This window comes from Pseudarthrobacter sp. 05T312 (genome assembly GCF_056396685.1).
In genome coordinates this window covers 113,240-163,973 of the sequence record NZ_JBFTLY010000008.1, presented here as the reverse complement: position 1 = coordinate 163,973, position 50,734 = coordinate 113,240, and the positions used below count along the sequence as shown (strand labels likewise).

General features: G+C 66.9%; 47 protein-coding genes, 1 tRNA gene and 2 riboswitches (1 of these 50 only partly in view). Of the genes, 31 read left to right on the top strand and 17 right to left on the bottom strand.

Annotation, left to right across the window (positions count from 1 at the left end; genetic code table 11):
• Nucleotides 1–983: L-serine ammonia-lyase (locus AC1DIP_RS12950; RefSeq protein WP_477733980.1), on the top strand; the 983-nt coding region annotated here is incomplete at its 5' end.
• 10 nt (nucleotides 984–993) lie between these two features.
• Here the strand turns inward: AC1DIP_RS12950 and AC1DIP_RS12945 are convergent.
• Nucleotides 994–1,539, bottom strand: coding sequence for a TspO/MBR family protein (locus AC1DIP_RS12945; RefSeq protein ID WP_477733986.1), 546 nt, complete (start codon nucleotides 1,537–1,539; stop codon nucleotides 994–996).
• Nucleotides 1,540–1,660: 121 nt separating this feature from the next.
• Between AC1DIP_RS12945 and AC1DIP_RS12940 the strand changes: the two genes are divergently transcribed.
• The 3 genes from AC1DIP_RS12940 (at nucleotide 1,661) to AC1DIP_RS12930 (ending at nucleotide 5,756) form a co-directional block, all read left to right on the top strand.
• Nucleotides 1,661–2,794 carry a lipid II:glycine glycyltransferase FemX gene (locus AC1DIP_RS12940; protein WP_477733979.1) on the top strand — a complete coding sequence of 378 codons (1,134 nt, stop codon included), beginning with the start codon at nucleotides 1,661–1,663 and terminating at the stop codon, nucleotides 2,792–2,794.
• Nucleotides 2,795–2,917: 123 nt separating this feature from the next.
• Nucleotides 2,918–4,234: a peptidoglycan bridge formation glycyltransferase FemA/FemB family protein gene (locus AC1DIP_RS12935; protein WP_476209379.1), complete on the top strand. Its 1,317-nt coding sequence runs from the start codon at nucleotides 2,918–2,920 to the stop codon at nucleotides 4,232–4,234.
• Nucleotides 4,235–4,268: 34 nt separating this feature from the next.
• Complete coding sequence (locus AC1DIP_RS12930) at nucleotides 4,269–5,756, top strand: threonine/serine exporter family protein (RefSeq protein WP_476209381.1); 1,488 nt, start codon at nucleotides 4,269–4,271, stop codon at nucleotides 5,754–5,756.
• A gap of 7 nt (nucleotides 5,757–5,763) precedes the next feature.
• Here AC1DIP_RS12930 and AC1DIP_RS12925 read toward each other — a convergent pair whose 3' ends face one another.
• Both AC1DIP_RS12925 and AC1DIP_RS12920 read right to left on the bottom strand, forming a co-directional pair.
• On the bottom strand, nucleotides 5,764–6,603 hold the full coding sequence (locus AC1DIP_RS12925; RefSeq protein ID WP_477733978.1) for a siderophore-interacting protein: 840 nt from the start codon (nucleotides 6,601–6,603) through the stop codon (nucleotides 5,764–5,766).
• 13 nt (nucleotides 6,604–6,616) lie between these two features.
• Entirely contained in the window at nucleotides 6,617–7,387 is a 771-nt protein-coding gene (locus AC1DIP_RS12920; protein WP_477733977.1) for a uracil-DNA glycosylase, read from the bottom strand.
• Between the two features lie 133 nt (nucleotides 7,388–7,520).
• Here AC1DIP_RS12920 and AC1DIP_RS12915 point away from each other — a divergent pair, with 133 nt between their 5' ends.
• The 6 genes from AC1DIP_RS12915 to AC1DIP_RS12890 all read left to right on the top strand — a co-directional run bounded on the left by AC1DIP_RS12915 (nucleotide 7,521) and on the right by AC1DIP_RS12890 (nucleotide 13,199).
• Nucleotides 7,521–7,850 carry a DUF3263 domain-containing protein gene (locus tag AC1DIP_RS12915; RefSeq protein ID WP_476209387.1) on the top strand — a complete coding sequence of 110 codons (330 nt, stop codon included), beginning with the start codon at nucleotides 7,521–7,523 and terminating at the stop codon, nucleotides 7,848–7,850.
• A 52-nt stretch (nucleotides 7,851–7,902) separates the two neighbouring features.
• Entirely contained in the window at nucleotides 7,903–8,541 is a 639-nt protein-coding gene (locus AC1DIP_RS12910; protein WP_476209389.1) for a LytR C-terminal domain-containing protein, read from the top strand.
• A gap of 65 nt (nucleotides 8,542–8,606) precedes the next feature.
• Nucleotides 8,607–8,813: a cold-shock protein gene (locus AC1DIP_RS12905; RefSeq protein WP_141180812.1), complete on the top strand. Its 207-nt coding sequence runs from the start codon at nucleotides 8,607–8,609 to the stop codon at nucleotides 8,811–8,813.
• Between the two features lie 29 nt (nucleotides 8,814–8,842).
• Nucleotides 8,843–10,093 (top strand): ABC transporter substrate-binding protein, encoded by a 1,251-nt coding sequence (locus AC1DIP_RS12900; protein ID WP_477733976.1) that lies wholly within the window; start codon nucleotides 8,843–8,845, stop codon nucleotides 10,091–10,093.
• 290 nt (nucleotides 10,094–10,383) lie between these two features.
• Nucleotides 10,384–12,018 carry a chaperonin GroEL gene (groL, locus tag AC1DIP_RS12895; protein WP_476209392.1) on the top strand — a complete coding sequence of 545 codons (1,635 nt, stop codon included), beginning with the start codon at nucleotides 10,384–10,386 and terminating at the stop codon, nucleotides 12,016–12,018.
• A 170-nt stretch (nucleotides 12,019–12,188) separates the two neighbouring features.
• Nucleotides 12,189–13,199 carry an RNase H family protein gene (locus AC1DIP_RS12890; protein ID WP_476209394.1) on the top strand — a complete coding sequence of 337 codons (1,011 nt, stop codon included), beginning with the start codon at nucleotides 12,189–12,191 and terminating at the stop codon, nucleotides 13,197–13,199.
• Between the two features lie 8 nt (nucleotides 13,200–13,207).
• Here the strand turns inward: AC1DIP_RS12890 and AC1DIP_RS12885 are convergent, their stop codons facing one another.
• The 4 genes from AC1DIP_RS12885 to AC1DIP_RS12870 form a co-directional block, all read right to left on the bottom strand.
• A complete protein-coding gene (locus AC1DIP_RS12885) occupies nucleotides 13,208–13,495 on the bottom strand; it encodes a WXG100 family type VII secretion target (protein ID WP_387566527.1) in 288 nt (95 codons plus the stop codon).
• A 108-nt stretch (nucleotides 13,496–13,603) separates the two neighbouring features.
• Nucleotides 13,604–15,115 (bottom strand): sensor histidine kinase, encoded by a 1,512-nt coding sequence (locus AC1DIP_RS12880; protein ID WP_477733975.1) that lies wholly within the window; start codon nucleotides 15,113–15,115, stop codon nucleotides 13,604–13,606.
• 2 nt (nucleotides 15,116–15,117) lie between these two features.
• The gene (locus tag AC1DIP_RS12875) at nucleotides 15,118–15,828 is read right to left on the bottom strand and encodes a response regulator transcription factor (protein WP_056331118.1); all 711 of its coding nucleotides are present in this window, start codon (nucleotides 15,826–15,828) and stop codon (nucleotides 15,118–15,120) included.
• Between the two features lie 73 nt (nucleotides 15,829–15,901).
• On the bottom strand, nucleotides 15,902–16,402 hold the full coding sequence (locus AC1DIP_RS12870; protein WP_477733974.1) for a DUF427 domain-containing protein: 501 nt from the start codon (nucleotides 16,400–16,402) through the stop codon (nucleotides 15,902–15,904).
• A 243-nt stretch (nucleotides 16,403–16,645) separates the two neighbouring features.
• Between AC1DIP_RS12870 and AC1DIP_RS12865 the strand changes: the two genes are divergently transcribed.
• A complete protein-coding gene (locus AC1DIP_RS12865) occupies nucleotides 16,646–16,903 on the top strand; it encodes a hypothetical protein (protein WP_141158041.1) in 258 nt (85 codons plus the stop codon).
• 5 nt (nucleotides 16,904–16,908) lie between these two features.
• Nucleotides 16,909–17,778 (top strand): FHA domain-containing protein, encoded by an 870-nt coding sequence (locus AC1DIP_RS12860; RefSeq protein ID WP_477733973.1) that lies wholly within the window; start codon nucleotides 16,909–16,911, stop codon nucleotides 17,776–17,778.
• Nucleotides 17,779–17,797: 19 nt separating this feature from the next.
• Here AC1DIP_RS12860 and AC1DIP_RS12855 read toward each other — a convergent pair whose 3' ends face one another.
• Genes AC1DIP_RS12855 through AC1DIP_RS12845 form a run of 3 tightly spaced genes read right to left on the bottom strand, consistent with a single transcriptional unit; the run spans nucleotide 17,798 to nucleotide 22,175 of the window.
• Complete coding sequence (locus AC1DIP_RS12855; RefSeq protein ID WP_477733972.1) at nucleotides 17,798–19,444, bottom strand: DNA repair helicase XPB; 1,647 nt, start codon at nucleotides 19,442–19,444, stop codon at nucleotides 17,798–17,800.
• A 12-nt stretch (nucleotides 19,445–19,456) separates the two neighbouring features.
• A complete protein-coding gene (locus tag AC1DIP_RS12850; protein WP_477733971.1) occupies nucleotides 19,457–21,931 on the bottom strand; it encodes a helicase-associated domain-containing protein in 2,475 nt (824 codons plus the stop codon).
• A 10-nt stretch (nucleotides 21,932–21,941) separates the two neighbouring features.
• Nucleotides 21,942–22,175, bottom strand: coding sequence for a hypothetical protein (locus tag AC1DIP_RS12845; protein ID WP_476209406.1), 234 nt, complete (start codon nucleotides 22,173–22,175; stop codon nucleotides 21,942–21,944).
• A 222-nt stretch (nucleotides 22,176–22,397) separates the two neighbouring features.
• On the opposite strand from AC1DIP_RS12845, the gene AC1DIP_RS12840 reads away from it, so the two are divergent.
• Together AC1DIP_RS12840 and AC1DIP_RS12835 are read left to right on the top strand one after the other, a co-directional pair.
• Nucleotides 22,398–22,781, top strand: coding sequence for a cold shock domain-containing protein (locus AC1DIP_RS12840; protein ID WP_476209408.1), 384 nt, complete (start codon nucleotides 22,398–22,400; stop codon nucleotides 22,779–22,781).
• 6 nt (nucleotides 22,782–22,787) lie between these two features.
• On the top strand, nucleotides 22,788–23,297 hold the full coding sequence (locus AC1DIP_RS12835) for a DUF3027 domain-containing protein (RefSeq protein ID WP_477733970.1): 510 nt from the start codon (nucleotides 22,788–22,790) through the stop codon (nucleotides 23,295–23,297).
• 112 nt (nucleotides 23,298–23,409) lie between these two features.
• Here the strand turns inward: AC1DIP_RS12835 and serC are convergent, their stop codons facing one another.
• Nucleotides 23,410–24,540, bottom strand: coding sequence for a phosphoserine transaminase (serC, locus tag AC1DIP_RS12830; protein ID WP_477733969.1), 1,131 nt, complete (start codon nucleotides 24,538–24,540; stop codon nucleotides 23,410–23,412).
• 294 nt (nucleotides 24,541–24,834) lie between these two features.
• Here serC and AC1DIP_RS12825 point away from each other — a divergent pair, with 294 nt between their 5' ends.
• From AC1DIP_RS12825 to AC1DIP_RS12780, 10 genes are all read left to right on the top strand, one after another.
• Nucleotides 24,835–25,536, top strand: coding sequence for an iron-dependent transcriptional repressor DtxR (locus tag AC1DIP_RS12825; RefSeq protein WP_477733968.1), 702 nt, complete (start codon nucleotides 24,835–24,837; stop codon nucleotides 25,534–25,536).
• Nucleotides 25,537–25,684: 148 nt separating this feature from the next.
• A riboswitch (cyclic di-AMP (ydaO/yuaA leader) is annotated at nucleotides 25,685–25,885 on the top strand.
• A gap of 4 nt (nucleotides 25,886–25,889) precedes the next feature.
• Nucleotides 25,890–26,717, top strand: coding sequence for a peptidoglycan DD-metalloendopeptidase family protein (locus AC1DIP_RS12820; RefSeq protein ID WP_476209416.1), 828 nt, complete (start codon nucleotides 25,890–25,892; stop codon nucleotides 26,715–26,717).
• Nucleotides 26,718–26,845: 128 nt separating this feature from the next.
• A riboswitch (cyclic di-AMP (ydaO/yuaA leader) is annotated at nucleotides 26,846–27,024 on the top strand.
• A 70-nt stretch (nucleotides 27,025–27,094) separates the two neighbouring features.
• Nucleotides 27,095–27,775, top strand: coding sequence for an NlpC/P60 family protein (locus AC1DIP_RS12815; protein ID WP_476209418.1), 681 nt, complete (start codon nucleotides 27,095–27,097; stop codon nucleotides 27,773–27,775).
• 163 nt (nucleotides 27,776–27,938) lie between these two features.
• Nucleotides 27,939–28,712 carry an NlpC/P60 family protein gene (locus AC1DIP_RS12810; protein WP_476209419.1) on the top strand — a complete coding sequence of 258 codons (774 nt, stop codon included), beginning with the start codon at nucleotides 27,939–27,941 and terminating at the stop codon, nucleotides 28,710–28,712.
• 271 nt (nucleotides 28,713–28,983) lie between these two features.
• Entirely contained in the window at nucleotides 28,984–29,484 is a 501-nt protein-coding gene (locus tag AC1DIP_RS12805) for an HNH endonuclease (RefSeq protein WP_056331149.1), read from the top strand.
• A gap of 55 nt (nucleotides 29,485–29,539) precedes the next feature.
• A complete protein-coding gene (mobA, locus tag AC1DIP_RS12800; protein WP_477733967.1) occupies nucleotides 29,540–30,256 on the top strand; it encodes a molybdenum cofactor guanylyltransferase in 717 nt (238 codons plus the stop codon).
• Entirely contained in the window at nucleotides 30,253–30,546 is a 294-nt protein-coding gene (locus tag AC1DIP_RS12795) for a DUF6457 domain-containing protein (protein ID WP_476209424.1), read from the top strand. The genes mobA and AC1DIP_RS12795 overlap by 4 nt, the downstream gene beginning before the upstream one ends.
• Complete coding sequence (locus tag AC1DIP_RS12790; RefSeq protein WP_477733966.1) at nucleotides 30,543–31,961, top strand: molybdopterin molybdotransferase MoeA; 1,419 nt, start codon at nucleotides 30,543–30,545, stop codon at nucleotides 31,959–31,961. The genes AC1DIP_RS12795 and AC1DIP_RS12790 overlap by 4 nt, the downstream gene beginning before the upstream one ends.
• Nucleotides 31,962–32,061: 100 nt before the next feature.
• Nucleotides 32,062–32,940 carry a formate dehydrogenase accessory sulfurtransferase FdhD gene (gene fdhD / locus AC1DIP_RS12785; RefSeq protein WP_476209427.1) on the top strand — a complete coding sequence of 293 codons (879 nt, stop codon included), beginning with the start codon at nucleotides 32,062–32,064 and terminating at the stop codon, nucleotides 32,938–32,940.
• A 125-nt stretch (nucleotides 32,941–33,065) separates the two neighbouring features.
• Complete coding sequence (locus tag AC1DIP_RS12780; protein WP_477733965.1) at nucleotides 33,066–36,101, top strand: alpha-mannosidase; 3,036 nt, start codon at nucleotides 33,066–33,068, stop codon at nucleotides 36,099–36,101.
• Between the two features lie 224 nt (nucleotides 36,102–36,325).
• Here the strand turns inward: AC1DIP_RS12780 and AC1DIP_RS12775 are convergent, their stop codons facing one another.
• Entirely contained in the window at nucleotides 36,326–37,063 is a 738-nt protein-coding gene (locus AC1DIP_RS12775; RefSeq protein ID WP_477733964.1) for a hypothetical protein, read from the bottom strand.
• Nucleotides 37,060–37,791 carry a hypothetical protein gene (locus AC1DIP_RS12770; RefSeq protein WP_477733963.1) on the bottom strand — a complete coding sequence of 244 codons (732 nt, stop codon included), beginning with the start codon at nucleotides 37,789–37,791 and terminating at the stop codon, nucleotides 37,060–37,062. The genes AC1DIP_RS12775 and AC1DIP_RS12770 overlap by 4 nt, the downstream gene beginning before the upstream one ends.
• A gap of 246 nt (nucleotides 37,792–38,037) precedes the next feature.
• Between AC1DIP_RS12770 and AC1DIP_RS12765 the strand changes: the two genes are divergently transcribed.
• Entirely contained in the window at nucleotides 38,038–39,699 is a 1,662-nt protein-coding gene (locus AC1DIP_RS12765) for an ABC-F family ATP-binding cassette domain-containing protein (protein ID WP_477733962.1), read from the top strand.
• A gap of 2 nt (nucleotides 39,700–39,701) precedes the next feature.
• Nucleotides 39,702–41,615 (top strand): ABC transporter ATP-binding protein, encoded by a 1,914-nt coding sequence (locus AC1DIP_RS12760; protein WP_477733961.1) that lies wholly within the window; start codon nucleotides 39,702–39,704, stop codon nucleotides 41,613–41,615.
• Nucleotides 41,616–41,640: 25 nt separating this feature from the next.
• Here the strand turns inward: AC1DIP_RS12760 and AC1DIP_RS12755 are convergent, their stop codons facing one another.
• The 3 genes from AC1DIP_RS12755 to AC1DIP_RS12745 all read right to left on the bottom strand — a co-directional run bounded on the left by AC1DIP_RS12755 (nucleotide 41,641) and on the right by AC1DIP_RS12745 (nucleotide 42,607).
• Nucleotides 41,641–42,057 (bottom strand): NUDIX hydrolase, encoded by a 417-nt coding sequence (locus tag AC1DIP_RS12755; protein WP_477733960.1) that lies wholly within the window; start codon nucleotides 42,055–42,057, stop codon nucleotides 41,641–41,643.
• Nucleotides 42,054–42,533 carry a DUF6314 family protein gene (locus AC1DIP_RS12750; protein ID WP_477733959.1) on the bottom strand — a complete coding sequence of 160 codons (480 nt, stop codon included), beginning with the start codon at nucleotides 42,531–42,533 and terminating at the stop codon, nucleotides 42,054–42,056. The genes AC1DIP_RS12755 and AC1DIP_RS12750 overlap by 4 nt, the downstream gene beginning before the upstream one ends.
• Before the next feature lies 1 nt (nucleotide 42,534).
• Nucleotides 42,535–42,607: transfer RNA gene (locus tag AC1DIP_RS12745), tRNA-Arg, on the bottom strand.
• A gap of 83 nt (nucleotides 42,608–42,690) precedes the next feature.
• Here AC1DIP_RS12745 and AC1DIP_RS12740 point away from each other — a divergent pair.
• The 3 genes from AC1DIP_RS12740 (at nucleotide 42,691) to AC1DIP_RS12730 (ending at nucleotide 47,692) form a co-directional block, all read left to right on the top strand.
• On the top strand, nucleotides 42,691–43,482 hold the full coding sequence (locus tag AC1DIP_RS12740; protein ID WP_477733958.1) for a DUF998 domain-containing protein: 792 nt from the start codon (nucleotides 42,691–42,693) through the stop codon (nucleotides 43,480–43,482).
• Between the two features lie 198 nt (nucleotides 43,483–43,680).
• Nucleotides 43,681–45,039: an SWIM zinc finger family protein gene (locus tag AC1DIP_RS12735; protein WP_477733957.1), complete on the top strand. Its 1,359-nt coding sequence runs from the start codon at nucleotides 43,681–43,683 to the stop codon at nucleotides 45,037–45,039.
• The gene (locus tag AC1DIP_RS12730) at nucleotides 45,029–47,692 is read left to right on the top strand and encodes a hypothetical protein (protein ID WP_477733956.1); all 2,664 of its coding nucleotides are present in this window, start codon (nucleotides 45,029–45,031) and stop codon (nucleotides 47,690–47,692) included. The genes AC1DIP_RS12735 and AC1DIP_RS12730 overlap by 11 nt, the downstream gene beginning before the upstream one ends.
• 24 nt (nucleotides 47,693–47,716) lie before the next feature.
• Here AC1DIP_RS12730 and AC1DIP_RS12725 read toward each other — a convergent pair whose 3' ends face one another.
• The gene (locus AC1DIP_RS12725; RefSeq protein ID WP_477733955.1) at nucleotides 47,717–48,343 is read right to left on the bottom strand and encodes a hypothetical protein; all 627 of its coding nucleotides are present in this window, start codon (nucleotides 48,341–48,343) and stop codon (nucleotides 47,717–47,719) included.
• 32 nt (nucleotides 48,344–48,375) lie between these two features.
• Between AC1DIP_RS12725 and AC1DIP_RS12720 the strand changes: the two genes are divergently transcribed.
• Both AC1DIP_RS12720 and pcrA read left to right on the top strand, forming a co-directional pair.
• On the top strand, nucleotides 48,376–49,206 hold the full coding sequence (locus AC1DIP_RS12720) for an inositol monophosphatase family protein (protein WP_477733954.1): 831 nt from the start codon (nucleotides 48,376–48,378) through the stop codon (nucleotides 49,204–49,206).
• 83 nt (nucleotides 49,207–49,289) lie between these two features.
• Nucleotides 49,290–50,734 carry the 5' portion of a DNA helicase PcrA gene (pcrA, locus tag AC1DIP_RS12715; RefSeq protein ID WP_477733985.1) on the top strand. The gene runs 1,099 nt beyond the window's last position, so the window shows 1,445 of its 2,544 coding nt (coding positions 1–1,445); its start codon is at nucleotides 49,290–49,292; its stop codon lies beyond the right edge, outside the window.

The following is a 50,734-nucleotide window of genomic DNA, read 5'->3' as shown; positions in this document are numbered from 1 at the left end:
GGTTCATCGTCCGGGAGGGGGAAGAGGACGCGGCGCAGCAGGAACTGGACGCGTCCAAGGAGGAGTTGCCGCTGCCGTTCCGGACCGCGGCGGAGTTGCTGGAGCACTGCGCGGTGACCGGGCTGGGGATCGCCGATGTGATGGTCAGGAATGAGTTGGCCTCCCGCTCGGAGGAGGAGATCCGTGCCGGGCTGCTGCATATTTGGTCCGTGATGGAGAACTGCGTCCAGACCTCGCTCAAACGCGAGGGGGTGCTGCCGGGCGGGTTGAAGGTCCGCCGCCGCGCCCCGGACTGGTATGAGCGGTTGAAGAAGGAAACCGCCCGCCCCGACGACGCCGGCAGTGACGGGCAGGACCATCACGACCCCAGGTATTGGCAGGAGTGGGTTAACTTGGTGGCGTTGGCCGTGAACGAGGAGAACGCCTCCGGTGGCCGGGTGGTCACCGCGCCGACGAACGGGGCGGCCGGGATCATCCCGGCGGTGCTGTTCTATGCCCTGCATTTCGCCCCGGGCATGGACCAGGCAACCCAGGCCGACCGGGACGGTGTGGTGGTGCGGTTCCTGCTCGCCGCCGGCGCGGTCGGGGTGCTCTACAAGGAACAGGCCTCGATTTCCGGGGCCGAGGTCGGCTGCCAGGGCGAGGTCGGCTCCGCGTCCTCGATGGCCGCCGCGGGCCTGGCCGAGGTCATGGGCGGCACGCCSGCGCAGGTGGAGAACGCCGCGGARATCGCGATGGAACACAACCTGGGCCTGACCTGTGACCCGATCGGCGGGCTGGTCCAGGTCCCCTGCATCGAGCGGAACGCGATCGCCGCCGCGAAAGCGATCAACGCCGCGAAAATGGCGCTCTGGGGCGACGGCACCCACCGCGTCTCCCTCGACGAAGTCATCATCACCATGCGCGAAACCGGCAAAGACATGTCCGACAAATACAAAGAAACCGCCATGGGCGGCCTCGCCGTCAACGTCGTCGAATGCTGACCCAGGGTGCCTAGTTATGCACTGCCGCCCACCAGTTGAGGCTGGCCGCGAACACCAGCCATGAGATGTACGGCAGCAGGAGTAACCCTGCCATCCGGCTGATGGGACCGAAATGCAGCACCGTCACCGTAACGGCAGCAATCAGGGCCAGGATGATTGCCAGGCCCAGCCACAACGCCGGCGTCCCGAGGGCGGGATAGAGGGCGAAGAACGCCGGGGTCCAGGCCAGGTTGAGGGCCAGCTGAATGCCGTAAACCACCATGGCCTGCCGTGTCCCCTCGGAACGTTGGCGCCATACCAGCCACGCTGCCAGGGCCATTGCTGCATAGAGGATGGTCCACACGGGGCCGAACACGCCGTTGGGCGGGGACCACGGGGCCTTGTCCGCGCCGGCGTACCAGCCAGTGACGTTTGCCGCCGAGGCGAAACCGCCCAGCGCCGCCACGAGCAGTGAGGCCAGCAGGAAACCGGCAAGCCCGGCCGCCTGCACGGCTGCGCTGTACGGCCGGCTTCCGCCTCCCGCGGCAGCCATGCTTTGTTCCCCGTCCGGCTTCATACCCCAACCCTTGTTGACCCTGCTGAGCTCCGTCAAGGTGGCACGCCACAACCCGGGTGACGTCGCCCTGGGAATGCTCAAGAAAAGCCGGAGCCGCCCGAGGCTTTAGACTTGAGGCTGCATGTCCGCACGCATCCAGAAGTACCGAAACCGCGCACAAACCCGATTGGACACGGCCCCCTTGCGAGAATTCACCGCACGTTTTGCCACAGCCGAGGAAATTGAGAACTGGGACAAGCACGTCACGGCCAACCCGAACGGCGGCAACATGCTGCAGTCAGCCGCCTACGCATCGGTCAAGAACGGAAGCGGCTGGAAAGTCCGGTTCCTGGTGCTGGAAAGCGGAGGGAACTCCAGCTACAACCTGGTCCTGGAAAAGAGCTTTCCCGTCCTGGGCCGGCTCTGGTACCTCATTAAGGGCCCGGACCTGGCAGGCGCAGCAGACCTGGGAGCTACCCTCAAAGCGTGCGCCCGGTTGGTCCGCAGCAGGAAGCTGAACGTCTTCACCATCAAGGTGGAACCGGACATCATCGACTCCGACGATGCGCGGCGGGAGCTCGCAGCGGCCCACCTGGCCAAGGCCCCCAACATCCAGTCCAACGACTCCACCGCCCTGCTGGACATCGCCGGCACGGAAGAGGAAGTCTTCAAGGCCATCTCCTCCCGCGCCCGGAACGCCATCCGGCGCGCAGAGCGTGAGGGCTGCCAGGTGGTCCGGCAGGAGCACGGGCCGGAAACCTACCGGGCGTTGTACGACCTGATGGCCAACACCGTCAGCGCAAAGGGGTCCATGCCGCTCCGCAGCTACGACTACTACGCCCAGTTCTGGGACGAATTCTGCAACCGCGGCCAGGGCAACTTTTTCTTCACCTACGAGGATGGGAAACCCAGCGTGGGCGCCTTCGTCATCAACTACGGTGCCAAGGCCACTTACAAGGACGGCGGCTCCACGCAGAACCGCAAGCAGTACGGGGATTCGCACCTGGTGCAGTGGACCGCCATAAAGCGGATGCAGGAACTGGGCTGCACGGAATACGACTTCTGTGGAACCCCGCCGGCTGCGCGCATCAAGGACAAGACCCACAACCTCTACGGCATGGGGATGTTCAAGACCAGCTTCACCAAGACCGTCACCGACTTTGTGGGCTGCCACGACTACGTCCTGTCCCCACTCCGGCACCGGCTCTGGGTCAACGGCGGGGAAAAGGTGTTCCGCCGGATCGAAACCGCACGCACCGGCCAGCAGTTCTACTGACCAGCTCCCCCCAGCGCCAACACCCAAGCATCCGCCGGGCCGCACGCACCTGTGCAGCCTGCCCCGAACACCGTCCGCCCCGCGAGCCCCCCGGCCGCGAAGAGTCGAGAAGAAGGTCACCCCTTGAACACAGTTTCCGCCGCTACCGGGCTAGAATACGCCAACCTCAGCGACGCCGACTTCGAGGCCTTCGCCCTGAAGCACCCGCAGAACAGTTTCCTGCAGTCCATCGACTTTGCCCGCTTCCAGCGCGCCCGCGGCCAGCAGGTGGAACTCTTCGGGGTGCGGCGCGACGGCGAACTTGTCGCCGTCGGAAAGCTCAACTTCACCACCACCCGGCTGGGCTACACCGTCTGCGAATGCGCCAAGGGCCCCCTCATGGACTACACGGACCGCGAACTGGTGGGCGCCGTCGTCGGACTCCTCCGCAAGCACGCGGCCGCCCGCAAAGCCGCCGAGCTGCGGATCTCTCCCAACATCCGGTACATCGCACGGGACGCCGACGGCGCGGAGCAGCCGGACGTCGAAGACAACCGGCCGCTGGTGGCAGACCTGGAGCGACTGGGATTCCAGCACCAGGGCCTGGACATGAACTTCGTCAACGTCAACTGGATGTTCATCAAGAACCTGGTGGGGATCCAGGACGCCGAAGAACTGATCATGGGCACCAGCTACCGGACGCGGAAAGCCATCCGCAAGGCGGAGAAAAACGGCGTGTTCCTCGAACAGGCCACCCTGGAAACCCTTGACGATTTTTACGGCGCCCTAAGCCGCGCCGGCGACGAAAAGGGCTTCGTGTACCGCGAACGCGCCTACTACGAGAACCTGCTCCGCACCACCTCCGCGGAATTCACCAAGCTGATGATGGCCAAGATCGACATCCCTGCCTACCGCAAGTCCATCACCGAACGCCTGGCCGCGGAGTCAGCCACGGCAGCCGAACTCCGCCGCGAGGTTGAGGAGACCGGCAGCAAGAAGAAGGCCAACCGGCTCAAGGTGGTCCAGGACCTGGTGGACAGCTACGAGCGGAGCCTGAAGGACATCGAGCGGTTCCCCGACTCGGTTGGAACGGCAACCGTGGCAGCCATCCACTTCGTTTGCTACGGCGACGAGGTGGTGTGCGTCATCGGCGGCACCGTCCAGGACTACATCTACTTCAACGGCGCAACCTCCCTCTACTGGGGAATGATGCTGCACGCCCTGGAGAAGGGCTACCCGCGCTACAACTTCTACGGCACGTTCGGCATCTCCGGGCAGGACGAGGAAGGCCACGGCGGCTACGAGTTCAAGAAGGGCTTCGGCGGTGAGGTGGTCCAGCTGGTGGGCGACTTCGTCCTGCCGGTGCGCCCGGCCGTCTTCCATGCCAACAAGCTCGCCAGGTCCGCCGCGGCGGCCGCCCGCACACTGCTGGGCAAACTGCCGCTGAAGCGCGCATCCTGACAGTCCATTAACCGCGCACAGGGAGGAAACGGGCATGACCAACCGGCCCGAACGGCCAGGGTCCAGGCCGACAACTGACGGCCTGCCCAAGACTGAGCCGCTGACCCCTGCGCAGCTCCGGCAGGATGCTGCGGCCAAGCGGATGCTGCGCCGCCTGGTCCAGGGCGAAAACCCTCCCACGGCCCCGTTAAGCATTGTGGACCGGTTGGCTGGCAGCCCGTACGCCAACCCCACCATCCAGGTGGGCGGCGTGGACACCTCAGCGCGCAAAACCCTGGACTTCGCCCTGCACCTTGCGGAAACCATGTTCCGTTACGGCGCCGGAGCCCTCGAAGTCGAAACCAGCATCATCGCCGTCACGGCGGCCCTGGGGCTGAAGAACATCGAGGTGGACATCACCAACCAGTCCGTAGGCATCAACTACGCACCCAAGGACCAGACCCCCATCGCCCTGCTGCGCGTGGTGCGGTCATGGACCAATAACTACGCAGGCCTGGCCAAGGTGCACCAGCTGGTCACCGACATCGTCGCCGGCGGCGTGGGCCGTGACGAGGCGATCCGCAGGCTCAACGAGGCCATCACCAGCCCCAAGCCGTACCCCCGGTGGATGGTGACCGTGGCGTTCGGCATTTTCGCGGCGGTCTTCGTGGGAGTGCTGGGCGGCGGCCTGGTGTCATCGGCGATCGCGTTCGCGGCAAATATCGGGATCAGCCTGCTGGCCCGGCAGCTGGGACGCTGGCGGGTCCCTGACTTCTTCATCACCGCCAGCTGCTCCTTTGTGGTCACCATCCTGGCGCTGCTGCTATGGCAGCTGGGGCTCACCACGTCACCATCAATCGTGGTGGTGGGCGGCATCCTTCTGCTCCTGCCTACCGGCCGCCTGGTGTCCTCCGTGCAGGACGCCATCAACGGCTTCCCCGTCACCGCGGCGGGCCGGTTCCTGTCCACCCTCCTGACCTTCGGCGCCATCGTGGCAGGAATTGCCGTTGCCTTTGTCGTGGGGGAGCTGACCGGGCTGCAGCGCATCGACGTCACCCAGACTTTCCCGCCCGCCTACGACCTCTGGGTCCTCATTCTCTTCGTGGCGGCAGCCGTGATGGCTATCGGCATCACGGAACAGACCACCTGGAAGCTGCTGCTGCCCACGGCAGCGGTGGGTGTCGCCGGTTACCTGGTGCTGCTCGGCTGCGGGCTGTTGGGTATCGGTGACCGGTTCGCCCCTGCCATCGCCGCCGTCATCATTGGCCTGCTGGCCCGGGTGGTGGCACTGCGCATGGGTGCACCGCAGCTCGTGGTGGCAGTGCCCGCGGCGCTGATCCTGCTGCCTGGCCTCACGATATTCCGGTCAATGTATGTGCTCACCGTTGAGGAATCCGAGGTCCTGGCGGGCGCCGGCGGGATGCTCAGTGCCGGCGCCATTGTGCTGGGCACGGCAGGGGGCATCGTCCTGGGCGACGTGCTGGCGCGTCCGCTGACCCGCAGCCTTGCCAGCAACGAGCGGCGCCGGGCGCGCCGCCGCTAGCAACAAGCTAAATCTGCCCGACCGGAAGTTTCTTCTCAGCCTGGAACACGTCCTCCACCCGGCCCTGGGCCCAGTAGCCGGAAAGGGACACCTGGCGGCGTTCCAGGCCACGCTGCTTGAACAGGACCTCCCGCAGCGCCTTCATGTAGCCGCGTTCACCGTGCGCAAAGACGTCCACGGTGCCGCTGGGCCATTCCGCGTCCGCCACGGCGTTGACCAGCAGGTCGCTGGAACCGGCCGGTGTGCCGTTGCGGGGCAGCCAGGTCACCTGCAGTCCCGCAGGCGCCGAAAGGGGCTGGATGTCGGCTTCGGAGCCGACCTCCAGGAAAGCAAGGCCGGTTGCCCCCGCCGGGAGGGCCTCGATGCTGGCGGCGATGGCGGGCAGCGCCGCTTCGTCACCGGCAAAGAGATACCAGTCTGCCCCGGGATTGGGGTTGTACGCACCGCCTGGACCGGTGAACGTCAGGGTCTCGCCAGGCTGGGCCTTGGCCGCCCAGGGACCGGCGAGCCCTTCGTCGCCATGGACCACGAAGTCGATGGCCAGTTCCCGGGTTTCCGGGTCCACCCAGCGCACCGTATAAGTGCGGGTGAAGGGCCACTGGTCGCGCGGCATGGTTTCCCGGACCACCTCCAGATCCAAGGGGGAGGGGTATTCCACATCCGGCTGCGGGAAGATGATTTTCACGTACCGGTCAACGAACCCGTTGTTGACGAAATCGCCAAAACCCTCTCCACCGGCCACCACCCGGACCATGTGCGGGGACAGCTGCTCCTTGCGCAGCACGGTGAGGTTGACCTGCGGACGGCTCTTCTTGGTCGCGCTGGTGGCGGCGGGGACATTGCTCATAGGGCAAGCCTAGCTAGGGCAGCGGCGGGAGTTCCCAGGTTACGTCCGCTGCCCCCTGCTCCCGGAGCAGTTGGTTTACGCGGCTGAACGGCTTCGAGCCAAAAAACCCGCGGGACGCGGACAACGGACTGGGGTGGGCGCTAGTGATGGCTGGCGTGCCGGCAAGGAGCGGCCGGACCGCCTCAGCCTCCTTGCCCCACAACAGGGCCACCAAGGGCAACCCCGACCCGTCCGGCGCCTTGCGTGCGGCCAGCGCGGTGACTGCCGCCGTCGTAATTTCCTCCCAGCCCTTGCCCCGGTGTGAGCCGGCCGCGCCCGCCCTGACGGTAAGGACCCGGTTCAGGAGCAGCACGCCCTGGTCCGTCCACGCCGACAGGTCGCCATGGACGCGCGGGGGAATGCCCAGATCGGATTCCAGCTCCCGGTAGATGTTCACGAGGCTGCGGGGGAGGGGGCGCGTGCGTGGGTCGACGGAAAACGACAGGCCGACGGCGTGTCCCGGCGTGGGGTAGGGGTCCTGGCCCACGATGAGGACCTTCACGCCGGCGAGCGGCTGGCGGAAAGCGCGCAGGACGTTCGCCGGCGGCGGCAGGAGCTGGTGCCCGGCTGCCTCCTCGCCTGCCAGGAAGGCCAGCACCTTCCGCAGCTGGGCTTCCACGCCCTGAAGCGCCGAGGCCCAGTCCGGAGCCATGAGCTCCGCGAGCGGCAGCTTTGCCAGGCCGGCAAAGCTGAGCGTGTCCGCCGGGTCCTGCTGGAGCTCAAACAGCGCATCCGATTCAACCATCGTTCCATTGTCGCAGGGACCGTGTGGAGCCGGGCATCATGCGGTGGCGGCGGCCGCAGCCGAATGACACCGCTGTTATTCGGCGGCTAGCATAGGGGTAAGACATTGACCGTAACCAGCGAAGGAGTGCGCCGTGGCGGAACCGGCCCGGGAACACCTGCCGGAGCAGGACCCGCGGAAGTCCCTCCTGGCGGACTTCATCCTCCGCGAGTCCTCCTTGTCAGAGCGCGAACAGCAGATGCTGGCCCTGGAACGGCAGTGGTGGAAGTACGCGGGAGCCAAGGAACAGGCCATTCGCGACCTCTTTGACCTCTCCGCAACCCACTACTACCAGCTCCTCAACGCACTGATCGACCGCGAGGACGCCGTGGCCCACGATCCCATGCTGGTCAAGAGATTGCGTAGACTACGTACGTCGCGCCACCGTGCGCGTACTGCCCGGCGCCTGGGATCCGACGCTTAAGAACGCCCCAGGCCGGGACAACAGCCGCAATCAACAAGGATGTCCTTCCACCATGACCAGATACGCCCGCGATGAATTCGACAAGGTCCCCGAGGCCGCGTCGCGACAAGGTGTCCACCGGACGGCTTCGGCCCCGTCCCGGGTACGGCTTTGGCCCATCCTGGCGGTAGGAATGGCAGCCCTTGCCATTGGGCTGGTGTCCTTCCTGATCCTTCCCAAACTCGGCTTCAACGCCACCGCGAGCCAGGCCTCCGCAAGCGTGGAGTCAGCCCCGCTGCCCGGCACCGGATCCACGCCCACGGCCACGCAGGCTGCCGGCTCCGCCGCAACGGGGACCCCCACGCCGTCCGCCGCTGCCGGGCCAACCCAGGGCAGTGAGCCAGAGCCCACGTCCTCGGCCACCCAGCAGGCCGTGGTCGACAGGACGCAGGCAGTGGCTGTCTACAACGCCGCCGGCACGGCCGGGCTGGCCAGCCGGGTAGGCGGGACGGTCCAGGCCGACGGCTGGCGGCTCGGCCCGGTGGGCAACTGGTCCGGCGCCCCGCAAAAGTCCTCCGTGATCTTCTATGCCGGCCCGCAGCAACTGGCAAGCGCCCAGGAACTCGCCGGGCTGCTGAATATCCCCACCGTTGTGAGCAGCACCGAGTTCCAGGCACCGCTCGTCGTGGTCCTTGGCCCGGGTTACCGGTAGCCGCACACCGTCCCGTTACGCCGGTCTGGTCTCCACCCGGCCCCCGATGGAAAGAGTTGTTGATCATGGCACTGGGAACCGTCAAATGGTTCAACGCTGAAAAGGGCTACGGCTTTATCACCGTTGACGGCTCCGGTGACGACATCTTTGTCCACTGGTCCGCCATCCAGGGGGAGGGGTACCGTGCCCTGGCCGAGGGACAGCGGGTCCAACTCGACGTCGGCGAGGGTGAAAAAGGTCCGCAGGCGGAAAACGTCCGGCCCGCGCAGTGATGCCCGCCTTGCGTCCCGGAAGCCGTGTCATGCCGGTCCTCGCGCTCTCCCTGGGAGCTGTCCTTTCGCTGGGTGCATGCGCCGGCACCGGCGGGAACGCCAGGGTGGAACCGGCCGAGGCGTCCGGCGACGGTGTGCTCCGGGTGGGCGTGGTCCTGGACAACGCCGGTGAGAACGCCTTCCTCAACGCCCCGCAACTGGCTGCCGCCAAGCTTGCCATCCAGGACATCAACGCCGCCGGCGGGCATAAAGGCCGGCCGGTGGAGCTCCTTCCGGTGCACCCGGACGAGGACGCTGCCAAGCAGGCAAGCGACGCGGCGGCCGCCAAAGCGGACGTGGTGATCGGGCCCACCGACTCCAGCCATGCCCCGGCAGCGGCGGATATCCTGTCCCGTGCACGCATCCCCCTGATCTCTCCGGCCAATACCGCTGCCGCTCTTTCCGGGCTGGCCAGCGGCGGCTACTACTTCCGGACCGCAGCAGCCGACGTCGCGCAAGGGCCCGTGCTGGCCAAACTTGCCAAGGACGCCGGCGCCGCCACGATCAGCGTGCTGTACCAGGAAGGCACCTACGGCAAGGACCTCTCGGCAGCCGTCACGGATGCAGCCAAAGGGTCCGGACTCACGGTCCTGCCGGGCGCCGGTTTCAAGGCCGGTGCCGCCGCGGAAGCCGCCCGCTCCGCCTCCAAGGCCAAACCGGACGCCGTCGTCCTGATTGCCCGCGAGGGTGCACAGGGCGCGCTGGTGGAACTGAACAATGCAGGCCTTGCCGGCTCCCGGATCATCCTCAGCGACGGCGCGTTTGCCCGCTACGGGTCCGGGCTCGCACCCAGGACACTCGAAGGCGCCCGCGCCGTGGTTCCCGGACAGCTGCCCAGCGCTGCGTTCCAGGCGAAACTGCTGGCCGTCGACCCGGCACTCAAGGATGTCTCCTTCGCCGCTGAAACCTACGACGCCGTCACGCTGGCGGCCCTCGCCGCGGCCCGTGCCCAGGATGACGCCGGACGCTCCATTGCCGCGAACCTGGTCCCGGTCTCCGGGGGAACGGCTTCTTCCGGTGCCGGTGCCGGTGCCGGCACGCCGGCCGCTCCCTGCCTGAGCTACAAGGAGTGCCTCGGCGGCCTTGCGGGCAGCCCGGACATCAATTACGACGGCGAATCGGGCCCGGTTGCCTTCGATTCCAACGGGGACATCACCTCAGCCGCTTTCTCCGTGTACACCTTCGGGGCTGACAACAACCCCTCGCTGTCCGGCCGGGAGACGTCGGGCCACTCCGGCTGATCGCCCTGGGCGAAGCGGCCCCGTCCTGCGGCGCGTTACGCGTCTTTTCGCTTGCACTCTCACCTGGGGAGTGCTAATTATTGACTTAGCACTCTGACGCACCGACTGCTAAAGCAACGCCTGGTTCCGGCCGGCAGCGCACGGCAGCGGTCGACGAGCGAAAGAAACACCTCACTTCAGTGAGATCCCCGCCCGGAGGCATACAGAGGCCGCCGGCAAAGGATCGTCCGTCGCGGGCACTGCAGCGAAGGTTCATTCTTAACGACTGTCCCGAAAGGACTATTGCCGTTATGGCCAAGATCATTGCATTTGATGAAGAGGCACGCCGCGGCCTTGAGCGTGGCCTGAACACCCTCGCCGACGCCGTTAAGGTCACCCTCGGCCCGCGTGGACGCAACGTCGTCCTCGAAAAGAAGTGGGGCGCCCCCACGATCACCAACGATGGTGTTTCCATCGCCAAGGAGATCGAGCTGGACGATCCTTACGAGAAGATCGGCGCCGAGCTGGTCAAGGAAGTTGCCAAGAAGACCGACGACGTTGCAGGCGACGGCACCACCACGGCAACCGTCCTGGCCCAGGCCCTGGTCAAGGAAGGCCTGCGCAACGTTGCTGCCGGCGCCGACCCGCTGTCCCTCAAGCGCGGCATCGAGAAGGCTGTTGAGGCCGTCACCGCCGAACTGCTGAACTCCGCCAAGGAAATCGAAACCAAGGAAGAGATCGCGGCCACCGCCTCCATCTCCGCCGGTGACGACGAGATCGGTGCCCTCATCGCCGAAGCCCTCGACAAGGTGGGCAAGGAAGGCGTCATCACGGTCGAGGAGTCCAACACCTTCGGCCTGGAGCTGGAACTCACCGAAGGCATGCGCTTCGACAAGGGCTACATCTCCGCCTACTTTGTCACCGACGCTGAGCGTCAGGAAACGGTCCTCGAGGATCCGTACATCCTGATCGTCAACTCCAAGATCTCCAACGTCAAGGAACTGGTTGCTGTCCTGGAAAAGGTCATGCAGTCCAACAAGCCGCTGCTGATCATTGCCGAGGACATCGAGGGTGAGGCCCTGGCCACGCTGATCGTGAACAAGATCCGCGGCACCTTCAAGTCCGTCGCCGTCAAGGCTCCGGGCTTCGGCGACCGCCGCAAGGCCCAGCTCGCCGACATCGCCGTCCTCACCGGCGGCCAGGTCATCTCCGAAGAAGTTGGCCTCAAGCTGGAGACTGCCGGCCTGGAGCTCCTGGGCCAGGCCCGCAAGGTTGTTGTCACCAAGGACGAGACCACCATCGTCGAAGGTGCCGGCGACGCCGACCAGATCGCCGGCCGCGTTTCCCAGATCCGCGCCGAGATCGAGAACTCCGACTCCGACTACGACCGCGAGAAGCTGCAGGAGCGCCTGGCCAAGCTGGCCGGCGGCGTTGCAGTCATCAAGGCCGGAGCCGCAACCGAGGTTGAGCTCAAGGAGCGCAAGCACCGCATCGAAGACGCAGTGCGCAACGCGAAGGCTGCCGTTGAAGAAGGCATCGTTGCCGGTGGCGGCGTGGCCCTGATCCAGGCCGGCGCCAAGGCATTTGCCAACCTTCAGCTCTCCGGCGACGAAGCAACGGGCGCCAACATCGTCCGTGTTGCCATCGACGCGCCGCTGAAGCAGATTGCCTTCAACGCCGGCATGGAGCCGGGCGTGGTTGTCGACAAGGTCCGCGGCCTGCCCGCCGGCCACGGCCTGAACGCAGCAACCGGTGAATACACCGACCTGCTGGCAGCCGGCGTCAACGACCCGGTCAAGGTAACCCGCTCTGCCCTGCAGAACGCGGCGTCCATCGCCGGCCTGTTCCTCACCACCGAAGCAGTGGTTGCTGACAAGCCGGAGAAGGCTGCAGCCCCCGCCGGTGGCGACGACATGGGTGGCATGGGCGGCATGGGCGGCTTCTAAGCCTCCCCGGCCGGGACCCTGCCCGCCAAACCGCAGAATGCGGCTCCCTCTTCGGAGGGGGCCGCATTTTCGTTATGGCAGGGGAGCCGATGAGGGCCGGGACGGCATCCGGTGGACACTCTTGCGAGGGAGCGGGGCCGGGTGTCGGCCGCTTCTGGCAGGATGGACCAGTGACGATTACTGCAGCGGCTGATGGTTCGGCCTTGGGAAACCCCGGCCCGGCCGGCTGGGCCTGGTATGTGAACGACGATTGCTGGCGAGCCGGCGGCTGGCCCCATGGGACCAACAACCAGGGGGAGCTGATGGCCGTCCTGGATCTCCTGCGCGCTACCGCGCACCTGCCGGGGGAAGACCTGCGCATCCTCTGCGACAGCCAGTACGTGATCAATTCCATTACCAAATGGATGCCGGGATGGAAACGCAAAGGATGGCGCAAGGCCGATGGCAAGCCCGTCCTCAACGTGGAACTGCTGAAGGAACTCGACCGCGAACTGGCCGGACGCACCTACACGTTCGAATGGGTCAAGGGCCACGCCGGGCACGACCTCAATGAAGCTGCCGATGAACGGGCCAGGGCCGCGGCCACGGCGTACCAGCAGGGAGTGGCGGCACGGTCAGGCCCAGGGTTCCCCGGCGGGCACCACCCGGGGGCCGCCGAACGTCCGGCGGCGGCGCAGGCGGCGTCAGGCGTCGGCGTCCCGCCGGCGACGCTGGATATCCCGGCTCCCGCGCCGGCCCGTTCCGCGGCGCCGGTGCCAGCCTACGAGGAACCCGACCTGTTCAGTGAGCTGGACAATGAAGCCCTTGAAGTGGCGGAAGCAACCCAGCAGGCGGGCTCGATTCGGCCCGAAGCACTGGTGGAAGAGCTCGAACGTGAGCTGCTGGGCCCGCTGGTGCGGGGCGATATCGGGCGGACCGCCGTCCTTCTCCACCCGGACTTCATGGAAATCGGCAGTTCGGGAAGGGTGTGGACCCGGGATGCCATGATGATGGCCCTGGAAGAGGACCCGGGGGAACGGACCGATATTGAAATCCTGGGTGCAGAGCGCATCGGCGCCGCCGCGGTCCTGCTAACCTACCGAAGCTTTGCGCGCTCCGGCACGACGCTCCGCAGCTCGCTGTGGGTCCTTGACGGGGGACGCTGGCGGCTGCGCTTCCACCAGGGAACCCCTGAGGCCTGACCGCCAAGTCAGCTGAACCGCTGGGCGTTGCCCTGTTCGGCCTGGGCGTAGGTGGCGGCGGCAGAGGCAAGGGCGGCATTGATGGATGCCAACGACGCCTCCACCCGGCCCTGGGTGATGGTCCACTCGGTCACGAGCGCCTGGAAGTTGGTGGCTGCGGAACCCCGCCAGGAACCCTGCAGTTCGTCCAGCCCGCGCTTCATGGCGTGGACATCGGCGCTGATCCGGTCCACGGTGGCCTGCACGTTGGCGGACTTTAGCTGCAGCAGGTCTGTATCGACGGAAATGATGCTCATGGCTCTGCCTCTCGGATACGGCGGGGCTTGCTGCCCCCGTGCCCGGCGGTTCCGGGCTACTGGGACGAGCCTATGGAGCCGCGGCAGGCGTGGACCATGACCGGCCGGCTATATGTGGATAACCGATCCGTCGCCGCCCCTGGCACGGGCAGTGCTGCCGTCCGCTTCTTCCTGGCCGTCTCCTCCACCATCGCGGGGTGCGTCGTCCCGACGCGGCAGGCTGACCACCAGTGTGGCGCCGCCGCCGTCGGTCTTTTCCACCCGCACCGTCCCGCCGTGGGAGCCCACGATTGCCGCCACGATGGCCAGGCCCAGGCCACTGCCACCGGTCTCCCTGGTGCGGGACGTGTCAGCCCGGTAGAAGCGCTCGAAGACCTTGGCTGCGTCCTCTTCCGAAATGCCGGGCCCGTGGTCCCGTACCTCGATCACGGACCGCTCCCCGCCACCGGTTCCCCGGACCCCGACAGCAAGTTCGATCGGGCTCCCCTCCGGGGTGTAGCGCAGGGCGTTGCCCACGAGGTTTCCCACCACCTGGCGCAGCTTGGCCTCATCACCGAGCACGGGCGCCGGTCCCGCCGGGCCGCCGTCGAGCCCGGTCAGGGAGATCGCCCGGGACCGGTCGCTTGCCTGGGTGTCCACTACGGCATCGTGCGCAATCAGCTGCAGGTCAACCGGCTTTTGCTGCAGCGGGCGCTGCTCGTCGAGGCGGGCCAGCAGGAGCAGGTCCTCCACCATGGACCCCATACGCTTGGCTTCGCTTTCGATCCGGCCCATGGCGGTGGCCACGTCTTCGTCCGTGGCCAGGGCGCCGTGGCGGTACAGCTCGGAGAACCCGCGGATGGTGACCAGCGGCGTGCGGAGCTCGTGGGACGCGTCCGCGGCGAAGCGGCGCATCCGTGCCTCCGAGGCAGTCCGGGCGGCGAACGCAGTCTCGATATGCGCAAGCATGGCGTTCAGGGAGCTGCTCAGGCGGCCCAGTTCGGTGGTCGGGTTCTCCACTTCGACGCGGCGGGAGAGGTCCCCGGCGGCAATGGCGGCCGCCGTCTTCTCCACCCTGGCCAGCGGGCGGAAGGAACGGGACACGGTCCAGCTGGCAATGAGCGAAGCCAGCAGCAGCGTCAGCAGGCCTACCCCCGTAACCACCAAGGTGGCATGCTTCAGGACGTCGTCCACGCTCTCCAGGGGCAGCCCGATGACCACCACGGCAGTGGTTTGCCCGTTCTGGACCGTCACCGCCACTACGCGCCAGTTCTCCCCGTCCGTCCCGCGGACCTGGAAGGGGGCAAGATCCCTGGCCTGGGCCTGGTCGACCGTGATGGCGCTGATGTCCGGGTGGTCGTCCGGGTCGCCGCCGAAGGTATACGGCTGCTCTCCGGGGGCGAAGAACATCAGCGAGTAATCCGTGGGAATCGGGCTGGGTGCCTGCAGCTGGGTGAAGGAGCGCTGTTTCCGGGCAGAGTCGACGGCGGCGTTCAGTTTGTCATCCACCTGGCCCTGGAGGTAGCTGTGCAGCAGCGTCAGGGTGACCGCGCCGGTCACCGTCAGGGCCACGATCAGCAGGGCCATGATCATGGCCACCAGCTGCGACCTGAGGGAGGCCGACTTCCACCGCTTCAGCAAGGTCAGCGCTTTTCAGCCGTCCGCAGGACGTAGCCCACGCCGCGCTTGGTCTGGATCAGGGCCGGCGCCTCCGGGTCGATGTCCACCTTCCGCCGCAGGTAGGAAATGTAGGACTCCACGATGGACGCGTCGCCGTTGAAGTTGTACTCCCAGACGTGGTCCAGGATCTGCGACTTGGACAGGACCCGGTTGGGGTTGAGCATGAGGTAGCGCAGCAGCTTGAACTCGGTGGGGGACAGTTCGATGACGGTTCCGCCGCGCCGCACCTCGTGGGCGTCGTCGTCGAGCTCCAGGTCGTCCACCCGGATGACGGCGTCGTCGTCCAGCAGCGGCTGGGTGCGGCGGAGCACGGCCCGGATCCTGGCCACCACTTCGTCCAGGCTGAAGGGTTTGGTGACATAGTCGTCACCGCCGACCGTCAGGCCGGTGACCTTGTCCTCGGTGTCGTCCTTGGCGGTCAGGAAGAGGACAGGGAAGTGCTTGCCGGAGGCACGGAGCCGGCGGGTCACGGTGAAGCCGTCCATGTCGGGGAGCATGACATCCAGCACGGCCAGGTCGGGGGCGTGGGTATCGGCAGCGGCAAGGGCATCGCGGCCGTTGGCGGCGGAGACCACTTCAAAACCGGCAAACCGCAGCGACGTGGAGAGGAGCTCGCGGATGTTGGGTTCATCATCGACGACGAGCAGCCGGGCTTCTGGACCGTTCTTGTTCATGTTCCCATCATGCTCCCAGTCTCTGGGAGTTGTCTGGATATTCGTTGTGAGCATGATGGAGGTGGGCTTGCGGTTACCAGTCCATGGTTCCCGGTTCGCCCTTGAACGGGCCCACCACCCGGCTGGTGATCCAGCCGCCATAGAAGCGGCCGGGCTGCGCCTGGACCCGTTCCCCGTCCACCTCGCAGTAGTCCATCCGGCCGGGGTAGACGGCCACCCGGTCGGCGAGGGCCTCGAACCCGGACGCCGGCTCGGGGTAGGACCAGGCGGCGCCCTCCGCTTCCTTCCCGCCGCCGCGAACGGTGAGGTACTTCGCCGAGCCCTTGAACTCGCAGAAGCTGCTGCCCGACGCAGGCTCCAGCGCGTCCTCGGCGAATGCCGACCTGGGGACGTAGTACACCGGCGGATGGCTGGTCTCGAGAACCCGCAGGGAATCGGTGGTGTCCAGGATCAGCTCCCCGCCCAGGACGATGCGTACCCGTTCGCTGCTGGGTTCAATCCGCGGCGGCCTGGGATAGTCCCATACGGACTCCTGCCCGGGCCCGGGGACGGCCGGAACAATTCTTGTAGTCATGGTTCCAGTGTGCGTCCGTGTGCGGCGTTCCGCACGCGGGAACCCAATCCGCGTCGAGAACGTTCCGCTTCCCGCATCTTCCCCAGCCCGTAGTGCGGGAATACAGTGATGCTTGCCGGACGGTCAAGCCCGGCACCAGCGCTCCACAGGACCACCGGCAGCTGCTCCCTGCCGCCCCGGTGGCTCCTTCCAATAGCGGTAGTTATCCGATAGCTCCTGGCCCATCGAAGGGGATCGACCATCATGACTGACCTGAGTGCCACTGAAAAACCCGCTGCCAGTGAACGCAGCATCCGGGACTGGGCGGACCTTGCCGAGGAGATGTGGTCCTATCTCACCGGCAAAGGCGCGGCAATCAATTACCAGTTCGTTGACATGACCGTGGAAGTTCCGCGTGACATCGGACCGGACGCACCGCGTGCCACCTGGAAACTCAACGGAAGCCTGCGCGTCACCACCAGCGACCGGGACGCGGCAGGATCGGATTCGAACCGCGGTTGACGGACATGACGGAGAACCGCCTGGACATCGATCTGGGTTTCTCGTACACGGACGAGTCCGGGGCGGTCAGCAACGGGCGTGCCACCGCTGCCGGTACTGAGGTAACCGTGTCCCTGGACCGACTGGCGCCACTGGCAGGCGCTGGACTGCCGCCCCTGGAGGAGATCCGGCCGCTGGCGGACCTGCTGGCCCGCAAGGGGGTCCGCGTCACGGTGGCAGGTCCTGATGGAAACATCGTCAGCCTCGGCAAGGTGGACGCACCTGCATCACAGCGGTTGGTGACGCGCTCGCCGCATATCAAGCTGGGCAACCTCGGCTCACTGCTTCCGCTGCTCCGGCAAGGCAGGCGGCGGCCCAGGGGCGTGCCCCTGCTGCCCCCGTCCACACCGTTTCCGCTGGTCCCCACTGTCCAGCGGAAGATCATCCGGCGCATCACCACCACCCACTACGCCCGGGGCGGCGGCCGGCCGCGGCTGATCTTTGTCCAGGATGCCGCCACCTGGACCGGCCAGATCCCCCGGGAGGTTGCCCTCTCGGAGGACGTCACCACGATTGGCAGCGGTCCCGGATCCGATGTCCAGCTTGAGGGCCTGGAAGAACTCCACGCAGAAATCAGGCACGACGGGCAGGATGAATACGTCCTGGTGCCGCACGGCCCGGTCAGCGGCAGTGTGTCCAGGACCGGTCCCTCGGTCCTGCGGACCGGAGCGAGGATCCAGATGGGGCAGTGGTGCCTGGCCTTCTTCCGCGAGGAGTTTGCCGATCACGGCCGCCCCTATGGTGGCAGGAGCGGCGGTGAGCTGGCGTATGAACGTCCGCAGCTTGATCCCCGGACGGGAACCATAGAGCGGGACAGCTCCGAATACATCCGCTAAGAGGGGTGCACGCTGCGGACTATTCCGCGGCGTGCACGTCCTTGGCGTCCATGATCCGGTAGGCGTAGCCCTGCTCGGCAAGGAACCGTTGGCGCTTGGCGGCGAACTCCTGGTCCAGGGTGTCCCGGGCCACCAGGGAGTAGAAGCGGGCGGCGCGGCCGTCCTTCTTGGGCCGCAGCAGCCGGCCCAGCCGCTGGGCCTCCTCCTGCCGTGAACCGAAGGAGCCGGAAACCTGGATGGCCACGGAGGCCTCCGGCAGGTCGATGGAGAAGTTGGCCACCTTGGACACCACCAGGGTCTGCAGTTCCCCGGCACGGAAGGCGTCAAAGAGCTTCTGCCGGACCTTCACCGGGGTGTCACCCTTGATGACGGGTGCCTCCAGGCGCTCGCCGAGCTCGTCCAGCTGGTCGATGTACTGGCCGATGACCAGCAACTGCTCTCCGGCGTGCCGGGCCACCAACTGTTCCACCACCAGCGTCTTGGACTCGGACGTGGCGCAGAGCCGGTACTTGTCCGCGTCGTCGGCCATTGCATAGGCAACCCGCTCATCCTTGGGCAGGTCCACGCGGACCTCCACGCAGTCCGCCGGTGCAATATAGCCCTGCGACTCGATGTCCTTCCACGGCGCGTCGTAGCGCTTGGGCCCGATCAGGCTGAAGACCTCGCCCTCGCGCCCGTCCTCCCGGACCAACGTCGCGGTGAGCCCAAGGCGCCGCCGGGCCTGCAGGTCTGCGGTCATCCGGAAGATCGGTGCCGGCAGGAGGTGGACCTCGTCATAGATGATCAGTCCCCAGTCGTGTCCGTCCACGAGTTCCAGGTGCGGGTAGATGCCGCCACGCTTGGTGGTGAGCACCTGGTAGGTAGCGATGGTCACCGGCCGCACCTCCTTGAGCGCGCCCGAGTACTCACCCACCTCCTCCTCGGTGAGGGACGTGCGCCGGAGCAGTTCGTCCTTCCACTGCCGGGCTGCCACGGTGTTGGTGACCAGGATCAGCGTGGTGGTGGATCCGGTGGCCATCGCGGCAGCTCCCACCAGGGTCTTGCCCGCGCCGCAGGGAAGTACCACCACTCCGCTGCCGCCCGCCCAGAAGTTCTCGCTGGCCAGGCGCTGGTAGGGGCGGAGCTCCCAACCGTCCTGGTTGAGGGAAATAAGGTGCGGGGTGCCGTCCACATAGCCGGCAAGGTCCTCCGCAGGCCAGCCGATCTTCAGCAGCAGCTGCTTGAGCTGGCCGCGCTGGGAGGCGTGTACCACTACCGTCTCGCCGTCGATCCTGGGCCCCAGCAGCGGTGCGATCTTCTTGGCGCGGATCACTTCCTCCAGGACCGGGTAGTCATCCGTGCGCATGACCAGGCCGTGGCGGGGATCCTTTTCGAGGCGCAGCCGGCCGTACCGGGACATGGTTTCCTCGACGTCGATCAGCAGGGAATGCGGGACCGGGAAGCGGGAATACTTCAGCAGGGCGTCCAGGACCTTTTCCGCGTCCAGCCCGGCGGCGCGGGCGTTCCACAGCCCCAGCGGGGTCAGCCGGTAGCTGTGCATGTGCTCGGGTGCCCGTTCCAGCTCGGCGAAAGGCGCGATGGCGTGCCGGGCCTCGGTGGCCAGTTCGTGGTCCACCTCGAGGAGGATGGTCTTGTCGCTTTGGACGATCAGTGGTCCGTCGGTCACGCGGGGAATCCTTTACTGGCGCAGTTCCTCTGCAGCCTCGATGTCGATGATGCGGTGCACGGACAGGACCCGCTCTGTGTCCTTTGCGGGATCGAACACCCGGACCCTGCCCCCGCTCACAGAGAGCGGAACAACGATTTCCAGGCTGGCATTCCCCAGGCTGTCCACCACGTTCATGTGGATCCGCTGCTTCAGCCGGATGGCCCTTTGGAGTGCCTCAAGCCCCAGCTGGGTGGCTGCCTCACTGCCGGCAGCGGTGCCGGAAAGATGTCCGACGCCGGGACCCGCCTTCCGAAGCACCGCCAGCTGGGCTTCAACGTCCTCCGCCGGCGGCGCCATCCTCGGTGCCGTGTAGACGGGGCGGCTGCTTTCCTGCGCCGGGGCGGCACGGCGCAGGTGGGCGGGTTCAGCGCCGTCCACGGACGGGGACAGCCCGAGGCTCCGGAGGGCGGTGGCGAGTTCACGCGGCGGCGACGACGACGTGACAACGGTTGGCGACAACCTGGCCAGGCCCAGCTGGGCGGCCTTGGGCCCTGCCAGCAGCTCGCGCAGGGCAGCTTCGTCATCGCTTTGGATGAAGCTGGCGGCCTGGCCCACGCGGAGCCTGCCATGCCGGGAGGCCGTATCCTCCACGAGGTACTCCAGCGGCTGGGGCACCGCCGTCGCGGAGTGTTCACGCAGGAAGCCTAGCAGGCCTGCGGCGTCGTAGCCGTGGTCCAGGGCCCGCTTGATGGATGCCCCGGAAAACCGGTAGATCGTGGCCGGTCCCTGCCCCTCGGCGTCGGCCATGGCCAGGAGCTTTTCGGTCAGCGCGGGAGTGAGGTAGCCGGGCGCAACCGCGGTGAGGTCGGCCTGCAGCAGCACATGGTTGAGGGCCGCCGGCAGGTGTTCGCCCAGGATGGCGAGGGCGGCATCGGGGTTGTCTTCGGCGAAAGCACTCCCTAACTGGCTCAGCGCCCCCGAGCCCACCAGGCCCAGCAGCTCCGCTTCGGCCAACACGCCGCGGATCAGCGAGCTGAACCGCCTGGCCATCCGCGGCTGCGACCACTCGGCGCGCTGCAGGACAGCGGCGGCGTCCAGCACGGGCGCGGCACCGTCGGACGCGGACACCTCTTGGGTGAGCTCATGCAGGATCTCCAGGATCCGTTTGCGGACCACCGGAGCGTCAGGCCGCTGCGCCCCGGCGGACAGTGCGGCGATGGTGGCTCCGGCCGCTGACCGGACCGCCGCTGCGCCCGGGGCTGAGTTCACGGGCTGGCCCACCATGGACGGCACGCGTTCGCTGGCCAGCCAGGCGTTCACCAGCCACAGCCATTGTTCCTGCCGGGGAAGGACCAGCCATTCCAGTTCGGGCGGCTGTACCCACGAGGAGGAGTCGACGTCGAGGCGGATCAGGCCGGACAGCCCGCACAGCTCCAGGAGCAGGCCGACCGCGCTTTGGTCTATCCGCAGGTGTTCGGCCAGGCGGCGCACTTCGCGGACGCCCACGCCACCACTGCGCAGTGTGGCAAGGGGGTGTTCCCGGACGGCGTGCAGCAGCTCGGAGACCAGCCGCAGGGTTTCGGAGATGGCGCTCAGGGCCGCGTTCCTGCGCAGCGCCGCCGTGGTCCGGCCAAGCTCCGGGACCGGCGGCGACAAAGTGAAGTCATTGATGATCGCACCGCCGCGCAAAGCCAGTCCCACGCTGTGGGGCAGTTCCACGTGGGCTGCGTCCAGCGGAACCAGCAGCCCGCGGGCAAGGAGCCAGTCAACAGGCCCGACGTCGGACCCTTCCGTCGTGACCGATGCTTTCCGCTGTGCCTGGGGGACGGCACCCATGGCCCAGTTCCGGAACCTGGCGAGCAGCGCCGTCGTCCGTTCCGGGGCACCGGCGAGGATGTCCTGCAGGGCCTCCGGTGAGGACGTCCAGTGCTGAAGGGCCAGTGCTGCTTCCATGGGCGTGGTGGCATCGTGGATCGCGAAGCCGCTGCGGTGCAGTTCTGAGACCAGTTGTACCGCCCGCTGGGCGAAAGCCGGCTGCAGGCGGACCAGTTCGGTATAGCTGCGCCCCAGGCCGGCCGGATAGATTCCCACCACATCCTTGAGCGAGCCCACGGGGAGGTAGTACGGCTGGCTGGCCGCCGGTGGCGGCGTGCCGTGCGGGGGAGCGGCGGGGTGCACCAGGCCGAGCTCCTGCAGGCCGGCCAGGATTCGGTCGACAGTGGCAAGTGTGGAACCGTGGATCAGTTTGTGCACGGCTTCGGCGGAGGCGCTGTGCCCGGTGTCGGTGTTGGTGCACAGGTGCAGGGTCTCCAGGACCTGCATGTGGGGACGGTTGAGCCGCTCCAGGGCGCGTTGGACGCTGACCCGGGAGCTCGCGCGGGCTGCGAGGGCAGCGAAGTCAGGAACGGAAGGGGTGATGAGGTCCGGCCGCGCGGCGAACAACGCCCGCAACGAATCGTCGCTGCGTGCCTCCAGGTCCTTGCCAAGCGCGCGAATGAGGGACATCAGTCCAACGTTACCGCTGCTGGGCCCTTCCCGCCCGCCGCCGGGCGGCAACTCCGTCCAGGACCAGCAGGAGCATCAGGATGAAAGCTACGGGAAGGCCGTACAGCGCGGTGTAGGTGATCCAGGTGGGGGCTACCGAACCGGCGAAGGCCAGGGCCATGACAGCTGCCACGGCTATCAGGGACAGCACGGCAACAACTGCGGCGAGGACCATCAGCGGCCGCCGGTAACGCGAGGGAGTCATGGACGCAACGCTACCGCGCCCGGCGCGGTGCGGGTAAAGCGGGGCCTTGCGCCTGCGGCGGAACAGTGCCGCCCAAAGCGTCGATAGGCCATGCGGCAGGATAACCTTGAAGCATACAGACCAACACGGTCCCGGTTCGCCATACCCTGAACCCGCACAACCATGCGGATGCGGTGGAGGCCGGCCGTGTCTCATGACAGCAGAACGAAGAAGGTTGATTACGTGCCTACCGGCAAGGTCAAGTGGTATGACAAGGATAAGGGCTTTGGGTTCCTCGCGGGCGAGGACGGCCAGGAGGTCTTCCTGCCCAAGTCGTCGCTGCCCGAAGGCGTCAGCGAGCTCAAAGCCGGCACCCGGGTGGAGTTCGGCGTAGCCGACGGACGCAAGGGCGCCCAGGCGCTGGGCCTGCGCGTCCTGGACAAGACTCCCTCTATTGCCAAGGCCAAGCGCCCGAGCGCCAAGGACCTTGCCCCGCTGGTCCAGGACCTGGTAACGGTCCTGGACAACCTGTCAGGGACCTTGTCCAAGGGCAAGTACCCGGACGGCAACAAGGGCAAGGCCATTGCTGCCGCCCTCCGCAAGGTCGCCGACGAGCTCGACGTTTAGGCGCCCATGACTCCCGATTCTGAACAGCCGGGCACGCCGGTGCAGGAGCAGGCTGCCAAGACTCCCCCCAAGCGCAAGGCAGGCGTGCCCGTGTGGCGCACCGGCAAGCCGGACGCTTTCCTGGCCGCCGCCGTGGACAATGCCCGGACCGCCGTGGAGGGCATCACGCCTGCGGGCACCATCGGGCCGCACCTGGCCGCCAAGAGCGAGGGCGACCGGCTGGTCACGCACCTGTTTGAGTCCAGGCTGCCCGGATACGCGGGGTGGCAGTGGTACGCGGTGCTGACGCGCAACTCCCGCTCGAAAGTAGTCACGGTCAATGAGCTGGGCCTCCTGCCGTCGGAAGATTCGATCCTGGCCCCGGAGTGGGTGCCCTGGGCCGAGCGTGTCCGCCCCGAGGACCAGCAGCAGGAGTCCGAAGCAGACAGCCAGGAAACGGCTGCCCCGGAATCCGCAAGCCAGGAAACAGCGGCGGAGGATCCAACAGACGAGGCCGGCACCCAGGCGGAAGCCTGACCGCACCCGTCGCCGGGAAGCCGGCCACCCCGGCCGGGGACAAACGAAAACGGCGCCGTCCGGGATGAACCCGGGCGGCGCCGTCGTATGTTGTCCTGACTGTTCTCCGCGCCTACTTCCGCAGCTCGCCCACCACGTAGTCGATGCTGGACAGCAGGGCTGAGACATCGCTGGGCTCGATGGCCACGAAGGTGGCAATGCGCAGCTGGTTGCGGCCCAGCTTCCGGTAGGGCTCAGTGTCCACGATGCCGTTGGCGCGCAGGACCTTGGCTACAGCCGCCGCATCAACCGACTCGTCGAAGTCGATGGTGGCAATGACGTTGGAGCGTTCCTCCGCCTTGGCCACAAACGGGGTGGCGAACTCGGAGGCATCCGCCCAGCTGTAGATGCGTCCGGCGGAGTCGGCGGTGCGTGCGGTCGCGAAATCCAGGCCGCCGTTGGCGTTCAGCCACTGGACCTGGGCGTCCAGGGTGACCAGCGTGGACAGCGACGGCGTGTTGTACGTCTGGTTCAGGCGGGAGTTGTCGATCGCGGTCTGGAGATCCAGGAAGTCCGGGATCCAACGGTTGGCGGCCTTGATCCGTGCGGCACGCTCGATCGCGGCGGGGGAGAACAGGCCCAGCCAGAGGCCGCCGTCGGAGGCGAAGTTCTTCTGCGGGGCGAAGTAGTAGACGTCGCTTTGGGCAACGTCCACGTCCAGGCCGCCGGCCGCGGAGGTGGCGTCCACCAGGACCAGCGATCCCTCGTCGGCTCCGGAAACGCGCGTGACGGGGGCAGCCACACCGGTGGAGGTCTCGTTCTGGGGCCAGGCATAAACATCAACGCCGGCCTCGGCCTGGGCCGCCGGCCGCGTGCCCGGCTCGGACTTGATGATCGAGGACGCCTCCAGGAAGGGCGCCTTGTTGGTAGCGGCGGCGAACTTGGATCCGAACTCGCCGAAGGACAGGTGCTGGGCCTTCTTCTCCACGAGGCCGAAGCTGGCGACGTCCCAGAAAGCGGTGGAGCCGCCCACTCCGAGGACCACTTCATAGCCCTCCGGGGCGCGGAAGAACTGGCTCAGCCCTTCGCGGACAGATCCCACCAGGTTTTTGACCGGCGCCTGCCGGTGCGAGGTGCCGAGGATGGTCTTGGACGCTGCTGCCAGCGCATCGATCTGTTCCTGGCGGACCTTGGACGGGCCGGCGCCGAACCGCCCATCCTTCGGCAGGAGGTCGGCGGGGATCGTGATGCTGGTGTCGCTCACAGGTGCTCCAATTCGGCGGGGACGAAAGTTTGGTCCGGACGGGCGGGTCATGGCTCGGCCGGCAGCAGGCGATGGCTGCGCAGCGGGCCTTCACCATTCTGCCTGAATGGCAGGGGCGGCGGGAGCCGGCGGGCCCAAAGTCCAGACATTGAGACGGGCCGCCCGTGCGGTACCGCAGGAAGCGCGGCTATTCGGACAAACTCAAAATAGGCTAAGCTGGCCCCCGAACTACCTCGCGGGAAGAGGCGATACGGTGGGACAACGCAAGGTACTGCGCTCGAGGAGCTGAGCTGGATGACGGATCTGATCGACACTACGGAGATGTACCTCAGGACCATCCTGGAGCTTGAGGAAGAAAACATCGTCGCCCTCCGGGCCCGTATTGCCGAGCGCCTGCGCCACTCCGGTCCTACCGTGTCCCAGACCATCGGCAGGATGGAGCGCGACGGGCTCGTGGTCGTCTCCGGTGACCGGCACCTGGAACTTACGGACACCGGCCGCAAGCGGGCCACCGAGGTCATGCGCAAGCACCGGCTGGCCGAACGCCTGCTGGCCGACGTCATCGGCCTGGACTGGGCCTACGTGCATGACGAAGCCTGCCGCTGGGAACATGTCATGAGCGAGCGGGTTGAGCGGCGCATTTACGAGATGCTGGACCACCCCACCGAATCGCCCTACGGCAACCCCATCCCCGGGCTCGCCGCTTTGGGTGGACAGCCTGCCCGCGGTGGCGCCGACGGGGCCATCAGCCTGGTCGAGGCCATGAAGGGCTATGCTCCGGCCTCTGTTGTCACCATCAGCCGGCTCGCTGAACCAATCCAGGTGGAACCGGAACTGCTGGCGCAACTTGACGAAGGCGGAATCCGGCCCGGTGCCGCCGTGGCGCTGGAACGCGTGGGTGATTACATCTCCGTGCGGGTCTCTGGCATCGAGGGCGCACTGGAGCTGCCGCCCGAGGTCGCCGCCCACGTTTTCGTTGCCGTGGCCCAGGCCTGACGCCCGGCCTTGTACCCCGACGAGGCACTTCCAAGCAAAGATAACGGAATTGTTACCTAGGGTCTTAAGGCCCTATAGTGGAACCATTCGTTGATACTTAAGCGTTACCCGATCCGGAGCCGAGCTCTGCCAGCGGATCGGGTGCACGAGTTGTTACTGGCAGAGGCGGGGGAACCACAAGCGGCAGCGGGGGACTGCCTTGGGGTGAAGTCCGTCAGCAGCAAGCCTCTCCAGTGAAGGATTCTTCCGGGAATACCCCTGTGCAGAAGCTTGCCGTGACGGGCCGGGTCCTTGATCTCTCTGACCCGAATCCGACAGCTAACTCCGCAGGCTTTTCCAGAGAGGAACCCTTCTTGACCACGCAGACCTCCAGGGGGCGCCGCCGCGCAGCCAGCCCCCCTTCGGCACCCCGGGTTGTCGAAGACGCAGCAGCGGAGCGCCCCCGCGATCTGCATCGCGACGCGCGCCGCCGCCGGGGGCCCCTGCGGCAGGTAACGGAATTCGCCGCCGCAAGCGGGATCGGCCAGAAGGCCGGAATCGCCCTGGCCGCCACCGGCCTGGTGCTGACGGTCACAGTGCCCGCCACCAGCCCGGTCATGGCCACTGATGCGTCCGGCAACGCGCCCCTGGCGGCATCCTCCGTCAGTCCGCAGCCGCAGATTTCCGCCGATATTGGCGCCCAGATCGACTTCAGCCGCTCGGCCGTGGTGACCCAGGCTGACCCCGACGGGAAGCTCAAGCAGCTCCTGAGCGCCCAGTCAGCGGGCTCGGTCACCCGGGCCGCGTCGGCCGGCACCCTGGCTGCACCACTTGCCACCCTCACCACCGCCTCACCGTTCGGATACCGGGTGAGCCCGATTACCGGCGGCTCCGGCGACTTCCACCGAGGCCAGGACTTCGTGGCGCAATGCGGGACGTCCGTCCTGGCCGCTGCGACCGGCACCGTTACCTTCGCGGGCTGGCACCAGTTCGGCGGCGGAAACCGGGTGGTCATCGACCATGGCAACGGGCTGGAAACCACGTACAACCACCTGTCGTCCTTCAACGTCAAGGTGGGCCAGACGGTCTCCCGTGGAGAAGTCGTGGCACTCAGCGGCACTACGGGTGCCTCCACCGGCTGCCACCTGCACTTCGAGGTGCAGGTCAACGGCGAAGTGGTCGATCCCATGGGCTGGCTGTAACCGAATGATTGCTCACTCTCAGATCGCAGTGACCTGCCGTGACCTGAATGTGACATTGAAACAAAACTGCTGTACCGTCTAACTCGCGTCAACTTTTCCGAAGTTGACGCTCTTGAGTGGATTGCCTAACTCTGCCACCGCTCAAGGTCCGTTCGCATTTCATCGTCTGGCAGGGGCGGGGGAACCAATTTTGGCCTTCTCTCCAGAAGGCCTTGGGGTTAAGTCACGAGCTTCCCAGGAAGCAGTGTGGCCGGGTGACTCCCATCCGAATCCGACAGCTCACCTCGCAGGCATTGGGAGAGGCTACCTTCGTGTCTTCACGCCATCATTCTGCGCGCCACCGTGCGCAAACGGTTCGCACCAGCCCCTTGGACGCCGTGTCCAGGGCCGTGAGTGCAAATGCCGGGACCGTAGGCCGCCAGGCTGCCGTAGTGGCAGCCGCATCGGGCCTCATCCTGAGCATGGGCCTGCCGGCAAACGCAGCTGACACCACCGCCGGTGTCTCTGCATCCACCGAATCCGGCTCGGCACAGACTGCACTGGCCGTCACCGCTGCCCCCACGGCGACGGTTTCCTTCGAGCGCCCGGTCGTCAAGACCACCGCCGCTCCGAAGGTCGAAGCGGTGCGTCCCCAGTCCACCGCACCAGCCGAGCGCGCCGCCACCGCGACCGCAGGCCAGGACGCCGCTCCCGCCGCCAAGGCCGCCGAGACTGTGTCCGCCGCAACCTCCGGCATTGCAGCCATCGCCTACACCGGCATCGGCCACGCCTACGTGTGGGGCGGCACCAGCCCGGTCACCGGCTGGGACTGCTCCGGGTTCGTCCAGTGGGTCTACGCGCAGGCCGGGATCAGCATCCCCCGCACCAACGCGTGGAGCATCATGACCCCCACCTCCACCCCGCAGCCGGGCGACCTCGTTGTCCAGAATGGTGGCGCGCACGTAGGCATCTACGTCGGCAACGGCATGATGATCAGCGCGCTTAACCCCTCCCAGGGCACGCTGCTGCACTCGCCCGCAGCCACCGGTACCTCTTCGTACTACCACCTCAACAAGTAGTTCTTGGGCTTAGCGCTCCAAGGGCTATTTCTTTGCCCACAGCTTTTCCGCTAGAAACCAGATCCCCGTTCGGGATGCGCCGGCGTACCCCCAAGATGCCGGCGCGTCCAGCCCCCTTTGCCTGCCTACACGCGGTCCGAAGGAAAAACGAAAGAGAGAACTCATGACGACTCGTGCTACCGCACGGCACCGCGCCGAGGTCACCAAAACCAACTCGATCGCCATCATTGCCAAAGCTGTCAGCGACAACGCCGGTGGCATGGGCCGCCAGGCTGCTGTTATCGCTGCGGCTTCCGGCCTGGTCCTGACCAGCGGCCTCGCAGCCAACGCTGCCGACGCCAACGTCAAGCGCGATTCCGCTCCGGCGTCCCAGCTGGAAGTCGAATCCGCCGTCGACGCCCCGATTTCCGCAGCTTCCACCATTGCCATCAGCTACGAGAAGCCTGCCGTCACCACCACGCCGGCTCCCGTCGCAGAGCCTGAGCCCCAGGTCCAGGTGCAGGAAGCTGCTCCCGCTCCGGTGGCGCAGCCTGTTGCTGCTCCCAAGGCCACGGCCAAGGTTGTTACGGCCTCTGCTCCCACCGCTCCCGCCCCCCAGGTTTCCGCAAGCGGGAAGGGTGCAGCCATCCTCTCCGCCGCTTACGCCCAGCTCGGCGTGCACCAGGACTGCACCATGCTGGTGACCAACGCACTGGCCGCCGTCGGCATCCACTTCCACGACTGGCCGGCAGGCTACCTGTCGCTGGGTGACACCGTGCCCATGTCGCAGGCCCAGCCCGGCGACCTGCTGTACTACGCCGACGGTGGCGGCGGCATGGCCCACATCGCCGTTTACGCCGGTAACGGCATGGCCGTCCACGGCGGCTTCAACGGCAACGACACCGTGGTCTTCAGCGCCAATGTTGGCTCCGGACCGGTAGCCATCCGCGTACGTTAGGCATTCCCGTGCCGGCCTGAACCAGCGCCGGCCAGTGTACTGCTTGCCAAAGGACCCCCGCCAGCAAGGCGGGGGTCCTTTGCGCTTACTGGGGTTGCCGCCGCAGTCCCCGCCTTTTCCCTGTCCCGGGGACGGAATGGGCCTCCGGGGCGGCGATTACCTGATTTTGCACTTCTTTGTTTACTCTTGTGATGTCGATCCATAGCCCGGACATGCCGAGGGCAGCCGGCCCTCGTGCCCCTGACGGGTGCGGCCGTGAAGAGGTAAGTGCATGCGCACTCTCGTTCTGAATGCTGGATATGAACCGCTGGCGGTTATCACTTTCCGCCGGGCGCTGGTGCTTGTGCTCACGGGCAAGGCAAGCGTGGTTGCCGAGGGGGACGACCCGGTGGTGGGACCCACCGACGTCCTGGGCCGCCCGTCCGTGATCCTCCTCAACCGTTACATCCGGCCCCGGTACAACCACTCAACGGCAGTCAGCCGCAGGGGCGTACTCCGGCGGGACGGCCACAAATGTGCGTACTGCGGCAAGGCCGCGCACACAATCGACCACGTTCACCCAAAGTCGCGTGGGGGTGCCGATTCCTGGGAGAACCTGGTGGCCGCCTGCCTGCGGTGCAACAACGTCAAGGGTGACCACACTCCCGCCGAGATGGGGTGGACCCTTCGGTTTGTCCCCGAGCCCCCCCACGGGACGATCTGGCAGATCAAGGAACTGGAGAAGCCGACCCCCGCATGGGATCCCTTCCTGCTGCCGGAGCGCGCTGCCTGACTGTTTCCCGGCGCCTCCCGGCATCGGAACAGGGGATGGTCGCTAGGCTGGGGGAGTGGACAAGAACAGCTTGGCCTTTGATGCCCTGATCCTTGCCGGGGGGCGATCATCCCGCCTGGGCGGCATACCCAAGCAGTCGTTGGTCTTCCGTGGCCAAACCCTCCTGGAGCGCGCCGTTGCCGCGGCGGCCGGTGCCCGGCTGACCGTGGTTGTCGGCGATGCGGGAGGCCTGCCGGCTGAAGCCGGGGAGAGCCACCCGCTGCCCCCGTCGATCCGCCCCGCCGGCCTGCTGGCATGCCGGGAGGAGCCGGCCTTTTCTGGTCCCGCGGCTGCGATTGCCGCAGGCCTGGATACCTTGGCGAGGAACGGTGGAGGAGCCCCCTACTCCCTGGTGCTGGCGTGCGACATGCCGTTGGCCTCCCAGGCGGTGGCAGTGCTGCGGGACGCACTGTTGCAGTCCGATGCCGGCGTCGGCCCGGGCGGGGTGGTGGCCTGTTCCGAAGACGGCAGGGTCCAGCCGCTGGCAGGCTTTTACAGCACGGCTGGGTTAAAAAGCTCCTGCGCCGCCCTGGCTTCACGCAACGCCCTGGTCAACGGCTCGGTCAGGGCTCTCCTTGCTAGTCTGGACGTGCAGCTTGTCACAGTCCCCGCCGGGTCCACCGCCGATGTGGACACCTGGGACGATGCTGCCGCGCTGGGTGTTGCCGCCGGGAACCAGCACGCAGGACAGTACCGGCGCACAGCCGGAGACAACGTGGGAGGCAAGTCGTGAAAAGCCAGGACGAGACGCTGGAAGAGTGGTGCCGCGCGCTCCTCCAGGCATACAAACTTGAGGACGTCCAGGTGGATGTCAACGCCGTGCTGGCCCTCGCGGGCGTCGCCGCCCACTCGGTTGTGCGGCCCGCGGCGCCGTTGACCACCTTCATCGCAGGCTTCGCCGCGGGACTGGCTGCCGCACCCGGCAGGGAGATGGATGCGGCATCGATGGACGCGGCACTGGCCGTTGCCCGTTCCCTGGCGGCCGACTACGACGCTGAAGCCGCCGGGACTCCCGGCGAATGACCGCAGAACCCCTTGACGGTCCTGGCGCGCCGCCGGGAGCAGAGGCTGAGGCGCGCGGGGGTGGAAGTGAACACACGCGTGCGGACCATCATCACGCAGCGCACACCTGGCAGGAAGCGCGCGAGGCTGCCTTCGATGCGGCAACCCCCATTCCGCCCGGCCCCGTTGGGCTGCGGATAGCCCTCGGCCGCAAGCTTGACCAGGACATCGTTGCCCTCCAGGACATGCCCCACTATGCCTCGTCAGCCATGGACGGCTGGGCAGTCAATGGAAGCGGCCCCTGGATCCCGGTGGAGGCCGGCACCCGGCTGGCGCCGCACCAGGCAAGCCCCATCGCCACCGGTGGCCTTATCCCGCCCGGTGCCAAGGCAGTGCTTCGCAGCGAGAACGCGGTCCTGGGGCAGGATGACGAGGGGCTGCCCGTGCTGATGACCGGCGGCAAGGCCCGTCCGGGGGAGCCCCGCGCGGGAGAGCACATCAGGAAAGCCGGGGAGGAAGCCCTGGAAGGGGACATCCTGGTCAAGGCCGGGGTCATGCTCAACCCCGCACACCTGGCCCTTGCTGCCCTGGCCGGCTACGACGAAGTGCCGGTCCAGGGGAAGCCCGTGGTCCGCCTGGTGCTGACCGGATCGGAGGTGGTGGAACAGGGCACGCCCGCACCCGGCCAGGTACGCGATACCTTCGGCCCGCAGCTGCCTGACGTCGTGGCCATGCTGGGCGGTATCGCCGCCGGCCAGCAGCGGATCGGCGACTCGTATACGGAATGGCTTGCGGCGCTCGAAGACGTGCTGCCGGAGGTGCCCGGCGCGCCGGACCTGCCTGCCGACGTCGTCATCACCACCGGAGGTACCGGGCGGTCGGGGACGGACCACCTTCGCCGGGCAGTGGCCGAACTCGGCGGCCGGCTCATCATCGACGGCGTGGCAATGAGGCCGGGACACCCCGCGGTCCTTGCCGAACTACCCGACGGACGTTTTGTCCTAGGACTTCCCGGCAACCCGCTCGCGGCCATGATGGCCCTCTCCACCGTGGGTGCCCCGCTGCTGGCTGCCTTGGGGCACCATCCCATGCCGCCGGTGGAGGACGTGCCGTGCGGGACGATGATCGAGCCCGACCCCGGCCGTACCCGGCTGATGCCCTTCCGGCTGCTGTATGGCATGGCATCCCCGGCGCAGCACACGGGGCCTGGCATGATGCGTGGGCTGGCAGCCGCTGACGGCGTGCTGGTGGTGCCGCCGCACGGGGTGCAGCTGGGTGAACTGGTGCCTGCCTTTGCGCTGCCTTGGGGGACGCCCATTCCGCGGCCCGGTGAGAGTGATGCCAAGACCAAGCCCCGAACGGGCGCCCGCACCGGCCAGCCCAAGGCCAAGCCGGCAGCCGGCGGGCCCGTCGACTGGAGTGCGCTCCTGGGCTGATGCATGTCAGGGCCAGTGCCCGGGAAGGCGTTGCCCGGTTCCTGGGACAGGGCGGCCTTTATTGGTGCCATGATGGAGTAATGAACAGGCAGGGTGGAATATGGGACGAGTAACCCAGCGCCGGAAGGTGCACAAGTATGTCCTGGATGGTTCCCCGAGTGCCCTGGAGTACCCGGTCCGCCACCGCGAAGATGTCCTCGCCGTGGAGGAACCGCTGGAAATCCGGCTCGGCGGCCTGTCCTACTCCGTAACCATGCGCACGCCCGGCGACGATTTCGACCTGGTGGCCGGCTTCCTGGTGTCCGAGGGCGTCATCTGGGCGCCTGAACAGCTGGTTTCGCTCCGGTTCTGCGCCGGCGAGGACGAAAATGGGGTTCAGACATTCAACGTGGTGGAGGCCCAGCTGCGGCCGGACGTCCCGCTCCCGGACACAGGCCGGCGGGTCTACACGTCCAGCTCCTGCGGCATCTGCGGAACCGATTCCATCGAGGCCGTCCAGAAGTCCTCGCACCACAGTCCCCAGGCGGACCCACTGACCGTGGATGCCAGGGTCCTGGCCTCCCTGCCGGACCTTTTGCGGGAGTCCCAGCGCGTCTTCGACGACACCGGCGGCGTGCACGCGGCGGGCCTGTTCAGGATTGACGACGACGGCGGCCCCCGGCTCCTTTGCCTGCGCGAGGACGTGGGGCGCCACAACGCCGTGGACAAAGTGGTGGGCTGGGCGCTGCGTGAAGGCCTCCTGCCGCTGGCCGGGACTGTCCTCCAGGTCTCCGGCAGGGCGTCCTTCGAACTGGTCCAGAAAGCCTCGCTTGCCGGGATCCCCGTCCTGGCCGCCGTGAGTGCTCCTTCCAGCCTTGCCGTGGAACTGGCAGAGGCCAACGGACTGACCCTGGCGGGGTTCAGCCGGGGCAGCAGTTTCAACGTCTACGCCGGGGACTCCAGGATCCTGGGACCGCAGCCAGCCGTGCCAAGGTCTTAGCGCAGGCAACGCCTGGGCCCGTCCCACACCACCAGCCCAGGGGGTTGGATGCAGTGCTGCCAGCAGGTAGATTTGTCCATCGAATGGACTCGATGATCCAGTTCCCAGCTTAAAGAGGACCTATATTGCATGACGACCGCAGGATCACGGAAGTCCGCCTGGCAAGGTTTGTGCGGGAGCGCATTGCCCCTGCCGTTTACAGCAGGACGGTCCCGCTTACCCTGAGCAGCTGGGAAGTGCCCGGTGAGCCGGTCCCTGCGCTGGACGCGATGCGGCAGGACTTCCAGCCGCAGGAGCATGGCGCCCGCTGGGGGCGGCCGTGGGGCACCACCTGGCTTCGGCTGCAGGGGGAAGTGCCCGAATCCTGGGGCGGCAGCCCTGACACCGCCGTGGAGGTGGTGGTGGACCTGGGATTCACCACCGAAGCGCCCGGGTTCCAGTGCGAGGGCATCGCCTGGCGGTCGGATGGCAGCATCATCAAGGCCATCTCACCGCGCAACCAGTACATCCCGCTCAAGCTGCTGGGCAGCGGCATGGCCGTGGACTTCTATGTGGAGGCGGCCGCGAACCCGGACATGGCGCAGGGCTGGACCTTTGCCGCTACCCCCTTGGGGGACAAGGCGACCGCAGGAGACGCCCCGCAGTATCGGCTGGGAACCATTGCCATCGCCGAGCTGAACCAGACCGTGTGGGAACTCCAGCAGGACGTCTGGACCCTCGCCGGCCTCATGGAGCAGCTTCCACTGGAGCTCCCGCGCCGCCACGAAATCCTCCGGGCCCTCGAACACATGATGGACGTGATGGACCCGGAGGACGTTGCCGGGACCGCGGCAGCCGGGCGCCGGGCGCTCGCCGACGTCCTGACCCGGCCCGCCTACGCCTCCGCGCACCAACTGGTTGCCACCGGGCACGCCCACATCGACTCCGCCTGGCTCTGGCCGGTCCGGGAAACGATCCGCAAATGCGCACGGACGTTCTCCAACGTGGTGGCCCTGATGGATGAGGACCCTGGCTTTGTTTTCTCTTGCTCCTCTGCGCAGCAGCTCGCCTGGATCAAGGAGCTGTACCCGGACCTCTTCAGCCGGATCCGGGAAAAGGTACATGCGGGCCAGTTCGTCCCGGTCGGCGGTATGTGGGTGGAATCGGACACCAACATGCCCGGCGGCGAAGCCATGGCCCGGCAATTCGTGGAGGGCAAGAGCTTCTTCCTGGCCGAGTTTGGCATTGAGTGCAGGGAAGCGTGGCTCCCGGATTCGTTCGGCTACAGCGCAGCCCTTCCCCAGATTGTGAAGTCCGCGGGCAGCCGCTGGTTCCTCACGCAGAAGATCTCCTGGAACCAGACCAACAGGATGCCCCACCACACGTTCAACTGGGAGGGAATCGACGGCACCCGGCTGTTTACCCACTTCCCCCCGGTGGACACCTACAACTCGGATCTGAGCGCCAGGGACCTGGCGCACGCCGAGCGCAACTACCGGGACCATGGCCGCGGCACCGTATCCCTGGTCCCGTTCGGGTACGGCGACGGCGGCGGCGGGCCCACCCGCGAAATGCTCGCCGCAGCTGCGCGCACGGCGGACCTGGAAGGCTCGCCGAGGGTCCGGATCGGATCCGCGGAAAGCTTCTTCCGGCAGGCCGAGGAAGACTACTCCGCGCTGCCGGTCTGGGTGGGCGAGATGTACCTTGAACTTCACCGCGGCACCTACACCAGCCAGGCGCGGACCAAGAAGGGCAACCGGCGCAGCGAGCACCTCCTGCGCGAAGCCGAATTGTGGTGTGCCACGGCTGCCGTACGCGCCGGCGGCGCCTACGACTACCCCGGCGCCGAGCTTCAGCGACTCTGGCAACTGGTGCTGCTCCAGCAGTTCCACGACATCCTTCCCGGCAGCTCCATTGCCTGGGTCCACCAGGACGCGGAGCGGAATTACCAGGCCATCGAAACCGCCCTTGAGGCGTTGATCAGCCGCGCCGCCGGGGCAATGCTGGGCGCCGGTGACCGCCGGTTCCTGTTGAACGCCGCCCCGCATTCCAGGGATGGCGTCCCCGCGCTCGGGGTGGCCGAACCGGCGTTGAACCCGGAACCAGTGCAGGCAACACCCCTCGACGGCGGCTACGTCCTGGACAATGGGGTCATCCGGGCCGTGGTGGATGCGGACGGGCTGCTTTCCTCCCTGCGCGACCATGCCAGCGGCCGCGAAGCGATCGCCCCCGGCCAGCGCGGCAACCTGCTCGAACTGCACCGTGACACCCCCAACGAGTGGGACGCCTGGGACATCGACCAGTTCTATCGCCGCAACGGCACCCCGCTGGTCCACGCAGAATCGGTCCGGCTTGACGGCGAAGGCGGCAGCGCCGTCGTGGTGGTGGAGCGGCTGGCCGGCACCTCGCCGCTCACCCAGCGCATCACGCTTGCCCCCGGCAGTCCGTCCCTGGAGATCACCACCTCCGTGGACTGGCAGGAACGCGAAAAGCTGCTGAAGCTCGGCTTCGCCCTGGATGTGCGGGCGGACCGGTCCGCTGCCGAAACGCAGTTTGGCCACGTCTTCCGGCCCACGCACACCAACACCTCGTGGGAGGCCGCGAAGTTCGAAATCTGCGCCCACCGGTGGATCCACGTGGGCGAACCCGGCTACGGCGTGGCTGTGTCCAACTCATCCACGTACGGCCATGACGTGGCCAGGAATATCAGGGAGGCCGACGGCGGAACCACCACCACGGTGCGCCTGTCCCTGCTGCGGGCGCCCAAGTTTCCCGACCCCGACGCAGACCGGGGACGTCACGAGCTGACCGTGGCCATCCGCCCGGGAGCCGGCATTGCCGATGCCGTCCAGGAAGGGTACCGGACAAACCTGGCACCCCGGCTGGTCACCGGCGCCAACGAAGTGGAGCCGCTGTTCTCCGTCAGCAATCCGGCCCTGGTCGTCGAAGCGGTGAAACTGGCGCAGGACGGATCCGGGGACGTCGTGGTCCGGTTGTATGAGTCACTGGGGCAGCGTTCGGCGGGGAACATTACGGCGAACTTCCCGGTGCGGCGGGACGTTATGCCCACGGATCTCCTGGAACGACCTGCCGGAGCCCCGGGGGTAGAGCCCGGCGGCAACGGGGCTGCGCTTCAGCTCAGGCCGTTCCAGCTGGTGACGCTGAGGTTTGCCCGGAAGTAGGGGGTCCGTGCCCCGGACTGGAGGTCCGGTGAAAGAGGCCTTAAACAGGCTGAGTGGGGGCGGTCCCCAACGATCCGCCACCACTCATCCCCCCAATGTGTGCAAAGGCCCCCGGGGCTACCGGCGCTTTGGAATTTATCCCCGTTCGAAAACACGTGGCGGCCCCGCCTTCACACATTCATGATTGTGTCACACTCTAATGATTTTGTGAAAGTGGGCGAAGGTTACGTTTCGGTAGAAGTCTTTTGGCGTGCCGCGCTGCGCCCGTTGACCACCCGGGCAGCCCAGATAAGGGCCAGTCCAACAACGAAGCACAGCACTGCCGTGTAGTTGATGATGAACTCGATTTGGCCAAGGGAGGGCGGAATCACGGGAAAGAGCAGCGTGAGGGCAACTGCCACTCCGCCCAGGGCAAGCAGTCCGGCTCCGATCCGCACCAGAGCAGGGAGCCGGTCCCGGGCCGCCCGCGCCAACGCCGGAACCAAGGCCAGGGCGACGTAGGCGGGGTAGGCCCGGCCCGCTGCGCCGTAGTACTCAACCAGCGCGAAATGGCGGGCGTCCTTCCCGGAGACGGCGCTGAGCCCGGCCGAGGAACCGGCGGTGTCCATGGAGAAGAAGAGCGCCACCATGGCCGCCGAAATGATCAGCAGGACCACAACGCCGACCCGCCCCGTGATGAGCCGGTGTGCGCCCTCTGCACCAAACCCCCGGGAAATGCGGATGCCCATAAAGAAGATGGCCGCAAAGATCACGAACCGCAGCAGCAGGTTGGCCAGGTTGACCCCTCCCAGAGCCTGGTCGATCACCAGGTAAGGACCCTGGATGCTCAACAGGATGGCCAGCGTCATCATGGCGAAAATGCCAAACAGGGAGCGGTTCTCGCCGCGGACGGTGCTGGGAATGCGGGCCACTGCAACGAAGGCGCAAATCGCCAGCGTGGTCCATTGAAGGGTCTCGATCATCCCAGGTTCTCCCAAATCTTTTCTGTCTGCGCCTGGTCCTGCTCCTGGCGGCGCAATACTTTGCCCAGTGCCTGGAGCCGGTCTCCGGCAAGCGCGGTAAGTTCTCCGTCGGAGAGGCTGGCCAATGCTGCCTGCCGGGCTCCGGGCGGCCAGCCCGCCTCCTCCTCCGTGATGACCCCTGTGGCCACCAGCCCTCCGGCCGGTCCCACCCCGGCGGCATCCGCGGTGGCCATGGCGAGCTCGGGGGACAGCCGGTTGGCGGTCAACTGCGCGGAATAGTTCTGCGGGGCCACCCCGGTGGCGGCCGACACGCGGTGCCGGACCTCGCCGTCGTCAATGGCGTCCACCCAGTTCTTCACGGAAGTTGCGTGCGGGGCCGGGCTCAGCTCAGGGGCGGCGGCTCCCCGGGGGGCGTCCATGGCCGGCCGGGAGAGGAGTGTCCGGAGCAGGTCCGCGCTCGAAATCTGGCTAACCAGTTCGTTCCTGGTGGGCGGACGGGGCGGCCCGGCCAGGGCGCTGTAATCATCAAAGCCCGCCAGCGCGGACACCGGGTTGATTTTGTAGGCCCGGCTGATGCTTACCACCGTGGTCACGGAGACTTTGCCCCGGACCAGTTGCTGGGCGAGGGTGGTCCGCTTGATTCCTGAGACCCGGCAGACGTCGGCAGTGCTGGCATCCGGTGCGATGCCTTGCAGCCAGCGCTGGAACGCCTTGGCGGAAAGGGTCATGGAGGGCTCTCTGCAGAACGGGTGGTGCTGACGATTTTACCGTGCCCGGCCGTGCGCTCCGTGCCGCTGATTTTGTCCGCGGCCCACAGTCGTCTATAGTTGATGGTCGAGCCCGTTGGTCCGTACACCCCCCAAGTCCGGACCAGCGGGTTCTTCTATGTCCTGCAGCCCCAGCGGCGCCGCGGCCTGTTTGTGCCGCCTCTGCCGGCCCTCAACGGCTGTCCGGGCAGCGGCGAAAGGACCACCATGACTGCAACGCTTGTTGCCAAGGACATCTCCGGCGGCCACGGCCACCGCACCCTTTTTTCCGGGCTCTCGCTGACCGTAGCCCCCGGCGACGTGGTCGGCGTGGTGGGCGCCAACGGTGCCGGAAAGTCCACGCTATTGCGCCTCTTGGCCGGTGTTGACCAGCCACAGGGAGGCTCTGTCAGCCTCGCCCCGGCCGATGCGTTCGTTGGCTGGCTGCCCCAGGAACATGAACGCGTTCCGGGTGAAACAGTGGCAGGCTACATTGCCCGCCGGACCGGCTGCGCGGAAGCCACCCACGAGATGGAGTCCACGGCAGAGGGCCTGGGTTCCGGTGCTCCCGGGGCAGACGATGCGTATGCCCGCGCCTTTGACCGCTGGATGGCCTCCGGGGCCGCCGACCTTGATGACCGCATCCCTGCCGTGCTCGCAGAGCTGGGCCTGGATGCTGGCCCCGAAGCGCTGATGACCGGGCTTTCCGGCGGCCAGGCGGCGCGGGTGGCGCTCGCAGCCCTGCTGCTGAGCCGTTTCGACGTGGTGCTGCTGGACGAGCCCACGAATGACCTGGACCTCGCCGGCCTGGCCACGCTCGAGAACTTCGTGACGGGGTTGCGCGGCGGGGTGGTGCTGGTCAGCCATGACCGGGAGTTCCTGGCCCGCTGCGTGACCAGGGTGGTTGAGCTGGACCTGGCCCAGAACAGCGTGGGGGTCTACGACGGCGGCTACGACGCCTTCCTCGAGGAACGCGCCGTGGCGCGGCGGCACGCCCGCGAGAAGTACGAGGACTTCGCCGCCACCAAGGCAGACCTGGTATCCCGGGCCCGGACCCAGCGTGAGTGGAGTTCGCAGGGCGTCCGGAACGCCATGAAGAAGAACCCGGACAACGACAAGATCCGGCGCGCCGCCAGCACCGAGTCCTCCGAGAAACAGGCCCAAAAGGTCCGGCAGATGGAATCACGCATCGCCAGGCTGGACGTGGTGGAGGAGCCCCGCAAGGAATGGCAGCTCCAGTTCAGCATCGGGCAGGCGCCGCGCTCCAGCGCCGTCGTCGCCACCCTGCGCAATGCCGTGGCACGCCAGGGCAGCTTCACGCTGGGACCGGTGAACCTGCAGCTCAACGGTGGTGAGCGGATCGGGATCACGGGCCCGAACGGCGCGGGGAAGTCCACCCTGCTGCGCCTGCTGCTGGGAACCCAGGTACCGGACGACGGCGACGCCTCCATGGGTGCCACCGTCGCCGTCGGCGAGATCGACCAGGCCCGCGGCCTGCTGGACGGTGCCCAGCCGCTCGGCGACGCCGTCGAAGCCGTGCTGGCCGACTGGAACAGCGCCGATGTCCGTACCCTCCTGGCCAAGTTCGGCCTCAAGGCGGACCACACGTCGCGGACAGTGGATTCCCTGTCCCCGGGGGAGCGGACGCGGGCAGCACTGGCCCTGCTCCAGGCGCGCGGGGTGAACCTGCTGGTGCTTGACGAACCCACCAACCACCTCGACCTGCCGGCCATCGAGCAGCTGGAAGAGGCCCTCGAAAGCTACGACGGAGCCCTGCTGCTGGTCACCCACGACCGCCGGCTGCTCGAAAATGTCCGACTCGACTACCGGTGGCACCTGGAAAACGGCACGGTCCAGGAGCTCCACCACACTGCAAGCCAGGAGAAATAACCATGAGCATGGACCGCGTGGCGTGGAGCTCGCTCTACAACATCAGTACCGCCAAGAGCGGCTCCAAGCCGTTTTCCAAGGAAACCCTGAAGCGGGTGCTGGCCTTCGCCGCACCCCATCGGGGCAAGCTCATCGCCTTCGTGCTCTCTTCCATCGCAGCGGCCTTCCTGGCCGTCGCCACCCCGGTGCTTGCCGGCCAGGTGGTTGACGCCATCATCGCCAAGACGGATGCCGGTACGGTGATCTGGCTGGCCGTGCTGATCGCCATCGTGGCGGTGGGCGAAGCGGGGGTGGGGCTGTTGACCCGCTGGCTGTCCTCGACCATCGGCGAAGGCGTCATCGTGGACCTGCGCACCCGGGTGTTCGACCATGTGCAGCGGATGCCCATTGCCTTCTTCACCCGCACCCGGACCGGAGCCCTGGTCAGCCGCCTCAACAACGACGTCATCGGAGCGCAGTCCGCCTTTGCCGGCACGCTCTCCGGCGTGGTGAGCAACTCCGTGGCGCTGGCCCTGACCCTGATCGTGATGCTCAACAAGTCCTGGCTGGTCACCGTGCTCGCCATGGTCCTGCTGCCGATCTTCCTGATCCCGGCCCGGCGCATGGGCTCCAAACTGGCGGACCTGCGCCGCGAAGCCGCTGCGCACAACGCCGCCATGGGCACCCAGATGACGGAGCGGTTCTCCGCGCCCGGCGCCACACTGGTGAAGCTGTTCGGCCGCCCGGATGAAGAGTCCCGCGAGTTCGCCGCCCGCGCGGGCCGCGTCCGCGACATCGGCGTCCGCATGGCCATGCTGCAGTTCACGTTCGTCACGGCCCTGACCCTGGTGTCCGCGCTCGCGCTCGCACTGGTCTACGGGCTGGGCGGCTGGCTCGCCCTGGGCGGCCAGCTCGCACCCGGTGACGTGGTGGTCCTGGCGCTGCTGCTGACGCGGCTCTATGCCCCGCTCACGGCGCTGTCGAACGCCCGCGTCGAAGTCATGAGCGCGCTGGTCAGTTTTGAAAGGGTCTTTGAGATCCTGGACCTGGAACCACTGATCCAGCAGAAGCCGGACGCCGTGCCCGTTCCTGCTGGGCCCGTGTCCGTGGAGTTCGACAACGTCCGCTTCGCCTACCCCTCCGCGGACAAGGTCTCACTGGCCTCGTTGGAGGAAGTTTCGACCCTTGATACCCGGGGCGGGGAGGAAGTGCTGCACGGCGTCAGCTTCCGGGTGGAACCAGGCCAGACAGTGGCCTTGGTGGGCTCCTCCGGCGCCGGCAAGTCCACCATCGCCCAGCTGCTGTCGAGGCTTTACGACGTCGACTTGGGCGCAGTGCGTCTTGGCGGCACCGCGCCGGGGACGGGGCTGGACGTCCGGGACACCACCTTCGATTCGCTGCGGGACACCCTGGGCATGGTCACCCAGGACGGCCACCTGTTCCACGAAACCATCGCCTCCAACCTCCGGCTGGCCCGGCCCGACGCCACGGACGAAGACATGTGGGACGTCCTGCGGCAGGCCCGCCTCGAGACCATGATCAGGTCCCTGCCGGACGGCCTGGAGACGGTGGTGGGGGAGCGCGGGTACCGCCTTTCGGGCGGTGAACGCCAACGGCTCACCATCGCCCGGCTCCTGATCGCCCAGCCCCGTGTCGTCATCCTCGATGAGGCCACTGCCGCGCTCGACTCCACGAACGAAGCCGCCGTGCAGGCAGCCCTGGGCGCCGCACTCGAGGGCCGGACCGCCGTCGTGATTGCGCACCGGCTCTCCACCGTCCGCGCGGCCGACGCCATCCTGGTGGTGGAGGGCGGCCAAATTGTGGAACGCGGAACCCACACCGAACTGCTGGCGGCGGGCGGCCGCTACGCCGAGCTGTACCGGACGCAGTTTGCCGAGGCCACGGCTGTGGCGCAGGAGTCCGTCCCCGAGTTCTAGCGGGTTCCTGTCCCGCGGCCGGTTCTCAGACTGCCCGTGCGGCCAGCAGGGGCAGGATATGGTCCGTCAGGAGCGGCGCGAGGTCTTGGGGGAGGGCTGCGCCCGCCGGCACGCTGATGTCCAGCCACCGGATCTCCGCGATTTCGGCCGCGGGAGTGGCCTGCCATGTGCCCGGGGCGATGAAAACTGTCGCTTCGATATCCGTGGCGGCCTCGTTCGCGGCGTCGGCGATCCACACGCCCATGAGGTCCAGGTCCTGCGGGCGCACCACAATGCCCACCTCCTCGGCGAGCTCCCGCGCAGCCGCCTGCACAGCGGTTTCGCCCGGTTCCGGCTTGCCTCCGGGATGCATGAACATGCCGGTCCCGCGCTTCCGTACTGTCAGGAGGCGCCCGGCGTCGTCAAACACGCAGACGGCAGAGACCACGATCCGATCTTTCACGGGGAAATCCTTTCCAGGCGCGAGACGAGCAGCAAATCCTTGCGGGGACCGGTCACGTCCCAGCTGTAACTGAAGGCGTCCGGGCCCTGGCAGGTGTAGGAAACACGGTACGTGTCCGGATCACACCAGTGGCTGTCGTGGCTGGAACCGGGGGTGAAGCCCATGCGGTGGAACGGCCTGCCGTCGGGAAAGAACATGTCCAGCACATCGGGCTGCGGCAGGGGTTTCAGGACGTACTCGCGGGAGGCGGGGCCGGTGAAGGAAGGCCAGCGCATGATGCCTTCTTCGCGGAGGGCCAGGCCGCCGTCGTCCGTGGGGGTGAAAACCGCGACGCCGGAAAAGGTTCCGCAGGTGCCGTCCGACCTGTCCAGCAGGTCCCGCTCCAGCCGCCACCGGCCCGGCGGTCCAGGATGGCCTGACGGGCGGCGGCCCAGGAGGTAGGCGCGGAGGGTTGGCTCCGGGGAAGGAGAATTCAAGTGCCCTCGATTGGAATCGAACCAACGACACCGGCTTTAGGAGAGCCGTGCTCTATCCACTGAGCTACGAGGGCGCGCATCCGGGGGTTCGGCGGGGCCGGTCCGTCCGGACACGGTTACAAGCATACAAGGTGCCGGGCCGTACTACGCTCAAGGCATGAGTCCAGCCCCCACTGCCGCTCCCGCCACTGCCGTCACCCCGAACGTGGCGTCCACCCGGCAGTACATCGGGGCGTGGGCGGTGTTGAGCGTGCTGCAGTATTTCGCTGCCGAGGCTGCCGTGGCCATGGCGTGGGCGGGACCGCGCCCGTACGACCTGCGGACGGGGTACATCAGCGACTTGGGGGCGCTTCACTGCGGAATATATTCCGGCCGGGATGTCTGCTCGCCCTTGAACTGGCTCATGAATGCCTCGTTCGTGGTCCAGGGCTTGGGGCTGCTGGTGGGGGCGGTACTGCTGACCTCGGGCCTGCTGCGCGTGGCCGCCCGGCCCGGCACGCGGGTGGACTGGCGGCGCCGGGAGCCCTGGCTCGCAGCCTCCGCCGTCCGGCTGCTCACCGGCGCCGCCGGCGCCGGAACCGTGGTGGTGGGGCTGGTCCCGGAGGATGCCGGCTCACCCTGGCACTACGCCGGCGCCATCACGTATTTCGTCTCCGGTGGGCTGGCATTGCTGGTGCTGGGCATCCTGTGGCTTCGGAAGACCGGGATGGCGTGGTTCCTGCTGGTGTGCGGAGGCGTGTCGCTGGCGGCCACGGCCACTGGTGGACTGACCCGCATGAAGGTTCCCGAGCCCGGCACGTTGGAGCGGCTGATGGGCTATCCCGTCACCGTGGGGATGGCCGCTGCGGGGCTGGTCATCGCCCAGCGGGTGCACCGGCACCGGAAGCAGCGGCGGGCTGCGGCACGCGCTGCGGCCCTGGCCGTCCACAATGGAGCTTCCCGCTCATAGGCCCCAATGGTCGCCGGCTGGATGGCTTCGCGATTCTTGACCATAAATTGAGCCCTTTTCAGCCTCGGCCGGCTGGGTTGAGGCCTAGGCTTGCGCCATGTCGATGCCGTCTGCGGCCTCGCCGGTGGGGGACCGGTCCCAGCACCGTCGTTTGGCTGGCTCCACACCTGTGATCCCCGGACGCCCGGGGCCGCGTCCATGAGCTCCTACCTGGCGGAATCAACGCTTCGGGCGGCCGACCGGGGGAGTTGGCTTCTGCTCGAATCCGCACTGGGAGCCACTCCCCGCGGCCTGGTGCAGAATCCCAATTTCTTCCGGGGATTCGCTGTCCGCCCGGACGTGATGGCCAACGCCCTCCTTGCCGTGGCAGATGTCGCGGCGTCGAGATACTTCGATGCGACGTTCCGCCTCAGCGACGTCCTGGACCCCGTCATGACAGCCAGCGGAGACCGGTTGCGGTGCGAGTCGTTCTCTGCCTGCAACGGTGTCTATGCGCGGCTCGACCTCCTGGCGTCAGGCCTTGACGGCGGCGAGATTGGGTTCGGGACCACCAACGTGGACATCAACGCTGCCCTGCGGTCTGCGCTGGCGAATGTCCACCGCAACGAACTGCTGCATTTGGCCGTTGGCCGCGATGGACTGCTGGTCTCCACGCAGGCGGAAAGCCACTTTGAACGGAAAGTCGAACTTCCGGACCGGTGGGTAAGGGGCTTCGCCGAGACCCCCGGCATCGCTGCGGAAATGTCACACGTGGCCACCCTCACCGGAGCCGCCACTGCCCAGTTCCTGTCGTCGCTTCCATCGGCACGGCCTGGCCGCACGCTTGTATTGCTGCCATCAGCACGAGGATTCCGTGAAGTGACAACGGCGAGGCCGCACTCAGTAACCCTGGCCGGAACAGGACGGCTGGCTGCGGCACGCCGTGTCGCCCGGTTTGCCACCCGCGTGGACATATTCAAGCATGGCGGCGGCTCCAGTGCCTGGGCGTTCCAACTGCCCGGAGCCCACTTCACGTTGCTGCTTTCACCTGCCCCCACGCGGGGCTTTTCCGGGGAAGGCGGGATCCTCGAGTCACTTGCGGTACCTGGAGCGGAGGCTGCCGGGGAGGCCGTGCTGCAGTTTCTGTCATGGCAGTCCGTCGTATCCGCCCGGGAGCTCCGTGCGAAGACCAAGTTGGCGGTGCCCCGAATTACCCAGGGACTTGCGTATCTGGGCGCCTCCGGCAAAGTCGGATTCGATCTGCTTGAGGGGGAGTATTTCCATCGGGAGCTTCCGCTGGACCCCCAACGCACTGTGAAGGACTACCCAAGGCTTGCGGCCGCCCGCAGCATTGTTGCTGCCGGGGGCGTTGTACGCAGGGAGCACTGGTGGGAAGTCTGCAGTGCCGCTGGAACCTATGCGTACCGGATCAGCGGGACCGTCGGGTCCTTCCGGTGTAACTGTCCATGGTGGACCGACAATCGGGGGTCCAGGGGACCCTGCAAGCATGTGTTGGCCGTCGGGCTGCTCTTGTTGGAGGCCGGCGGAAACCGGGAGGGCGGCCCGTATGGCGATTGAGGAGCGCGCCGATCCGACAGCAGTGCAGGTCATCCGGCGTCTTGTCACGGAGGGTGGCCGGAAAGCGGTGCCGGAGTACATCAGGAACCTTCCCTCGTCCGATCTGAAGGAAACCACCGCCTGGTTTGCAAAAAGCGGCCGCAACCTCCTTCGGGATGATACGGACTACCGCTCCGCGGGCACCGTGACCATGGAAAACCTTTACGCCAGCATCAGTGTCAGGGACGTGGTCACCGTTATGGCCAGTTCTCCGCGAAATGCTGCGCGGCTGCTGCCTTGGAGGAATCTCATCTCGAGCCGGAACCAGGAAGTGCTGCTGCTGGTGGATGCCATGGTGGCGAAGGGCGAAGATTGGTGCCGGGAATTTGTCCGAGCGGCGATCATCCGGAATGTAAAAGCGGAACGGGACACGGCCGCTGCCCTCATCCGCCACTGCCTGCCGCTCATTCTCCATTTCAAAATTCCGACCACGGATTTGGAGGCATATCCCCGCCTGTGGGCCTTCTACTATGGCGGCCTCCGGCAGGTCCACGAGGTTTGGGACGAGGAGGCTGCCCGGACATACGTGTATCCCAGCTGGGGAGGGCTCCAATTCCGTATCGGCCCGGCAGGATGCTGCGAGGTTCTCCCACGTACCCAGACACAGCTCTTGGACGTCTTCGACCTCGATGACACTGCACCCGACGCGCTGATGCGATGTTTCGACGTTCCGGATGCGCTGGCACCCCTGAAGGGTTCAGGAGTTGGTGCGGTCCTGTGCAGCTACCTCCGGCGGGGAACCTTGAAACGCGCAGACGTACTCGAACGCGTAGAGCGCGCTTTGTCCCGCTGCGATGGAAGCCCGAACCAACGCCTGCTGGCCGAGGTCCTGGCGGCTGTGAAACCGACGCCGGAAGAAACAGCCGGGATCCTTCCTCTCCTGCTCTCGGTGGTGGCAACGTCTCCCGGATTCTTGTCTTTCCTGGCGTTGGAGCTGCTCTTGGCGGCCCCGCTGAGCGGGAGTGACCTGCAGGAACTCAGCAGCGCCGTGTTTGCAAGGAGCGAGAAGAAGCCGCAGGTTCTGTTGATCCGGCACCTGAAGTCACTCCAGGCCGCCGGGCGTGATGACGACGCCGCACTCCAGATGTGCTGGCAGGCCGCTGCTGGATCCGCTGACCTCAAAATCCGGTCTATGGCCGAATCGGTGGTGGGCGCTCCTGCCCCTGCCATCAGGTACGACCGATTTTCAGTGCAGTCGCTGTGGGCCGCCGGTACCTCCGAGCAGCCGCGTGTTCCACCATATGTGGTGCCTGAAGTGGACACCGAGCGCCCGCTACCATTCTGGGACAGGAATTCACAGCATACGGTGGCCGAGGAGCAGTACCTGGACCTGGTCCTTCGGTCCACGTTTCACGCTCCCCGGGAGGTGCGGGATTGGTACGCCCGGCGGCACCGCCTCCGTCATGATTACTTCGAAGGCCCGCTGTCGGATCGCCTGGCATATCCCGATCCAGAGTCAGTTGTGAGGCTGTGGGCATCAGGTGGATGGGATCTGGCCGGCCACAAGCTCCTCACGGCCAAGGTCCTGGCTGCAGTGTCTGGACCTTTCGATGCGTTTGACTGGTTCTGCCGCCTGAACGCCCTCGATGCTGTCCGCGTCTGCCGCTACAGCGAGCTGGCAGTCCACGCCGGAACGGTCGCATATTCGCTCGCTACCCCCAGCCACTCAGATTTCCGTGTGGATCTGCAGCGGTTGGTGCCGGTGCTCAATTTATATGCCAAAGAAGGCTGGGAATACGGAGAAGCGGACTTCTTCCAGGCACTGTTGCGCCTGGGGCCAGTGGGCAGGGAGCTGGCATCCGAAGTCCCCGAAATTCCCGTTGGCCCCCTGAATGGTTCCGACGACCTGGAGCGGCAGGCGGGACGAATACTGCGGGACTGGGTTGCCGGAGGCGGCTTTGCGCAGCCCGCCGTGGGTGAGGCCGTTGTATTGCCTGTTTCGCTGGACCGGTTCCCTTCCCTCTCGCGCGGCTTGCTGTCAGCGGAGATGTGGACGGGCGATAAGGAGTGGCAGCGGGGTGGTTGGCTGGCGGCTGCGACTGTGGTGCCCTTTTGGCCCGACTTGGGGGCTGTCTGGCATCATGACCGGGCGACTTACGAAGACCTGGTGTGTCGGCGCCAGGGAGAGCTGGCAGGTGCAACCGCTGGTGGACTCGGTCTCTTGACCCACGAGTGGCTGATTACACAACTCGCTGCCACCGAGCCCAAGGACACCGTTGGCACAGTGCTGGAGCTGGCAAGGAGGGGACTGCTGCTCCCGGACCAGTTGGCCCAGGCGGCCCGAAACCAGTTGGATGCGGGCGGGCTGGCCATAGGGCGCCTTACCCGCAATCTTGCATTGGTGGCATACGAAGGGCATCTGGACAGGGTCTGGCCGGTACTGACTGCCTTGGTGGCGGCTGCCGTCGCACGGCCACGGCTGCCTGCCGGTACGGACGGCCTGTTGGCCACCTGTACTGAATTGTGGGCAGCAATTCCACGCGCGCAGAGGACACCGGAAAATGTTCCAGCGGAGTTTGTGGCCGCCGTGCTGCGGGTGGCGGGAGCCAAAACCGGAACGAAAAGCACGCTGGAAGCGAAACGGCTCGCAGCGGACATGGGGATCAACGCTTAGCAGTGCCGCCCGGGCGACGGCTGCCTAGCCCTCTTTCGGCTTCCGGCTGTTGAGGAACACTGCCGCGCCCCCGGCCAGCAGGCTCAGCACCAGAAGCACCCAGCCCGCAATGGTGAGGCCGGATGCCAAAGCCACCTGGCCGGCGTCGGGACCTTCCGTGCCCATCATGGCGTCAATGGCCACATTGCCCCACAGCCGCACCACCACGAACAGCATGGGCAACGCCCAGAGCGCCCAGCGCACCGCCTTCTGTGCCACGTTGGTCCCGATGAGCAGCAGCCAGGTGAATCCAAAGATCAGCGGGAAGAGGGTGCCCGCGGTCTTGTGGACGTAGTTCAGCTGGCCCAGGGCGTCGCTGTTCATGACCCCCTGCAGCCGGCCGATGTAGCCGGCGTCAAAACCGCCAACCAACGAATCGGGCATGGCCATGTCCTCGGAGAGCTGCGTGAGCTGGGTCAGGGTCAGCAGGTGCAGGTACCAGAACAGGAACAGGCTGGCCACCACGCCGGCAATGACGATCAGGTTGCTGTTACCCTGCGCCTTTTCCGGCGTGCGCGCAGTGGTGGGGTTGACCACCGGCGGCAGGTGGTGTTGCGGCACCGCCGCGTTGGCGCCGTGCTTCTTGATCCGCTGGGCAGGGGTTTTGGCCATGCCACCATTATCCCGCCCCATAAACTGAACCCATGACCACAGGCCGACACAGCGCAGCTGTTCTTGACCCCTCATTGGACGACTACGAACTGGCCTCGGCGCTGGTCCGTGAAGCCGGACAGCTGGCGCTCCTCATGCGCATGGCCGGCCTGCAGTCTGAACAAAAGACCTCCGTCTCCGATGTGGTGACCGCGGCGGACCGCGCCGCGGAGGCTTACGTGCTGGAACAGCTCCAGCGCTGCCGGCCGGAGGACGGCATCCTGGGCGAGGAAGGCGCCTCCGTCCAGGGAACCAGTGGCCGCACCTGGGTGATCGACCCAGTGGACGGCACCTACAACTTCCTGCACGGCTCCACCTACTGGTGCTCCGCCATCGCGCTCAAGGACCGCCGCGATGTGCTGCTGGGCGCCGTCTTCCAGTCTGAAGAGGACAAGCTGTGGCTTGGCGGGCATGACCGGCGGGCGACGCTCAACGGCGATCTGCTGGCTGCATTCACGGAGGACGGAGGCAGGCGCAACACCACCGGCGTTGCCGAACTCGGCGCAGCCACCTACATCCACCCCACCTGGTTGATGGATCCGATGTGTGCCATGCCGTGGCACGCCGCGGCCACCTCCGCGGCATCCCTCCGCATGCTCGGATCCGGTTCCTGCGACCTGGGCCGGGTAGCCGACGGGCAGCTAGGGTGCTGGTTCCAGCACAGCTGCCCGGAATGGGACTGGCTGCCGGGCAAGGCGATCGTCCTTGCGGCCGGCGGGGCCGTGGACACCGTCCGGGTCAACGGGCTTGAGTGGTTCATCGCAGGAGGAACGACGGCGGTCCGCGAGTTGCGTGCGGCCCTCGAGTCAGGCTCGGTGGCCTGAAGCAATCGCCCGCGCCGCGGGAGTAATCCACAGCCTGGAAGGCGTTGTCGGTCCCACCGCCTAGACTTGTAGGCACCATGGATATGTTGTTTGACCCGTACTCTGACGGACCGTTCAAGGCCGCTCCCGCCTCCACCGCCCGCACCAGGACGGAGCCTGAGGGCGTTGCCACCACGGCAGGGCCGGGCGGAACGCCGGGTCTGCAGGAGGGCGGTTTTCACCGCCCAGGCGGCTGGCAACAGTCCAACGGGAACGCCGGGGACCGGCACGACGACGGCCACCATGGCAGGCGCCGCCCGGATGCTGCCCAATTGCTGGAAGGGCTGAACCCGCAGCAGGAGGAAGCGGTCAAGCACGGCGGATCGGCGCTGCTGATCGTCGCCGGAGCGGGCTCGGGCAAGACCCGCGTGCTCAGTAACCGGATTGCCTACCTGATCGCCACCGGCCGCGCGCACCACGGCGAAATCCTGGCCATTACGTTCACCAACAAGGCGGCCGCGGAAATGCGGGAGCGCATTGAGGCGCTGGTGGGCGGACGCGCCAAGATCATGTGGATCTCCACGTTCCACTCGTCCTGCGTCCGGATCCTGCGGCAGGAAGCGGCGAACGTCGGCCTGAAATCCAACTTCTCCATTTACGACTCCGCCGACTCCCTTCGCCTGGTAACCCAGGTTTCCAAATCCCTTGACCTGGACCCCAAGAAGTTTGCGCCCAAGGCCATCCAGCACAAGATATCCGCGCTGAAGAATGAGCTCATCGACGCCGACTCCTTTGCCTCGGAAGCCAACTACAACGACCCCTTCGAACACGCGGTGGCGGACGTCTACAAGGGCTACACGCAGCGCCTCAGGCAGGCCAATGCCATGGACTTCGACGACCTCATCGCCGAGACCGTCTACATGTTCCGCGCCTTCCCGGCCTTGGCAGAGTCCTACCGCCGCCGGTTCCGCCACGTCCTGGTGGACGAGTACCAGGACACCAACCACGCCCAGTACGCGCTGGTCAGGGAGATCGTGGGCGAGGGCCCCGGCGCGTCGGAGCTTACCGTTGTGGGCGACTCGGACCAGTCCATCTACGCCTTCCGCGGCGCAGACATCCGGAACATCGTGGAGTTCGAAAAGGACTACCCCGAGGCGCGGACCATCAAGCTGGAGCAGAACTACCGCTCCACCCAGAACATCCTGAGCGCCGCCAACTCGGTGATCTCGCGCAACCCCAACAGGCCGGAGAAACGGCTGTGGACCGCCGAAGGCGAAGGCCACAAAATCATCGGCTACGTTGGCGAAAATGAACACGACGAAGCGCAGTTCATCGCCAAGGAGATCGACCGGCTCCAAGACGAGGAGAACCTCCGCCCGGGCGACGTCGCCGTCTTCTACCGCACCAACGCCCAGTCCCGCTCCATCGAGGACGTGCTGGTGCGCGTGGGCCTGCCCTACAAGGTGGTGGGCGGCACCCGCTTCTACGAGCGCAAGGAAATCAAGGACGCCCTGGCCTACCTGCGCGTCCTGGTAAACCCGGACGACGA

What these genes read in the sequence shown, in the direction of transcription:
- AC1DIP_RS12945 (WP_477733986.1), bottom strand. Translation starts at nt 1,539, where the DNA reads ATGAAGCCGGACGGGGAACAAAGCATGGCTGCCGCGGGAGGCGGAAGC.
- AC1DIP_RS12940 (WP_477733979.1), top strand. Translation starts at nt 1,661, where the DNA reads ATGTCCGCACGCATCCAGAAGTACCGAAACCGCGCACAAACCCGATTG.
- AC1DIP_RS12930 (WP_476209381.1), top strand. Translation starts at nt 4,269, where the DNA reads ATGACCAACCGGCCCGAACGGCCAGGGTCCAGGCCGACAACTGACGGC.
- AC1DIP_RS12925 (WP_477733978.1), bottom strand. Translation starts at nt 6,603, where the DNA reads ATGAGCAATGTCCCCGCCGCCACCAGCGCGACCAAGAAGAGCCGTCCG.
- AC1DIP_RS12920 (WP_477733977.1), bottom strand. Translation starts at nt 7,387, where the DNA reads ATGGTTGAATCGGATGCGCTGTTTGAGCTCCAGCAGGACCCGGCGGAC.
- AC1DIP_RS12910 (WP_476209389.1), top strand. Translation starts at nt 7,903, where the DNA reads ATGACCAGATACGCCCGCGATGAATTCGACAAGGTCCCCGAGGCCGCG.
- AC1DIP_RS12905 (WP_141180812.1), top strand. Translation starts at nt 8,607, where the DNA reads ATGGCACTGGGAACCGTCAAATGGTTCAACGCTGAAAAGGGCTACGGC.
- AC1DIP_RS12900 (WP_477733976.1), top strand. Translation starts at nt 8,843, where the DNA reads ATGCCGGTCCTCGCGCTCTCCCTGGGAGCTGTCCTTTCGCTGGGTGCA.
- groL (WP_476209392.1), top strand. Translation starts at nt 10,384, where the DNA reads ATGGCCAAGATCATTGCATTTGATGAAGAGGCACGCCGCGGCCTTGAG.
- AC1DIP_RS12885 (WP_387566527.1), bottom strand. Translation starts at nt 13,495, where the DNA reads ATGAGCATCATTTCCGTCGATACAGACCTGCTGCAGCTAAAGTCCGCC.
- AC1DIP_RS12875 (WP_056331118.1), bottom strand. Translation starts at nt 15,828, where the DNA reads ATGAACAAGAACGGTCCAGAAGCCCGGCTGCTCGTCGTCGATGATGAA.
- AC1DIP_RS12870 (WP_477733974.1), bottom strand. Translation starts at nt 16,402, where the DNA reads ATGACTACAAGAATTGTTCCGGCCGTCCCCGGGCCCGGGCAGGAGTCC.
- AC1DIP_RS12865 (WP_141158041.1), top strand. Translation starts at nt 16,646, where the DNA reads ATGACTGACCTGAGTGCCACTGAAAAACCCGCTGCCAGTGAACGCAGC.
- AC1DIP_RS12860 (WP_477733973.1), top strand. Translation starts at nt 16,909, where the DNA reads ATGACGGAGAACCGCCTGGACATCGATCTGGGTTTCTCGTACACGGAC.
- AC1DIP_RS12850 (WP_477733971.1), bottom strand. Translation starts at nt 21,931, where the DNA reads ATGTCCCTCATTCGCGCGCTTGGCAAGGACCTGGAGGCACGCAGCGAC.
- AC1DIP_RS12845 (WP_476209406.1), bottom strand. Translation starts at nt 22,175, where the DNA reads ATGACTCCCTCGCGTTACCGGCGGCCGCTGATGGTCCTCGCCGCAGTT.
- AC1DIP_RS12835 (WP_477733970.1), top strand. Translation starts at nt 22,788, where the DNA reads ATGACTCCCGATTCTGAACAGCCGGGCACGCCGGTGCAGGAGCAGGCT.
- AC1DIP_RS12825 (WP_477733968.1), top strand. Translation starts at nt 24,835, where the DNA reads ATGACGGATCTGATCGACACTACGGAGATGTACCTCAGGACCATCCTG.
- AC1DIP_RS12810 (WP_476209419.1), top strand. Translation starts at nt 27,939, where the DNA reads ATGACGACTCGTGCTACCGCACGGCACCGCGCCGAGGTCACCAAAACC.
- AC1DIP_RS12805 (WP_056331149.1), top strand. Translation starts at nt 28,984, where the DNA reads ATGCGCACTCTCGTTCTGAATGCTGGATATGAACCGCTGGCGGTTATC.
- AC1DIP_RS12790 (WP_477733966.1), top strand. Translation starts at nt 30,543, where the DNA reads ATGACCGCAGAACCCCTTGACGGTCCTGGCGCGCCGCCGGGAGCAGAG.
- fdhD (WP_476209427.1), top strand. Translation starts at nt 32,062, where the DNA reads ATGGGACGAGTAACCCAGCGCCGGAAGGTGCACAAGTATGTCCTGGAT.
- AC1DIP_RS12775 (WP_477733964.1), bottom strand. Translation starts at nt 37,063, where the DNA reads ATGATCGAGACCCTTCAATGGACCACGCTGGCGATTTGCGCCTTCGTT.
- AC1DIP_RS12770 (WP_477733963.1), bottom strand. Translation starts at nt 37,791, where the DNA reads ATGACCCTTTCCGCCAAGGCGTTCCAGCGCTGGCTGCAAGGCATCGCA.
- AC1DIP_RS12765 (WP_477733962.1), top strand. Translation starts at nt 38,038, where the DNA reads ATGACTGCAACGCTTGTTGCCAAGGACATCTCCGGCGGCCACGGCCAC.
- AC1DIP_RS12760 (WP_477733961.1), top strand. Translation starts at nt 39,702, where the DNA reads ATGAGCATGGACCGCGTGGCGTGGAGCTCGCTCTACAACATCAGTACC.
- AC1DIP_RS12740 (WP_477733958.1), top strand. Translation starts at nt 42,691, where the DNA reads ATGAGTCCAGCCCCCACTGCCGCTCCCGCCACTGCCGTCACCCCGAAC.
- AC1DIP_RS12735 (WP_477733957.1), top strand. Translation starts at nt 43,681, where the DNA reads ATGAGCTCCTACCTGGCGGAATCAACGCTTCGGGCGGCCGACCGGGGG.
- AC1DIP_RS12730 (WP_477733956.1), top strand. Translation starts at nt 45,029, where the DNA reads ATGGCGATTGAGGAGCGCGCCGATCCGACAGCAGTGCAGGTCATCCGG.
- AC1DIP_RS12725 (WP_477733955.1), bottom strand. Translation starts at nt 48,343, where the DNA reads ATGGCCAAAACCCCTGCCCAGCGGATCAAGAAGCACGGCGCCAACGCG.
- AC1DIP_RS12720 (WP_477733954.1), top strand. Translation starts at nt 48,376, where the DNA reads ATGACCACAGGCCGACACAGCGCAGCTGTTCTTGACCCCTCATTGGAC.